Annotated in this window: 49 protein-coding genes and 1 riboswitch (1 of these 50 running past the window's edge); of the genes, 32 read left to right on the plus strand and 17 right to left on the minus strand. The window is 75.3% G+C overall.

Annotation, left to right across the window (positions count from 1 at the left end; all coding sequences use genetic code 11):
- The first annotated feature begins 115 nt into the window (after nt 1-115).
- On the plus strand, nt 116-493 hold the full coding sequence (locus ABT093_RS11655; protein WP_350562985.1) for a hypothetical protein: 378 nt from the start codon (nt 116-118) through the stop codon (nt 491-493).
- A 355-nt stretch (nt 494-848) separates the two neighbouring features.
- Here ABT093_RS11655 and ABT093_RS11660 read toward each other — a convergent pair whose 3' ends face one another.
- Complete coding sequence (locus ABT093_RS11660; RefSeq protein ID WP_350562987.1) at nt 849-1,751, minus strand: Imm49 family immunity protein; 903 nt, start codon at nt 1,749-1,751, stop codon at nt 849-851.
- 371 nt (nt 1,752-2,122) lie between these two features.
- Between ABT093_RS11660 and ABT093_RS11665 the strand changes: the two genes are divergently transcribed.
- The gene (locus tag ABT093_RS11665) at nt 2,123-2,548 is read left to right on the plus strand and encodes a VOC family protein (protein ID WP_350562989.1); all 426 of its coding nucleotides are present in this window, start codon (nt 2,123-2,125) and stop codon (nt 2,546-2,548) included.
- 44 nt (nt 2,549-2,592) lie between these two features.
- On the plus strand, nt 2,593-3,351 hold the full coding sequence (locus ABT093_RS11670) for a class I SAM-dependent methyltransferase (protein WP_350562991.1): 759 nt from the start codon (nt 2,593-2,595) through the stop codon (nt 3,349-3,351).
- A gap of 21 nt (nt 3,352-3,372) precedes the next feature.
- On the opposite strand, the gene ABT093_RS11675 is transcribed toward ABT093_RS11670, so the two are convergent.
- The gene (locus ABT093_RS11675) at nt 3,373-4,974 is read right to left on the minus strand and encodes an ABC-F family ATP-binding cassette domain-containing protein (RefSeq protein WP_350562993.1); all 1,602 of its coding nucleotides are present in this window, start codon (nt 4,972-4,974) and stop codon (nt 3,373-3,375) included.
- 500 nt (nt 4,975-5,474) lie between these two features.
- On the opposite strand from ABT093_RS11675, the gene ABT093_RS11680 reads away from it, so the two are divergent.
- Together ABT093_RS11680 and ABT093_RS11685 are read left to right on the plus strand one after the other, a co-directional pair.
- A complete protein-coding gene (locus tag ABT093_RS11680; protein WP_350562995.1) occupies nt 5,475-6,425 on the plus strand; it encodes an ATP-grasp domain-containing protein in 951 nt (316 codons plus the stop codon).
- A gap of 134 nt (nt 6,426-6,559) precedes the next feature.
- A riboswitch (M-box (ykoK) riboswitch) is annotated at nt 6,560-6,742 on the plus strand.
- A gap of 362 nt (nt 6,743-7,104) precedes the next feature.
- Nucleotides 7,105-8,274 carry a magnesium and cobalt transport protein CorA gene (locus ABT093_RS11685; protein WP_350562997.1) on the plus strand — a complete coding sequence of 390 codons (1,170 nt, stop codon included), beginning with the start codon at nt 7,105-7,107 and terminating at the stop codon, nt 8,272-8,274.
- Here ABT093_RS11685 and ABT093_RS11690 read toward each other — a convergent pair.
- Together ABT093_RS11690 and ABT093_RS11695 are read right to left on the minus strand one after the other, a co-directional pair.
- Entirely contained in the window at nt 8,241-9,626 is a 1,386-nt protein-coding gene (locus tag ABT093_RS11690; protein ID WP_350562999.1) for an MFS transporter, read from the minus strand. The genes ABT093_RS11685 and ABT093_RS11690 overlap by 34 nt on opposite strands.
- Nucleotides 9,623-10,216: a winged helix-turn-helix domain-containing protein gene (locus tag ABT093_RS11695; RefSeq protein WP_350563001.1), complete on the minus strand. Its 594-nt coding sequence runs from the start codon at nt 10,214-10,216 to the stop codon at nt 9,623-9,625. Before ABT093_RS11695 ends, ABT093_RS11690 begins: the two co-directional genes overlap by 4 nt.
- A gap of 334 nt (nt 10,217-10,550) precedes the next feature.
- On the opposite strand from ABT093_RS11695, the gene ABT093_RS11700 reads away from it, so the two are divergent.
- From ABT093_RS11700 to ABT093_RS11710, 3 genes are all read left to right on the plus strand, one after another.
- Entirely contained in the window at nt 10,551-11,540 is a 990-nt protein-coding gene (locus ABT093_RS11700; RefSeq protein ID WP_350563003.1) for a helix-turn-helix transcriptional regulator, read from the plus strand.
- Nucleotides 11,541-11,654: 114 nt separating this feature from the next.
- The gene (gene lepB, locus ABT093_RS11705; protein WP_350563005.1) at nt 11,655-12,740 is read left to right on the plus strand and encodes a signal peptidase I; all 1,086 of its coding nucleotides are present in this window, start codon (nt 11,655-11,657) and stop codon (nt 12,738-12,740) included.
- 132 nt (nt 12,741-12,872) lie between these two features.
- A complete protein-coding gene (locus ABT093_RS11710) occupies nt 12,873-14,066 on the plus strand; it encodes a trans-sulfuration enzyme family protein (protein WP_350563007.1) in 1,194 nt (397 codons plus the stop codon).
- A 26-nt stretch (nt 14,067-14,092) separates the two neighbouring features.
- Here ABT093_RS11710 and ABT093_RS11715 read toward each other — a convergent pair whose 3' ends face one another.
- Nucleotides 14,093-15,868, minus strand: coding sequence for a SpoIIE family protein phosphatase (locus ABT093_RS11715; RefSeq protein ID WP_350563009.1), 1,776 nt, complete (start codon nt 15,866-15,868; stop codon nt 14,093-14,095).
- 272 nt (nt 15,869-16,140) lie between these two features.
- Between ABT093_RS11715 and ABT093_RS11720 the strand changes: the two genes are divergently transcribed.
- A complete protein-coding gene (locus ABT093_RS11720; protein ID WP_350563011.1) occupies nt 16,141-17,352 on the plus strand; it encodes a C40 family peptidase in 1,212 nt (403 codons plus the stop codon).
- Nucleotides 17,353-17,425: 73 nt separating this feature from the next.
- Here ABT093_RS11720 and helR read toward each other — a convergent pair whose 3' ends face one another.
- Nucleotides 17,426-19,624, minus strand: a complete 2,199-nt coding sequence (gene helR / locus ABT093_RS11725) for an RNA polymerase recycling motor ATPase HelR (protein ID WP_350563014.1) — start codon at nt 19,622-19,624, stop codon at nt 17,426-17,428.
- A 363-nt stretch (nt 19,625-19,987) separates the two neighbouring features.
- Here helR and ABT093_RS11730 point away from each other — a divergent pair, with 363 nt between their 5' ends.
- Nucleotides 19,988-21,205: an ROK family transcriptional regulator gene (locus ABT093_RS11730; RefSeq protein WP_350563016.1), complete on the plus strand. Its 1,218-nt coding sequence runs from the start codon at nt 19,988-19,990 to the stop codon at nt 21,203-21,205.
- 14 nt (nt 21,206-21,219) lie between these two features.
- On the opposite strand, the gene ABT093_RS11735 is transcribed toward ABT093_RS11730, so the two are convergent.
- On the minus strand, nt 21,220-21,906 hold the full coding sequence (locus ABT093_RS11735) for a helix-turn-helix domain-containing protein (RefSeq protein ID WP_350563018.1): 687 nt from the start codon (nt 21,904-21,906) through the stop codon (nt 21,220-21,222).
- Nucleotides 21,907-21,983: 77 nt separating this feature from the next.
- Here ABT093_RS11735 and ABT093_RS11740 point away from each other — a divergent pair, with 77 nt between their 5' ends.
- Nucleotides 21,984-22,787, plus strand: a complete 804-nt coding sequence (locus ABT093_RS11740; RefSeq protein WP_350563020.1) for an NAD(P)H-binding protein — start codon at nt 21,984-21,986, stop codon at nt 22,785-22,787.
- Here ABT093_RS11740 and ABT093_RS11745 read toward each other — a convergent pair.
- Nucleotides 22,693-23,508, minus strand: coding sequence for a hypothetical protein (locus ABT093_RS11745; protein ID WP_350563022.1), 816 nt, complete (start codon nt 23,506-23,508; stop codon nt 22,693-22,695). The two genes, ABT093_RS11740 and ABT093_RS11745, sit on opposite strands and share 95 nt — an antisense overlap.
- Nucleotides 23,509-23,587: 79 nt before the next feature.
- On the opposite strand from ABT093_RS11745, the gene ABT093_RS11750 reads away from it, so the two are divergent.
- Nucleotides 23,588-24,046: a nitroreductase family deazaflavin-dependent oxidoreductase gene (locus ABT093_RS11750; protein WP_350563024.1), complete on the plus strand. Its 459-nt coding sequence runs from the start codon at nt 23,588-23,590 to the stop codon at nt 24,044-24,046.
- A gap of 51 nt (nt 24,047-24,097) precedes the next feature.
- On the opposite strand, the gene ABT093_RS11755 is transcribed toward ABT093_RS11750, so the two are convergent.
- Together ABT093_RS11755 and ABT093_RS11760 are read right to left on the minus strand one after the other, a co-directional pair.
- Complete coding sequence (locus ABT093_RS11755) at nt 24,098-24,316, minus strand: DUF397 domain-containing protein (protein ID WP_350563026.1); 219 nt, start codon at nt 24,314-24,316, stop codon at nt 24,098-24,100.
- Nucleotides 24,313-25,158, minus strand: coding sequence for a DUF5753 domain-containing protein (locus ABT093_RS11760; RefSeq protein WP_350563028.1), 846 nt, complete (start codon nt 25,156-25,158; stop codon nt 24,313-24,315). Before ABT093_RS11760 ends, ABT093_RS11755 begins: the two co-directional genes overlap by 4 nt.
- A 304-nt stretch (nt 25,159-25,462) precedes the next feature.
- On the opposite strand from ABT093_RS11760, the gene ABT093_RS11765 reads away from it, so the two are divergent.
- Together ABT093_RS11765 and ABT093_RS11770 are read left to right on the plus strand one after the other, a co-directional pair.
- Nucleotides 25,463-25,897, plus strand: a complete 435-nt coding sequence (locus tag ABT093_RS11765; protein ID WP_350563030.1) for an ATP-binding protein — start codon at nt 25,463-25,465, stop codon at nt 25,895-25,897.
- Complete coding sequence (locus ABT093_RS11770; protein ID WP_350563032.1) at nt 25,894-26,046, plus strand: hypothetical protein; 153 nt, start codon at nt 25,894-25,896, stop codon at nt 26,044-26,046. The genes ABT093_RS11765 and ABT093_RS11770 overlap by 4 nt, the downstream gene beginning before the upstream one ends.
- A gap of 234 nt (nt 26,047-26,280) precedes the next feature.
- On the opposite strand, the gene ABT093_RS11775 is transcribed toward ABT093_RS11770, so the two are convergent.
- The gene (locus ABT093_RS11775; RefSeq protein ID WP_350563034.1) at nt 26,281-27,009 is read right to left on the minus strand and encodes an NAD(P)-dependent oxidoreductase; all 729 of its coding nucleotides are present in this window, start codon (nt 27,007-27,009) and stop codon (nt 26,281-26,283) included.
- Between the two features lie 94 nt (nt 27,010-27,103).
- On the opposite strand from ABT093_RS11775, the gene ABT093_RS11780 reads away from it, so the two are divergent.
- From ABT093_RS11780 to ABT093_RS11790, 3 genes are all read left to right on the plus strand, one after another.
- The gene (locus tag ABT093_RS11780) at nt 27,104-27,787 is read left to right on the plus strand and encodes a TetR/AcrR family transcriptional regulator (protein ID WP_350563036.1); all 684 of its coding nucleotides are present in this window, start codon (nt 27,104-27,106) and stop codon (nt 27,785-27,787) included.
- Between the two features lie 161 nt (nt 27,788-27,948).
- Complete coding sequence (locus ABT093_RS11785; RefSeq protein ID WP_350563038.1) at nt 27,949-29,010, plus strand: right-handed parallel beta-helix repeat-containing protein; 1,062 nt, start codon at nt 27,949-27,951, stop codon at nt 29,008-29,010.
- Between the two features lie 167 nt (nt 29,011-29,177).
- Entirely contained in the window at nt 29,178-29,771 is a 594-nt protein-coding gene (locus ABT093_RS11790; RefSeq protein ID WP_350563040.1) for a hypothetical protein, read from the plus strand.
- Nucleotides 29,772-29,810: 39 nt separating this feature from the next.
- Here the strand turns inward: ABT093_RS11790 and ABT093_RS11795 are convergent, their stop codons facing one another.
- Nucleotides 29,811-30,476, minus strand: a complete 666-nt coding sequence (locus ABT093_RS11795) for a transcriptional regulator (protein WP_350563042.1) — start codon at nt 30,474-30,476, stop codon at nt 29,811-29,813.
- Between the two features lie 55 nt (nt 30,477-30,531).
- Nucleotides 30,532-30,696, minus strand: a complete 165-nt coding sequence (locus tag ABT093_RS11800; RefSeq protein ID WP_350563044.1) for a hypothetical protein — start codon at nt 30,694-30,696, stop codon at nt 30,532-30,534.
- 226 nt (nt 30,697-30,922) lie between these two features.
- On the opposite strand from ABT093_RS11800, the gene ABT093_RS11805 reads away from it, so the two are divergent.
- The gene (locus ABT093_RS11805) at nt 30,923-31,660 is read left to right on the plus strand and encodes a class I SAM-dependent methyltransferase (RefSeq protein WP_350563047.1); all 738 of its coding nucleotides are present in this window, start codon (nt 30,923-30,925) and stop codon (nt 31,658-31,660) included.
- A 302-nt stretch (nt 31,661-31,962) separates the two neighbouring features.
- On the opposite strand, the gene ABT093_RS11810 is transcribed toward ABT093_RS11805, so the two are convergent.
- Both ABT093_RS11810 and ABT093_RS11815 read right to left on the minus strand, forming a co-directional pair.
- Nucleotides 31,963-32,628, minus strand: coding sequence for a response regulator (locus ABT093_RS11810; protein ID WP_350563049.1), 666 nt, complete (start codon nt 32,626-32,628; stop codon nt 31,963-31,965).
- Nucleotides 32,625-33,863, minus strand: coding sequence for a sensor histidine kinase (locus ABT093_RS11815; protein WP_350563051.1), 1,239 nt, complete (start codon nt 33,861-33,863; stop codon nt 32,625-32,627). The genes ABT093_RS11810 and ABT093_RS11815 overlap by 4 nt, the downstream gene beginning before the upstream one ends.
- A 135-nt stretch (nt 33,864-33,998) precedes the next feature.
- Here ABT093_RS11815 and ABT093_RS11820 point away from each other — a divergent pair, with 135 nt between their 5' ends.
- The 3 genes from ABT093_RS11820 to ABT093_RS11830 all read left to right on the plus strand — a co-directional run bounded on the left by ABT093_RS11820 (nt 33,999) and on the right by ABT093_RS11830 (nt 37,714).
- Nucleotides 33,999-34,928: an ABC transporter ATP-binding protein gene (locus ABT093_RS11820; RefSeq protein ID WP_350563053.1), complete on the plus strand. Its 930-nt coding sequence runs from the start codon at nt 33,999-34,001 to the stop codon at nt 34,926-34,928.
- Nucleotides 34,925-35,809 (plus strand): ABC transporter permease, encoded by an 885-nt coding sequence (locus ABT093_RS11825; protein WP_350563055.1) that lies wholly within the window; start codon nt 34,925-34,927, stop codon nt 35,807-35,809. The genes ABT093_RS11820 and ABT093_RS11825 overlap by 4 nt, the downstream gene beginning before the upstream one ends.
- 249 nt (nt 35,810-36,058) lie before the next feature.
- Nucleotides 36,059-37,714, plus strand: coding sequence for an MFS transporter (locus tag ABT093_RS11830; protein WP_350563057.1), 1,656 nt, complete (start codon nt 36,059-36,061; stop codon nt 37,712-37,714).
- A 58-nt stretch (nt 37,715-37,772) separates the two neighbouring features.
- Here ABT093_RS11830 and ABT093_RS11835 read toward each other — a convergent pair whose 3' ends face one another.
- On the minus strand, nt 37,773-38,792 hold the full coding sequence (locus ABT093_RS11835) for a tellurite resistance/C4-dicarboxylate transporter family protein (RefSeq protein WP_350563059.1): 1,020 nt from the start codon (nt 38,790-38,792) through the stop codon (nt 37,773-37,775).
- Between the two features lie 123 nt (nt 38,793-38,915).
- Here ABT093_RS11835 and ABT093_RS11840 point away from each other — a divergent pair, with 123 nt between their 5' ends.
- The 6 genes from ABT093_RS11840 (at nt 38,916) to ABT093_RS11865 (ending at nt 46,987) form a co-directional block, all read left to right on the plus strand.
- Nucleotides 38,916-42,647 carry a nitrate reductase subunit alpha gene (locus ABT093_RS11840; protein ID WP_350563061.1) on the plus strand — a complete coding sequence of 1,244 codons (3,732 nt, stop codon included), beginning with the start codon at nt 38,916-38,918 and terminating at the stop codon, nt 42,645-42,647.
- The gene (narH, locus tag ABT093_RS11845; protein WP_350563063.1) at nt 42,647-44,278 is read left to right on the plus strand and encodes a nitrate reductase subunit beta; all 1,632 of its coding nucleotides are present in this window, start codon (nt 42,647-42,649) and stop codon (nt 44,276-44,278) included. Before ABT093_RS11840 ends, narH begins: the two co-directional genes overlap by 1 nt.
- On the plus strand, nt 44,275-44,886 hold the full coding sequence (gene narJ / locus ABT093_RS11850; RefSeq protein WP_350563065.1) for a nitrate reductase molybdenum cofactor assembly chaperone: 612 nt from the start codon (nt 44,275-44,277) through the stop codon (nt 44,884-44,886). The genes narH and narJ overlap by 4 nt, the downstream gene beginning before the upstream one ends.
- Before the next feature lie 14 nt (nt 44,887-44,900).
- The gene (gene narI, locus ABT093_RS11855) at nt 44,901-45,626 is read left to right on the plus strand and encodes a respiratory nitrate reductase subunit gamma (protein ID WP_350563067.1); all 726 of its coding nucleotides are present in this window, start codon (nt 44,901-44,903) and stop codon (nt 45,624-45,626) included.
- 70 nt (nt 45,627-45,696) lie between these two features.
- A complete protein-coding gene (locus ABT093_RS11860; RefSeq protein WP_350563069.1) occupies nt 45,697-45,840 on the plus strand; it encodes a hypothetical protein in 144 nt (47 codons plus the stop codon).
- A 166-nt stretch (nt 45,841-46,006) separates the two neighbouring features.
- Nucleotides 46,007-46,987, plus strand: coding sequence for a helix-turn-helix transcriptional regulator (locus ABT093_RS11865; RefSeq protein WP_350563071.1), 981 nt, complete (start codon nt 46,007-46,009; stop codon nt 46,985-46,987).
- An 18-nt stretch (nt 46,988-47,005) separates the two neighbouring features.
- On the opposite strand, the gene ABT093_RS11870 is transcribed toward ABT093_RS11865, so the two are convergent.
- A complete protein-coding gene (locus ABT093_RS11870; RefSeq protein ID WP_350563073.1) occupies nt 47,006-47,977 on the minus strand; it encodes an alpha/beta hydrolase in 972 nt (323 codons plus the stop codon).
- A 248-nt stretch (nt 47,978-48,225) separates the two neighbouring features.
- Here ABT093_RS11870 and ABT093_RS11875 point away from each other — a divergent pair, with 248 nt between their 5' ends.
- The 5 genes from ABT093_RS11875 to ABT093_RS11895 form a co-directional block, all read left to right on the plus strand.
- Nucleotides 48,226-49,608 (plus strand): PucR family transcriptional regulator, encoded by a 1,383-nt coding sequence (locus ABT093_RS11875; protein WP_350563075.1) that lies wholly within the window; start codon nt 48,226-48,228, stop codon nt 49,606-49,608.
- A 115-nt stretch (nt 49,609-49,723) separates the two neighbouring features.
- Nucleotides 49,724-50,893 (plus strand): AAA family ATPase, encoded by a 1,170-nt coding sequence (locus ABT093_RS11880; RefSeq protein ID WP_350563077.1) that lies wholly within the window; start codon nt 49,724-49,726, stop codon nt 50,891-50,893.
- Nucleotides 50,890-51,321 carry a bpX5 domain-containing protein gene (locus ABT093_RS11885; protein WP_350563079.1) on the plus strand — a complete coding sequence of 144 codons (432 nt, stop codon included), beginning with the start codon at nt 50,890-50,892 and terminating at the stop codon, nt 51,319-51,321. The genes ABT093_RS11880 and ABT093_RS11885 overlap by 4 nt, the downstream gene beginning before the upstream one ends.
- Complete coding sequence (locus ABT093_RS11890; protein WP_350563081.1) at nt 51,318-53,060, plus strand: hypothetical protein; 1,743 nt, start codon at nt 51,318-51,320, stop codon at nt 53,058-53,060. The genes ABT093_RS11885 and ABT093_RS11890 overlap by 4 nt, the downstream gene beginning before the upstream one ends.
- A protein-coding gene (locus ABT093_RS11895) for a bpX6 domain-containing protein (RefSeq protein WP_350563083.1) crosses the window boundary here: on the plus strand, nt 53,057-55,838 show its 5' portion. It continues 125 nt past the right edge of the window; only the first 2,782 of its 2,907 coding nucleotides appear in the window; it begins with the start codon at nt 53,057-53,059; its stop codon lies beyond the right edge, outside the window. The genes ABT093_RS11890 and ABT093_RS11895 overlap by 4 nt, the downstream gene beginning before the upstream one ends.

Genomic DNA, 55,838 nt, shown 5'->3' on the forward strand with positions numbered 1-55,838 from the left:
AACCGGATGTGCGGAAGCGCGTCCTGCCGGACCCGTGACCGCGCCCCGGCCGCTCCCGCCGACCGCGGCGCGAAAGACGTGGACCGTCCGGCCGAGGGCGTGGTCCACTGCGCGCATGAGCTTGGTGGTAGACGTGTTCACCGTTGACGAGAACGGTGGGTCCCGCTTCCTCGACGTTCCCGAAGGGTCGTCTGATCTTGCCGGCTTCGAGAGCTGGCGCACCACGGTCTGGGGATCGGAGGCCGTCCGCTCGCTCGGCGCACGCTTCTTCCCCCGGTTGGCTGGAGGCGGGCTCCGCGTTCTGCCGGACGACGTTCCGGAGTTCATCGAGGAAGTCCTCCTGCTCCTGAACAACATCGAGTCCATTGCCGCTCACAGGGACTCACCCAAGCCCGTCGCCCAGCGCGCCGGCGAGATCGCCGATCGGCTGGACAACGTCCTCGACGCCGCCCGCCGGGCGTTGCGGATCCGCGGCGGAGTCCAGATCTGGTAGCCGACGCGCACGGATTCTGCGGCGCAGCCGAACGCCTACCGTGACCGACCACTCCGGCAGGCGGTCCGGAAGGCCGCCCGCCGAGCACTCGACGCGATTCGCGGCCGGGAGCACGGCCACCCGGCGGGCAGAAGCGGACCTGGCCGGCGAGGCCTTCGCCCGGGTGCGCGCCGCCGGCGGCACCCGGTGACCGACCGTGCGTGGCCTCGCCGGAGCAGGACGTCGGACGGGCCGACTTCCTGCTCCGCGCACCGTCCGAGCGCCTGACTCCCTGGCCAGGGCGCACTCACCGTTCACCGCGACCCGTATCCCACCGCCCCCGCGGGCTGCCGTGTCGTGGCTCCTACGGGCCTGATCACCGGGGGAGAGGCCGGCCGGATCCTTCGGGACCGGTGACCAGGCTGTGAGGCAGGTAGTCGCTCTCCACACCCGGCGTCCAGGACTGGGCCCGGTAGGCGAGCGCGGCCAGGGCGAGCGGCAGGAGTGCCAGGAGAGTGCTCGTTCGGGACCCGGGGCCGGGCGTCGCGCTGTGCTGGAGCAGGAGTGCGGCGAGTCGGGAGTCGAAGGCTTCGCGGTCGCCCGCGACCGTGGCACGCAGGGCTTGGAGAGCGACGGTATGGGGGTGGCCGGGCAGGCGGTCGCCGCCCGTGGCCCGTCGGGTCCGGATGCGGGTGAGCGCGGCATCGAGGGCGGCGAGCTGCTCCTGGACGCTCGGCGGGTGGCTCGCGGTGCGGTCGTCGACGATGTAGCCGCTCGCCTGGCTCAGCAGACCCCGGGCGAGTTCGGCCGAGGGGTCGCCGGCCGCGTCGTCGCCGACAGTGCGGGTGAAGTCGAAGGACTCGCCGAACTCGTCCACCTGCCCTGCGAGGATGACGAGGCAGAACGCCTCGGTCCAGGCCGCCGGGTCGACCGGAGAGGCGGTCTCGTTCTCGTCGAGCTCGTGGATGGTCCCGAAGTTGACGTAGTCGATGCCGACGGAGAACCGCTCGTACCCCGCGTATGCCGCGCACTTCACCGCTCCGCCGGCGGCCAGGGCGGCGTTTCGCAGGATCGTCCGCGCTTCCGGGGTGTCGAGAGCCGGTGTCCCGGCCGACAGCGCGCCCAGGTAGTCGAGGAACACCTCGGCGGTCTCCCGCCACTCGCGGCTGCCCGCGGCGTGCGTCCGCATGATCCGGATCTGTGTGGACAGCCTGTCCTCGAACTCCGCACGTACTGCCGAGACCACCGACACCGGCAGCTGATGACGCTCGATCCGCACTGCTCCACTCCTTGCCCGCCGACGCAGCCACCACCCTAGGCGTTGAGTCCGACACCGCCTGCGGCGAACGCCTCGTCACCTGGACCGGGCCGGATCCGCGCCTTCGGGCCGGCCGCCGGGTAGGGGGCCCATCGGTGACCGACGACAACGCGGCGTAGGGGTACCTCCCGGCCGAAGGCTGGGGCCGCGCGTGCCCTGGCGCCGCGCGCCCAGCGGGAATTGCCAGACACGCCTCAGCCCTTGACTCGCGCAGCAGAAAGGCCCGGCCGCCACCGGGCCTCGGTCCGGCGGCGACGAGGGGATCGTGTGCCTGCCGCGGCGGGAGGACGGCGGCCGGCCCGGGTGTCGGTGGGGTGGTCTACGGTCGCGGCATGAATGACGAACACGACGCTGCGACAGGGCTGTTCACGGCGGTGGGCCGCACGGTGGTGCTGGTCGAGGACGCCGAGGCGGCGCTCGCCTTCTACCGGGACGGTCTCGGCTTCACCGTGCTCTTCGACGGGGACCTCGGCGGCTACCGGCTGCTGCACGTCGGTCCGGCGGGTGGTCCGGCGGGCGGGGCGGGGACGGGGCTGTGGCTGATGCCGGCCGAGTCCGCGCAGGCGCGGGCGGCGGTGGGGCGTCAGACGGGCGGCATGCCGCTGCTGGTGCTCCACACGGACGACCTCGACCGGGTGGCGGCCCGGCTGGCGCGGCTCGGGGTGGCCACCCGGCCCGGTGTGCCGGACGGCGGGCCGGGCCGCTCGCTGCACTTCCGCGACCTCTACGGCAACGAGCTGATCGCCGCGCAGCTGTAGAACCGGCTGGCCGCCACGGAGGCGGCCGGGGCAGGATGGGCGGCATGGAGCGCACGTTCGAGGAGCTGGTGGACGAGGCGGCCGAGGCCCCGGTGGACGGCTGGGGCTTCTCCTGGCTGGACGGCCGGGCCACCGAGGAGCGCCCGTCCTGGGGCTACCAGCGGCTGCTGGGGGAGCGGCTGGCGCACGCCTCGGCGGCGCTGGACGTGCAGACCGGCGGCGGGGAGGTGCTCGCCGGCGTGGCGGACCGCTTCCCCCGGACGATGGCCGCCACCGAGTCGTGGCCGCCGAACGCGGCCAGGGCGGCCGCCCTGCTCCACCCGCTCGGCGCGGTCGTGGTGGCGGGGCCGGACACGCCCCCGCTGCCCTTCGCCGACGACGCCTTCGACCTGGTGACCAGCCGTCACCCGGTGAGCGTCTGGTGGCCGGAGATCGCCCGCGTGCTGCGCCCGGGCGGCAGTTACCTGGCCCAGCACATCGGTCCGGCCTCGGTGTTCGAGCTGGTCGAGTTCTTCCTGGGGCCGCAGCCGCGGGCACGCCGGGCCCGGCGGCCGGAGGACGACGCGGACGCCGCCCGGGCCGCCGGGCTGGAGGTGCTCGACCTGCGCTCCGAGCGGCTGCGGGTCGAGTTCCGGGACATCGGCGCGGTGGTCTGGTTCCTGCGCAAGGTGATCTGGATGGTCCCGGGCTTCACCGTCGAGGCCCACGGGGAGCGGCTGCGCGAGCTGGACGCCCTGATCCGGGCGGAGGGGCCGTTCGTCGCCCGCTCCGCCCGGTTCCTCATCGAGGCCCGCAAGCCCTGACGCCGCCCCGGGGCGGGGACGTCAGCCCGCGGCGACCAGGTCGAGGTAGTCCTCGCTCCACAGGTCCTCGTCCCCGCCGGGCAGCAGCAGGACCCGGTCCGGCCGCAGCGCCTCCACCGCCCCGGGGTCGTGGGTGACCAGCACGATCGCTCCCGGGTAGCCGCCCACCGCCGCCAGCACCTCGGCCCGCGAGGCCGGGTCGAGGTTGTTGGTGGGCTCGTCGAGCAGCAGCACATTGGCGCCCGAGTGGACCAGCCCGGCCAGCGCGAGCCTGGTCTTCTCGCCGCCGGACAGCACCCCGGCCGGCTTGTCGGCGTCGTCGCCCCGGAACAGGAACGCGCCGAGCACGTGCCGCAGGTCGCCGTCGGTGAGCCCCGGCGCGGCCGAGGCGAGGTTCTCCCGGACGCTGCGCTCCGGGTCGAGGGTGTCGTGCTCCTGGGCGAAGTAGCCGAGCCGCAGCCCGGGCCCGGGCACGACCCGCCCGCCGTCCGGGGCCTCGCGGCCGGCCAGCAGGCGCAGCAGGGTCGTCTTGCCCGCCCCGTTGGGGCCGAGCACGACGAGCCGGCTGCCGCGGTCGACGGCGAGGTCGAGCCCGTCGAGCACGGCGCGCCCGCCGTACGCCTTGGTGAGGCCGACCGCGCCGAGCGGCATCCGGCCGCAGGGGGCCGGTTCGGGCAGCCGGATCCGGGCGGTGCGCTCGGCCCGGCGGACGGGTTCGAGCGCGGAGAGCATCCGGTCGGCCCGGCGGGCCATCGAGCGGGCGGTCACGGCGGTCGCGACGTTGGCCCGCATCCGGTCGGCCCGGGCGTGCAGGGCGGCGGCCTTGCGCTCGGCGTTGGCCCGCTCGCGGGCGCGCCGGCGCTCGTCGGCCGCGCGCTGCGCCAGGTACTCGGCCCAGCCGGTGTTGTGGACGTCGACGGTGGCGCGCTGCGGGTCGAGGTGGAACACCCGGTTGACGGTGTCGGCGAGCAGCGGCACGTCGTGGCTGATCAGCACCAGGCCGCCCGGGTGGCCGGCCAGGTAGCCGCGCAGCCACGCGACGGCGTCCGCGTCGAGGTGGTTGGTGGGCTCGTCGAGCAGCAGGGTGCCGTGGTCGGCGAAGAGGATCCGGGCCAGCTCGACCCGGCGGCGCTGGCCGCCGGAGAGCGCGCCGAGCGGGCTGTCCAGCACCCCGTCGGGCAGGCCGAGGCCGGCCGCGACCCGGGCGGCCTCGGCCTCCGCGGGGTAGCCGCCGCGGGACTGGAACTCGGCCTCGGCCCGGCCGTAGGCGGCCATCGCGCGGCGCTGCGCGCGTTCGTCGGCGGCGGTGGCCATGGCGCTCTCGGCGGCGCGCAGCTCCCGGACGGCGGTGTCCAGGCCGCGCGCGGACAGGATCCGCGCGGTGACGGTCACGGCGGGGTCGGCGGCACGGGAGTCCTGCGCCAGGTAGCCGACCGGGCCGGTCCGGGTGACGGTACCGGCGGCGGGGCGCAGCCGGCCGGCGAGCGTGGCGAGCAGGGTGGTCTTGCCGGCACCGTTGCGGCCGACCAGGCCGATGCGGTCGCCGGGGGTGATGTGGAGGGTGAGGTCGGACAGCAGCAGGCGGGCGGCGACGCGCACGTCGACACCACGGGTGGTGATCAAGGGGATGACGCTCCGTAACAGCGAACGGACACACGGGTGGCGTGGAGGTGGGTCCGTCAGCTAGGAGATGCGGGGCGTCGACATGGCGCCGAGGGTAGCCCGCGGTGCCCGGTGGGCGCATCCGGTTTTTGCGGCGCGGCCGTGGGCGGTGCGGCAGGCCCGCCCGAGGAGGCCGGCGGGGCCGGTCGTCGTACCAGGCCGGCCGCCGGAGGCGGTGATCGGGTCACCCACCGCTGTGGCACGTGGCGGTGGCGTTCGGGGTCAGGTCGATGGGGACGGCGAGGACGTCGGCCGCGGCCGCAACGGCGGCCGCGAGGCCGGTTCGGATACGCGTGTCTCTCCCGGGGTGGTGACGGAACGTCGTCCTTCGAGCACACCTCCCGGGGGCGGCCGGAGGTAATGCCGTCCACTCGATCGGGGTGGTGGCCCGTGCCCCGTCCGGAGCCTCGAATTCCCGGAAGCCCTTGCGTGGGCATGTCCGCGACATGTTCGATGGCTCCATGGGGCGCAGCGAGCTCGTTCTGATGACCGATCACAGCTCGACCGAAGGCAGCCGGGAGGCACTCGCCACCGCCGTGCGCCGGCTCACCGGGCGGGCGCCGGTGCTGCTCGACGCGCGGCACTTCATGAGCGGCGGACCGCACGGGCCGGCGGGCGGCGGCCGGCTGCGCGGCACCGGCGACGGCCTCGCCCTGGAGGTCCCCGCCGAAGGCCTCGCGCCGACCGCCCGGGCGGTGATCCTCTACGAGATACCGCCGCACCGGCGCACGGAACTCGCCGACCTCCAGCGGGCCCTGCGCGAGCACGGCGTCCGCTCGCTGGGCACCGCCCACGACGGCTGGCGCACGGCCAGCGACAAGCGGCTCGCCGTCGAGCGCTTCGCCCGCGCGGGCGTCCGCCAGATGCCCACCGTCACGCTCTCCCGGCCCACCGCCGCCGAGGCCGTCGCGGTGTTCGAGCGGCTCGGCGGCGACGTCTGGGCCCGCCCGGCCGTCGGCATGAGCGGGCAGGACGTGTTCCACGTCACCACCCGTGCCCAGCTCGCCGAGGCGGCCGAGTGCTACGCGCGGGCCGGCACCGACTGGCTGCTCGCCCAGGACGCCCGCAACTTCACCGCGGACGGCCGTCGCCACCAGTACCGGGTGACCGTGCTCGGCGGGCGGCCGCTGCGGGCCGTCGAACACGTGCAGGACGACCCGGACGAGCCCTGCAACCTCGCCCGGGGCGCCGTCTCCACCCCGCTCCCGCTGGAGGAGCTGCCCGCCGGCCTGGCGGAGCTCGCGGTGGCCGCCACCGGGGCGGTCGGGCTGCCGTTCGCCGCCGTCGACCTCGCGGCGCAGAGCGGCGGCGTGGTCTTCGAGGTCAACGTCCACCCGGCGTTCGGCTCGCCCGGCGCGCTGGAGGCGGTCGCCGTGCCGTACGTGGCGGCCCACCTCGCGCCGTCCGGCTGACCGGCCGCCCGCGCGCCGACACGTGACGAAGCGTCAGGCGGGGGAGCGCCGGGCCGCTCCCCCCGATGGCGGTTCGTGGCCCTCCCCCCGGTCGAAGAAACCCTCCGGCGGGTACTAGACTCGTGGAGGTTGTGAAGGCACCTCGTTCGGTGAGGCGTCGCCACGGACACAGGCCACTGACCCCACGACGTCGAGAGACGCCCAGGGTCAGGACAGGTCTCCCCGGCCTAAGGGGTGACCCCAAGTGGCTGCGGCCCGGAAATACCGGGGCGCTACGCCGTGGCGTGCCAAAGCTCTGACGAGATCAGGGGTGCCCACCCGCCGTCGTGGCGCCCGCGTGTGCCCGCCCGGCGGTGTGGAGCCTCCTGGTGGCCCGGAAACGGCGACCCGCACGGGCGTCCCGACGGCGAGGAGGTGAGAGCAGTGGAGTGCAGTAGTAGTCCGGGTCGAAGTAGGACCCGGGCCAGGACGTCCCCCACCCTTCCCGGCACCCGGCGCCCCTCCTCCCGTACGGCTCCCGACCCCCGCCGCCGCACCGCCCGCCGCTGACCCCGGCGCGGACGCGCGCGGCCCGGTCGCCGTGCGCGGTGGAGGACGGCCGGGCGCCTCCCGCCCGCCCCGCACCCCGCGAGCCACGCTCCCGGGTGCGGCGGCCCCCGAACCGCGGAGGTACCCCGCCATGTCCGACTGGCGTGTGCGCGCCGTGCGCGCGAGCAAGCTCCCCTTCACCCGTCCCGTCTCCCCGGCCGACGACGCGGCCGCCCAGCCCGCCCCCGAGCACTCGATGGACCCGCGCCCGGACCAGCCGGTCGAGCAGGTGAGCCTGGAGCGCTCCGTCGTCGACGCGGCCGTCTACCGCGACGGACACCGCGTGCAGTCGGCCGCCAACCTGGCCGACGTCTACCGCGAGCTGCCGGGCAAGCCCGGCACCATGGCCTGGATCGGGCTCTACCGCCCCGCCGAGTCTCAGCTGCTGGAGGCCGCCGAGCGGTTCAACCTGCACGAACTGGCCATCGAGGACGCCATCGTCGCCCACCAGCGCCCCAAGCTGGAGCGCTACGGCGACACCCTGTTCGTCGTGCTGCGCGCCGCCCGCTACCTGGACGACGTGGAGGAGGTCGACTTCGGCGAGATCCACCTCTTCGTCGGCCCCGACTTCGTCCTCACCGTCCGCCACTCCCAGGCCCCCGACCTCTCCGCCGTCCGCCGCCGCCTGGAGGCCGACCCGGAACTGCTCGCCCTCGGCCCCGAGGCCGTGCTCTACGCGGTGCTCGACGCGGTCGTCGACGGCTACGCCCCGGTCATCGCCGGCCTCCAGCACGACATCGACGAGATCGAGACCGAGGTCTTCGGCGGCGACCCGCAGGTGTCCCGGCGCATCTACGAACTCTCCCGGGAGGTCATCGAGTTGCAGCGCGCCACCCGGCCGCTGCTGGAGATCATGCGCAGCCTGGAGGCCGGCTTCGGCAAGTACGGCACCGACGAGGAGCTCCAGCGCTACCTGCGCGACGTCGCCGACCACGCCACCTACGCCGCCGAGCGGGTCGACGGCTTCCGCCAGATGCTGCAGAACATCCTCACCGTCAACGCCACCCTCGTCTCGCAGCGCCAGAACGAGGAGATGAAGCAGCTCGCCGAGGCCGGCCACGCCCAGAACGACGAGATCAAGAAGATCTCCTCCTGGGCCGCCATCCTCTTCGCGCCGACCCTGATCGGCACCGTCTACGGCATGAACTTCGACACGATGCCGGAACTGCACTGGGCCTTCGGCTACCCCTTCGCGATCGCCCTGATGGCCCTGGTCTGCACCAGCCTCTACCTGATCTTCAAGCGCCGCGACTGGCTGTAGGGGTGAGTGGTCCGCGCGGGAGGCGGCCGGGGCGAGATGCCGTTGCCCGGCCGTCCCGCCGAGTGGCGGCCGGTCCAGAGGAGGGCCGCCGCGGCGAGGGCGGTGGCGGCGAGGAGCCAGCGGGGCGGGCCGGGCGGGAGGAGGGCGAGGGCCAGGCCGGACAGGGCGCCGCACAGCTGCAGGGCGAGCGACTGGACGGAGAGCGCCGTGGCCCGGGTTTCGGTGGGGACGCGCTGGTGGAGCTGGGCTTTCTGGTTCGGGCCGGCGGTGCCTAGGCCGAGGTAGCTGAGGCCGTAGCCGAAGGCGGCCGCGGCGGCCGCGGCCGGACCGGCGGTGCGGGCGGTGACGGCGAGCAGCAGGACGCCGGCGGTGCAGGCGGCCAGGCCGAGCAGCACGGCCCGGCTGCCGTCGGAGCGTCCGGCCGCACCGGGCGCGAGCCGGGCTCCGAGGGCCGCGCAGAGGAAGCCCGCGCAGCTCAGCAGGCCGACCACGCCCGCGCCGGATTCGGCCGCGCCGGTCAGTTCGGCGGCCCGGCCGGGGGTGAGCAGTTCGACGGCGCCCAGGCCGACGCCGGTCGCGGCGGCGGTCAGCAGCACCCGGCGGACCACCGCGTCGCGCCGCCCCAGGCGCAGCCCGGTCAGCACGGTGGCGGGCACGCTGCGGAACACCGTGCGCAGGGCGGCGGGCGGGCGTTCCGGTTCGGCCAGTGCCGCCCAGACCTGGACCACGTAGGCGAGTTCGACGGCGGCGGCGATCAGCGGCGGTACCGAGAGCGGCAGGACGGTGGCGCCGCCCAGGGAGCCCATGGAGCCCATGGAGTTCAAGGCGTCCAGGGCGTCCTGGACGTCCAGGACGGACAGCAGCCACGGCAGCGCCCCGCCGAGCAGGGTGCCGGCCGCGAGGGCGAGCGAGCCGGTGGCGCTGCCGCGGGCCAGGCCGGGCCGCAGGTCGGCCTCCGGCCCGGCCTGGGCGCGAACCGTGTCGACGTACCAGGCCTCGGCCGGTCCGCTGGCCAGGGCCCGACCGGCGCCCATCAGCGCCATCCCGAGCAGCAGCACCCCGTACGCCTCGCCGAGCGCGAGCAGGGTGAAGGCCACGAGGTCGAGCACTCCGGCGGCGGCCAGCACCGGCCGGCGCCCGATGACGTCCGAGAGCCCGCCGGTCGGCAGCTCCAGGGCGGCGGTGGTGAGCGAGTGCACGGCGAACAGGCCCGCCACGGCGCCGAGTCCGAGCCCGCGCGCGGTGAACAGCAGTACCAGTGGAGCGGTCGCCAGACCGATCGGCAACCAGAACAGCAGGGTGACCGTCAGGTACCTGCGGCGGGCGGCGGCCTCGTGGGACGGCGTGCTCACGCGGCACCACCGGCGGCGAGCGGGATCGCGGCGGTGACCAGGACCACCTGTTCGGTGCGGTCGGCGTCCCGGTCCCGCTCGGCCAGTTCGAGGGCCCGCCGGTGGACGAGTGCGCGCAGTTCGGCCAGCGATTCCGGGGTGAGGTGCAGGATCAGGTCGTCGATGCCGGCGGCGGCCGACCAGGTCCCGTCCAGCCGGCCCGTGGCGACGTCCTCCTCGTGCCGGGCGAGCGAGCGGGCGAGGTGGTCGATCTGGTGCCGTCGGGAGAACTCGACGAAGGCCCGGCCCTCCGGGGTGGCGTGCACCGCGCGGGCGTCCCAGGAGGTGATCAGGTGCACCGCGCGCCAGCGGCGTTCGCGTGCGTCGCGGTGTTCCGCCTCCTCGACGAAGGCGTACCTGGCGAGCACGCGCAGGTGGTAGCTGGTGGAACCGGAGGACTCGCCCGTCCGCGCGGCGAGTTCGCTCGCGGTGGCCGGGCCGTCCTGGCGGAGCAGCCCGAGCAGGCGGATCCGCAGTGGGTGGGTGAGGGCCTTGAAAGCGGCGGTGTCCTGCTCGGGGTCGAGGCTGCGCCGCTGTCCGTCGTCCAGCATGCGAGGAGGGTAGCGGTTCCCGGGCGCTCTGCAAAAGAAGTTCTGCAAAGTGGGCCGTTCCTCGGCCGCTCCCAACCCGGTTGCGGTGTCGTCGACTTGGGTGCGGGCCGGGAGCCGGTGCGCGAGGCCGGTGTCATCGGCCGTGGGGGCGCTCCCGTGGTCGCGCGGACCCTCGTGAGGAGGAGGGCGGATCCGCCTGTCGGCGCATGGGCCGGTGGTCGGTGTGCGTGCTAGCTTCCGGGCCATGGGATCACGTGGGGCACGTGGGGTGGCGGCGCAACAGGCGATCGAGGGGCTCCGGGAGCTCGCCGGAGCGGGGTTGACGGTCGATGAGGTGTTCCGCAGAGCCGATGAACTGCTGCGGCCGGCACTGGAGTACGACGCGGTCTGCTGGCACTCGGCGGACCCGGCGACCGGGCTGGTGACCTCGGTGCTCAGTGACGACCTCAGCCTCGCGGGGTTCGAGGACGCCGTACGCCTGGAGGTGTGGTCGGACGACGTGGCGACCTTCCCCGCGATCCGCCTCAGCGGCGTGCGCGCCGAGACGCTCAGCCGGGCCACCCGGGGGCGGCCGGCGGACAGCGCGCGGTTCCGTGAGCTGATCGGACCGGCCGGGTTCGGCGACGAACTGCGGGCGGTGTTCGACGCGCACGGCGGGATGTGGGGCTGCGCCGCGTTCATGCGGGCCGCCGACCGGGGGCCGTACCTGGCCCAGCAGCGGGACCTCGCGGACCTCGCAGCGCGCCATCTGGGCAACGCGCTGCGGGCCTGCCACCTGCCCCCGGCCCCCGGGGGCGACGGCTGGGACGGGGGCCCGGCCGTGGTGCTGCTCGGTCCGGCGAACCGGCCGCTCGCGCTCTCCGGTCCGGCGGAGGAACTGCTCGGGCGCCTGGCCGATCCGAGCCGGACCTCGCTCGGCGTGCCGACGGCGTTCGCGGTGGCCGCCGAACAGGCCCGCCGGGCGGCGCGCGGCGTGGCCGTGCCGCAGTCCAAGATCCGGGTGCAGGACGGCGACGGCCGCTGGTACGTGCTGCACGGCTCGGCCCTGAAGGGCGGCAGCGAGGGGGAGGTGACGGTGGTGGCGTCCCCGGCCACGCCCGCGGACGCGATGCCGCTCTACCTCTCCGCGTACGGGCTGACGGCGCGTGAGCAGGAGGTGGCGCTGCTGCTGGTGCGCGGGTGCGACACCCGGGACGTGTCGCGGCTGCTGGCGATGAGGCCCTACACCGTGCAGGACCACCTGAAGTCGGTGTTCGCCAAGGCGGGGGTGGCCAGCCGCCGCGAGCTGGTCGCGCGGATCATGCTGACCGGCGGCACGGCGTAGGCCGCGCGGGGTTACGGGTGTACGTTCTGACGGGTCGGCGGGAACCACCGTTCGTTAGCTGACAACGGGGGGTCCCGCGGCGGGGCCCGCCGGGCCGTCCGGAGGGGGCCAGGGATGAGCATCGAGGAGACCGCGGGTTCGACGGGCAGCGGCGAGGCCGGCGCGGGCACCGGCCCGGCGGACGGTCCGGGAGCGCCGGGCGCCGCGGCGGGCGGTGCGGTCGGCGGTGCGACGGGCGGTGCGACGGGCCCGGTCGGTCTCGCGGCGCCCGGCGCGCCCGGGCCTGGCGGTGAGGCCACCGCCGCCACCGCCACCGCCGCGGACGGCGCCGGCGACCGGGCCAAGGCCAAGGCCGACGCCGATGCCGAGGCGGGCGGCGGGAGCGGGAAGGCGGCGAAGAAGAAGCGGCCGCTCTGGCAGGAACTGCCGATCCTCGTCGGCATCGCCCTGCTGCTCTCGCTGGGCATCAAGACCTTCTTCGTCCAGGCGTTCTCCATCCCCTCCGGTTCGATGCAGCACACGCTGGAGAAGAACGACCGCGTCCTGGTCGACAAGTTCACCCCGTGGTTCGGCGCGGAGCCGGAGCGCGGCGAGGTGGTGGTCTTCAAGGACCCGGGCGGCTGGCTGGACACGCTGCCGCGGGAGAAGGGCAACGCCGTCGTCGAGGGCATCCGCTCGGTGCTCAGCACCGTGGGCCTGCTGCCGTCCGACGACGAGAAGGACCTGATCAAGCGGGTGATCGCGGTCGGCGGCGACACGGTCGAGTGCCGGCAGGGCAGCCCGGTCAAGGTCAACGGGGTGGCGCTGGACGAGCCGTACCTGTTCCCGGGCTCGACGCCGTGCGACGACGCGCCGGTGGGCGAGGTGAAGGTGCCCGAGGAGCACCTGTGGGTGATGGGCGACCACCGCAACGACTCGCGCGACTCGCGCTTCCACGTCAACGAGCCGGGCGGCGGGTTCGTCCCGGTGAAGAACGTGGTCGGCCGGGCGTTCGTGATCGCGTGGCCGCTGTCGCGCTGGGACACCCTGCCGGTGCCGGACACCTTCGGGCAGCAGGGCCTGGCGTCGGGCGGCGGCCTCCCGGGCGGGGAGCGGCCGGCCGCGCCGCCGGCGCCGGAGGCCGCCGCGGTGGCCGCGGCCGTGCCGTTCGCGCTCTGGCAGCGGCGCCGGGCGAGGCGGTCCGGCGACGGCCTCCGCTGACGGTCGCCACCGCCGACGGCCACGGAGGGTGGCCATCCGGCGGCCACCGCCCCCGGCCGGTGCGGTCGTTCGGGGCCACCTGAGCGCGATTGGCCCTGTTCCGGCTCCGCCGACCGGGCCACCATGGGCGGCATGAGCGACCACCACCGCGGGCTGCGCCCCGAGAGCCGGATCGTCCACCCTCCCATCGAGGAGGTGACCGGAAGCCGCCCGCTGGGCGTGCCGCTGCACCAGGGCCACGTCTTCGCCTTTCCCGACAGCGACGCGCTCGCGGAGGCCTTCGGCGGCCCCGACGGGGCGTTCCACTACAGCCGGTTCGGCAATCCGACGGTCCGCTCGCTGGAGCGCGCGGTGGCCGACCTGGAGGGCGGCAGCGGGGCCCTGGCCGCCTCCTCCGGCATGGGCGCGATCACCACCGTGCTGCACGCGCTGCTCCGCTCCGGCGACCACGTGATCGCCCAGCAGAGCCTGTACGGCGGCACGTTCGCCACCCTCGCCGACCTCGCGGCACGCTGGGGCGTCGAGGTCACCCAGGTGCGTGGGGACGACCCCGGGGAGGTGCGCGCCGCCCTGCGGCCGACCACCCGCCTGCTGTACCTGGAGACCGTCTCCAACCCCGTCGCGCGCGTCACCGACCTGCCGGCGCTGATCGGCGCGGCCCGCGCGGCCGGTGTGCTGAGCGTGGTGGACAACACCTTCGCCACGCCGCTGCTCTGCCGCCCGATCGAGCACGGCGCCGACCTCGTGATCCACTCGGCCACCAAGTACCTCGGCGGCCACTCCGACGTCCTGGCCGGGCTCGCGGTCTTCGCCGACGAGCGGCTGCACCACCGCGTCTGGGAGCACGCCGTGGAGCACGGTGCGGCGCTCGACCCGTTCGCCGCCTGGCTGACCCTGCGCGGGATGCAGACCCTGGGCCTGCGGATGCGCCGGCACTGCGAGGCCGCCCTCGACCTGGCCGGCCGGCTCGCCGCCCACCCGGCGGTGGCCGCCGTGCACCACCCGGGCCTGCCCGGCCACCCCGACCACGAGCGGGTCCTCCGGCTGCTGCCGGACGGCCAGGGCGGGACGTTCGCCTTCGACCTGGCCGGCGGGCGGGAGGCCGCCCGCGCCTTCGTGGGCGCGGTCCGCCTGGCCTCGCTCGCCCCCTCGCTGGGCGGCGTGCACACCCTGGTGCTGCACCCGGCCAGCACCACCCACCGTCAGCTGTCCGACGCGGAGCTGACCGCCGCCGGCATCGGCCCGGCCACCGTCCGGATCGCCGTCGGCATCGAGCACCCCGAGGACCTCTGGGCCGACCTGGAGCAGGCCCTGACCGGATTCTGATCCCCCGCCGCCGCGGCGGCGGCGCTCTACGAGCGCGGCCGGGGCCGGGCGGCGAGGACGGCGATGTCGTCCTCCGCCGGGCCGTCGGTGGCCGGGCCGACGCCGCGCAGCGCGGCGTCGAGCAGGTCGTCCAGCGGGCCGGTGGCGGGCAGGTGCAGGGCGGCGAGGCGGGCCAGCGAGGCGTCGATGTCCTCGCCCCGCCGCTCCACCAGGCCGTCCGTGTAGAGCAGCAGGGTCTCGTCCGGCAGCAGGTCGCGGCCGGCCTGTTCGTAGCCGCCGAGACCGGTGCCGAGCGGCGGTCCGGTCGGGATCCGCAGCAGTTCGGTGGGCCGGCCGGGCGCGATCAGGGCCGGCGGGAGGTGGCCCGCGCTGGAGAACGTCCACCGGCCCCGGCCCGGGTCGGCGAGGGCGAGCAGGCAGGTGGCCGGGCGGGCGGACTCGTCGGCGGCGATGACGGCGTCCAGCTGGCGCAGGATCCGGTGCGGCGGCAGGTCCGTGCCGGCGATGTCGCGCAGGGCGGCGCGGTAGTGGCTCATGTCGACGGCCGCCGCGACGCCGTGGCCCATCACGTCGCCCATGACCAGCAGCGTCCGTCCGAAGGACAGCCGGACGCTCTCGTACCAGTCGCCGCCGACCACCGAGCTGCTGCCGGACGGCAGGTAACGGGACGCGAGTTCGAGGTTCTGGTGCGGGTGGCCCGGCTCGCTGAGCAGGGCGCGCTGGAGGTCGAGTGCGATGCCCTGCGAGCGGGTGTAGCGGCGCGCGTTGTCGATGCCGGTGGCGGCCCGCGCGGCGAGGTCGCCGACCAGCACCGCGTCGTCTGGTCCGAAGGCGGGGGAGGCCGCGGTGCGGGCCAGCGTCAGCAGTCCGACCGTTCGGCCGCGCGCGGTCAGCGGCACCACCAGCAGCGAGGTCACCCCGGCGGCCCGGTACGCGGCCGCGCAGGCGGCGTCGGGCGCGGCCTCGGCCAGCTCCTCGGCGCTGCGCGGGGCGAGCAGCACGGCGACGCCGGACGCCAGCGCGCGGGTCGCGACCGAGCCCTCGTGGTGGCGCACCGACTCGCCGGGGCGGGGCAGCGGCTCCACGGCGGGGCGCAGCGCGTCCGCGCAGCCGAGCGCGGCCCGGTGGAAGCGCCGGTCCGGGGTGAGGCCGTTGCGGGCGTCGGCGTCCGGCGGCAGCACGTCGACGGTGGCCAGCTCGGCCAGCCGGGGCACGGCGAACGAGGCCAGTTCGGCGCAGGTGGTGTCGACGTCGAGCGTGGTGCCGATCCGCTCGGCGGCGTCCTCCAGGAGGGCGAGGCGGGTGCGGGCCCGGGCGAGTTCGCGGCGCAGCTCCTGGACGGGGTCGGGGTCGTCCAGCACCACCACGACCACGCCGGTGATCCGGCCGGCGGCGGTCAGCGGCCGGTAGCGCACCCGCAGGCCCGGGGGCACGGGCGCGCCGGGGCCGTCCGGGCCGCCCGTGGCGTGCTCGCGGTCCCGGCCGTCGGCCAGGACGCGGCGCAGCGTCCCGAGGGCGCCCGCGAAGGCCGTCGCCTCCGCCGGACGGCCGAGCAGGTCGGCCCGGCGCAGGCCGGTGACGGTGGTGAACGCCGCGTTCAGGTGGAGCCAGCGCAGCTCGGCGTCGAGCAGCCCCACGGCGGTGGGCAGGGCGGCGAGCAGCTCACCCGGCAGGTCCGGATGGTCGCTGTCCGTAGTCGCGACGGTGCTCCCGGCGAGTGCCGCGGCTGCCTCCGCGAGCGCTTTTTCGTCCGCGCCCGCCGGGGTGCCGCCCTTTCCTCCTCTGCCGTACCGGAACCGCATGGGTCCATGATCACGCCCCGGAGCGCGGCTCGCCCACGGAGTGGGCGGTGCTTGACCATGTGGTGGGATTCCGATAGTGCGACCGTACGCCCGGCGCTCAGGTCCGGAGGGCCGCTTGAGCTCGGCCATGGCGGGCCGGGTCGCCCGAGCCGGCCGGGCTGTCCGCGCCGGGCGGACGCGGACGGCCCGTGGGGGAGGTGTGAAGCGAGTGTCGTCATGTTCACCTAATGATCATTGACGCACCGTCGGCGCCGCTGAAACGATTCGGGACCATGACTACGCGCGTAAACCCTCTCTCCCGTCGGCTGATCGCCCCGTTACGGTGGGCGGCCCTGCTGTCGCTGCTGGTGTCGGTCGGGGTGTTCTTCGCCGGCGCCGGCGCCGCCCAGGCGGCGCCCGCCTGCGGCGTGCTCTCCACCGGCGCGGCGTCGCAGGCGAACGACGCCGTCCGCTCCGCCTGCGGCCTGATCGGCACCCCGTACTCATGGGGCGGCGGCCACGGCTCGAAGCCCGGCGCCACGTACGGCCTCTGCGACCCCGCCAACGGTGCGCCCAACGACTGCAACGTCCGTGGTCTGGACTGCTCCGGCATGGTCCGCTACGCCTACTACCTCGCGGTCGGCGAGGACGTCATCAACGGCACCACCCGCACCCAGTGGTCGACCTCCAGAGCCGTCGCCCGCTACTACGAGGCGGACGGAACCGCGCCGCTGCTCCCCGGTGACCTGGTGTACTTCGGCAACACCGCCTCCACCATCCACCACGTCGCGATGTACCTCGGACAGGGCTGGATCGTCGAGGCCCCGTACTCCGGCGGCTACGTCCGGGTGGCGGCGCTCTCCTCGCACGACGACTACTACGGCGCCATCCGGCTCTACGGGTCCGGCGGCTCCACCACGCCTCCGGCGGGCGGCGGCACGTACTGGGTGGACACCTTCGCCAACGCTCCGGTGTACGGCTCGCCGACCTCGACCAGCAGCACGGGGACGCTGTACCAGGGCACCAACTACGTGTACTGCAAGGCCTGGGGCCGCGAGGTGTCCAGTGGCGGCGGCTACAACCACTGGTGGCTGAAGACCGACCCGGACGTGGGCTCCAGTGGTCAGTGGGTGTCGGCGTTCTACCTGTCGCGGTGGGGCAACGACACGGCCAAGGACAACAACGGCACGACCATCCCCGACTGCGCGGGCGGCGGCAGCGCTCCCTCGGCCGGCAAGTACTGGGTGGACACGCTCTCCAACGCCTCCGTCTTCGGCTCGCCGACCTCGACCAGCAGCACGGGGACGCTGTACCAGGGCACCAACTACGTGTACTGCAAGGCCTGGGGCCGCGAGGTGTCCAGTGGCGGCGGCTACAACCACTGGTGGCTGAAGACCGACCCGGACGAGGGTCCCCGTGGTCAGTGGGTGTCGGCGTTCCACCTCTCGCGGTGGGGCAACGACACGGCCAAGGACAACAACGGCACGACCATCCCCGACTGCTAGGACGACTGCCAGGACCTGATCCGGCGTGCCGGTCGCGGCCCCTTCCGTCGAGGGCCGCGACCGGCACGGCCGGTCATGCCCGGCCGGGGCCGGTGAGGACGACGAGCTGCCGGGTCGCCCGGGTCATCGCGACGTAGCGGTCGACCGCGCCCGCGACGCCCTCGCCGAAGGACGCCGGGTCGACGAGCACGACCAGGTCGAACTCCAGCCCCTTCGCCAGCTCCGGCGTGAGCGAGCGGATCCGGGACGTCTCGCGGAACTCCGCGCGGCACGTCGCCCGGAACGCCTCCCCGAACGCCGCGTCGCCGATCACGCACGCCGTGCCCTCGGCGTGCTCCGCCAGCCAGCCGCCGAGCACGCCGTCCAGCTCCGCGACGCTCCCGTGGACCACCGGCACCCCGCTGCGGCGCACCGAGACCGGCACGTTGGCGTCCGGCAGGGCGGCCCGGACGACCGGCTCGGCCTCCGCCATGACCTCCTCCGGCGTGCGGTAGTTGACGCTCAGCGAGGCGACCTCGACGCGGTCCAGGCCGATCCGCGCGAGGCGCTCCGGCCAGGACTCGGAGAAGCCGTCCCGCGCCTGGGCGCGGTCGCCGACGATGGTGAAGCTGCGCGACGGGCAGCGCTGCAGCAGCATCTGCCACTCGGCGTCGGTCAGTTCCTGGGCCTCGTCCACCACGATGTGGGCGAACGGGCCGGCCAGCCGGTCCGGGTCGGCGGCGGGCAGCGCGCTCCCGTCGACCAGGGTGTCCCGAAGGTCCCGGCCGCGCAGCATGGCCACCGCCCCCTCGCCGTCGTCGTCGGCCGCCAGGATGTCCGTGATGACCTCGGCCATCCGGTCCCGCTCGGCGGCGAGCGCGGCCTCCTGGCGGCGCCGGCGCCGGGCCGCCTCCGGGTCGCCGAGCCGCTGCCGCGCCGCGTCCAGGACCGGCAGGTCGGAGACCGTCCAGGCCTGCGCCTCGGCGCGCTGCAGCCGGCGCACCTGTTCGGGGGCGAGCCACGGGGCGCACAGCCGCAGGTAGGCGGGCACCGTCCAGAGGTCGCCGACCACGTCGGCCGCCTCCAGCAGCGGCCAGGCGCGGTGCAGGGCGGCGACCAGTTCCTCGTCCCGCCGCAGCGAGCGCAGGAACGTCTCCACCGGGATCTCCTCGCCGCCGTCCAGCTTGGCCAGCAGGATCTCGGCCAGCTCCGCCCAGATCTGCTCGCGCGCCTCGTTGTGCGGGGTGCCGGGATCGGGCGCCCCGAAGGCGTCGGCCCAGTCGTCGGCGCTCAGCCAGAGGTCCTCCCAGTCGGTGGAGACGGCCATCCCCTCGGTGGGCGGCTCCTCGTAGATCCGCACCGCCTTCTCCACCGCCCGCACCATGTCCGCCGAGGACTTCAGCCGCGCCACCTCCGGGTCGCGCTCGACCGCCGCGCCCGCGCCCTCGGCGACGAGGTCCCGCAGGGTGCAGGTCCGCACGCCCTCCTCGCCCAGGCTGGGCAGCACGTCGCAGACGTAGTCCAGGTAGGGCTGGTGCGGGCCGACGAACAGCAGGCCGCCGCGGCGGTGGCCGAGCCGCGGGTCCGAGTAGAGCAGGTAGGCCGCGCGGTGCAGGGCGACCACCGTCTTGCCGGTGCCGGGACCGCCGTCGACGACCAGCGCGCCGCGCGAGCCGGCCCGCACGACGGCGTCCTGGTCCGACTGGATGGTGGCCAGCACGTCCCGCATCCGCGCCGAACGGCTGCCGCCCAGGGTGGCGATGAACGCCGACTGGTCGTCCAGGGCGGCATGCCCCTCCAGCCCCTCGGCGGCGAACACCTCGTCCCAGTAGTCGGTGATCCGCCCGTCCGTCCAGCGGTAGCGGCGCCGGCTGGCCAGGCCCGCCGGATCGGCGTGGGTGGCGCCGAAGAACGGTGCGGCGGCGGGGGAGCGCCAGTCCAGCAGCAGCCGGCGGCCCTCGCTGTCGGTGAGGCCGAGGCGGCCGACGTACACCGGCTCACCGCCGTCCGCCGGGACGATCCGGCCCAGGCAGAGGTCCAGGCCGAAGCGGCGCAGCGCGCGCAGCCGGCCGGTGAGGCGGTGCACCTCCACGTCCCGGTCCATCGCGGCCCGGCCGGCGCCGCCGGGTGCCCGCCGGGCGGCGTCGAGCTGGTCGGAGACCTCGGCGATCGCCTGCTCCAGGCTCGCCGCGACGGCCGCGAAGTGCCGCTCGTCCCGGGAGACCAGGGCCGGGTCGGCCTTGGCACGGAGGCGGTCGGGGAGGGCGAACGCGCTGGTGGCGAGGGAGGTCATGGCGGCGGCTCCGGTCCGGGATTCCGACAGAAGGGAAGGCACTACGTCAAACTCCCCGAGGGGCTGGTTTCGGTTCAGGTCGACGATTGTGCGCCAGGACCGGGGCCTTGCGGCAAGACCCCCCGTGCGCTATAAGTTGAGAGTGGCAAGAGGAGCGTGACGTTCCACCGCTTCCGCCGCCCCGCTCCCTCCCCTCTCTCCTCCGCTCACCCGGCTCACGTCCGCGCGCGCGGAAACCCGCCGGTGAGCGGCGTGACGACCGGTCATACTGGCTGGTGCCCAGGCCCGGGCGCCGACGCCGCGCGCTCCGGACCCGCGCCGATGGACCGCGCGACCGCGCAACGCCCGAGACCGGAGGACCTGATGAGCCGCGACCTGCCGACCACCGTTCCGCCGGTCCCCGTGCCGGCGCAGCCGTGGAACCGGCAGCGGTTGCGCAGCAACAACGAATGGCTGCTGCTCGAACGGCTGCGCCTCGGCGGCCCGTCCTCACGCGCCCAGCTCGCCCGCGACACCGGCCTGTCCAAGCCCACCGTCTCCGCCGCCCTGGCCTCCCTCGAACACGCCGGGCTGGCCCGCGAGGCCGGGCGGTTCATCCCCGAGCGCGGGCGCACCGCCGTCCTGTACGAGCCCGACCCGTGCGCCGGGCACGTCCTCGGAGTCGACATCGGCCGGGCCCGGCTGCGGGTGGCCGTCGCCGACCTCGCCGGGGACATCGTGGCCCGCCGGGACGTCCCCAACGAGGGGCGGACGGCGAACGCGGTGGCCGACGCGGTGGTGGCGGCGGCCCGCGAGGCCACCACCGAGGCCGGCCTGGCGCCGGTGGACATCGTGCACGCGGTGATCGGCACGCCCGGCGTCTGGGACGAGCAGCGGCGCGGCGTGCGGTACGCCACCAGCCTGCCGGGCTGGGGCAGGCCGGGGCTGTTCGACCGGATAGCGGACGGGCTGTCGACCACCATCACCGTCGGCAACGACGCCAACCTCGCCGCGCTCGGCGAGTACACGCTCGGCGAGGGCCGGGGGAGCGGCAGCCGGATGTTCGCCTACGTGCTCGTCGGCACCGGCCTCGGCGTCGGCGTCGTCAAGGACGGCGAGCCGCTGATCGGGGCGCACGGCGCGCTGGGCGAGGTGGGCCTGGTCCCGCTCCCGCCGTGCGCCGACGGGACACCGGGCGGCACCGTCGAACAGGCCGCGGCGGCCGACGCCGTCGTCCGCACGGCCCTGGACCTCGGCATGACCGGCCCGCTGACGGCCAAGGAGGTCTTCGACGCGGCGCGCTCCGGCGACCCGCTGGCCGCCACCGCGGTGAGCCGCGCGGCCGACCAGCTCGCCTACGCGGTGGCCGTGCTGTCGGCGGTGCTCGACCCGGACCTGATCGTCCTCGGCGGCGGCATCGGCGCCAGCGCCGACCTGCTGCTCGAACCCCTCGGACAGGCCCTGAACCACCTCAGCCCGATGCGGCCCACCCTGGCCCCGAGCCGCCTCGGCGACGAGGCCGTCCTGCTGGGCGCCGTCGCCACCGCCCTCGACCGCGCGCGCCCCGAGGTCTTCGAACGCCGCTCGGCCCTGGTGGACTGAGAGGTGGCGCAGGATCAGGCGGTGCACGAAGTCGCGGCGGGGCGCCGGCCGGCGGTGAACGCGGCCGGCGGAACGCCCATGAGGCGGCGGAACTCGGCCGTCATGTGGGACTGGTCGTAGTAGCCGGCCGTCGCGGCGATGTCCGCCCATGGGCCCGCACCGGCCGCGAGTACGGTGCGGACGCGGTCGATGCGGGCGAAGTGCTTGGGGGACAGGCCGGTGGCGTCGGTGAACAGGGCGTGCAGGCGGCGCTCACTGATGTGCAGCCGGGCCGCGGTCGCGGTGACGGTGCTGCCGGCCAGGAGACGCGCTGCCTCGTCGAGCCGCTCCGACGGCTCCGGGCGGTCGGCCAGTGCCTCTGCGAGAGCGGTGACCGGATCGGCGGCGAGCTGGTCGACGTCCAGGCCCGGTAGTTCACGCAGTGGCAGGGCGCCGTCGGCGAGACCCTTCAGCGAACGGCCGAGCAGGGCTTGGGCCCGGCCCGGCCGCATACGGACCCGCACGCACGAGCGGCCGGGCGCGGCGAGGTGATAGGCGGCCCGGGTGCGGGGGCCCATGACGATCAGTTCGCGCTCGTCCGCGCGCACGATCAGTGTGGTGGCGTGGTCGGGCGCGTCGACCGCCGCCGACCCGGCCGCCGTGGCGACATCGATCCCGGCCACCCACCGCAGAAGGGCGGGCGGCACGACGAGAGAACTCACGCGGCCCACGATAGTGGGCCCGCGACAGTGCCGAAACTTCCTATCACGGGCCGGGGGAGCGCTGTCATCGTCGGGACATGATCCTTGTAACCGGTGCCACCGGCACCATCGGAAGTCACGTCGTCCGCCTGCTCACCGAGCGGGGCCTGCCGTTCCGGGCGATGTCCCGCCGCGAGCGGCCCGGCGGGGTGCGGGCCGACTTCGGCGACCCGGCGTCGCTGGCGCGCGCGGTGGCCGACGTCGACACCGTCTTCCTCGTCACCGTGCCCCCCGTACCGACCGCGGACCACGACCTCGCCCTGGTCACGGCCGCGCGGGCGGCAGGCGTCCGTAAGATCGTCAAGCTGTCCGCCATCGGCAGCGGCGAGCGGTTCGACGGGGCGACCGTCGGCGCCTGGCACCTCGCCGCGGAGGAAGCGATCGAGGCCGGCGGGCTCGCGTGGACGATGCTTCGCCCGCCGAGCTTCGCCTCGAACCTCTTGTGGCACCGGGCCCTGATCCAGGCGGGAGAACCGATCCCGAACCTGGTCGGCGACTCCCGGCAGGCCGTCGTCGACCCGAGGGACGTCGCCGAGGTCGCCGTCGCCGCCATGACCGGCGATGCGCACGACGGGCAGCGGTACGACCTGACCGGGCCGGAGCTGCTGACGTTCGCGGACCAGGCGGCGATCCTGGAGGGCGTGCTGGAACGGCCGGTCAGGATCGCCGACGCGCCTGCGCTCGACGGGCTGCCGGCCGGGATGGTCACCGGTATCGGCTGGGCACGAGCCGGCGGTGCGGCCTACGTCACCGATCACGTGCCGCGGGTGCTCGGCCGGCCGGCGGGCACGTTCGAGCAGTGGGCACGCGACCACCGGGAGGCGTTCGCGGCAGTGCCGTAGCCCCCTGCTCCGCCGCCCAGGTCCGCAGCCGGGCCGTGGCCTCGTCCCGCGAGAGCGGGCCGCCTTCGAGGTGCAGGTCCTGCAGGTGGCGGGTGGCGGCACCGATCAGTGGGCCTGGGGGCAGGCCGAGCAGGTCCATGATCGCCTTGCCGTCCAGCGGCACCGGAACGTCCGGGAGCCTCCTGCGCTTCTCGGCCTCCGCGGCGGCCCGCGCCGCTCTCGCGTGCTCCTCGTGCCACTCGTCGTAGCTCGCCGCCCACCGAGCGGCCAGGCCGGCCGACCGCCAGCCGTCCATGTCCTGTTCCCGGCCGAGCCCCACCTCCAGGAACAGGTCACGGTGGCTCGCGTCCTCGGCGCTGGTCGGAACGACGCCGAGCAGGGCGAGCGCGGCATTGACCGGCCAGTCCTCCCGTGGACCGGTGAAGTCCCGGGTGTGGGCCGGGCCCCAGACCTTCGCGCCGGCCCGCCACACGGCAGCGGTCTGGTGCCCGCCCCCTCCGTGGAAGTCCGCCTCCACGTGGGCGATCGGCCCGCCCCGGGCCCAGTGGCCCAGGGTCTGTTCGAAGGCCGCCGGACCGGTCAACTCCTCGACGAGCCGTCCGGTGACGGGCAGCAGTCCCATGCGCTGTCGGAGCGGGGCGACGGCCGCCTCCCGAATCCCGGCGGTCCGGCTCCTGAGCAGGTCGAACCGTCCTATGACGGCGTTGAGCTCGTACGGCATTCCCGCAGCGTAGCCGCGGGTGCGACATCGGCACCTCGCCGTCACACTGAGGTTGTCGGCGAGCAGTGGGGTGAACACGATGCCTCTTGAGGGCGAGTACGAACCGAGCGCCGTGCCGTGGGTGCGCGAACAGGTCGAGCTGTACGAGAGCTCGGGCGGCGCGCAGGGCAACACGCTCTGGGACACGGGCCTGCCGGTCGTCATCGTCACGATGCGCGGCGCGAAGAGCGGCAGGATCCGCAAGACCCCGCTGATGCGGGTGGAGCACGACGGGCGGTACGCGGCGGTGGCCTCGAACGGCGGCGTCCCGACCCACCCGGGCTGGTATCACAACCTCAGGGCGGACCCGCGGGTCGATCTCCAGGACGGCGCCGAACGCCGGGGCATGACGGCCCGCGAGGTCACGGGGGAGGAGAAGGCCCGGTGGTGGCAGCGCGCGGTCGCGGCGTATCCGCCGTACGCCGAGTACCAGGCGAAGACCGACCGCGTGATCCCGGTCCTCGTCCTCGAACCCGACCCCCCGGCCGCCCCGGCGTGACGGTGGCGAGTCCTGCGGCCCCGCACCGGCCCGGTGCGGGGCCGCAGGGTGTCAGCGGCGGGAGGAGAAGTCCCCGGCGCGCACCCCGGCCACGAAGGCGAGCCACGCATCCCCGGAGAAGGCGAGCGCTGGTCCGTCGGAATCCTTGCTGTCGCGGACCAGAACGGAACCGCTCAGCTGCCCGAACTCCACGCAGTTCTCGTTCGGGTTGCTCGCGCTTGCCTTCGTCCACGTGACCGGCAGGGCGGAAGCGATGGGGTAGTGGGTCACTTGAGCTGATCTCTCTTCTCTCGGATGACGTTGAGGGATTCGCCGAGGCTCAGGGCGGTCGCCATGATCTCGTCGAAAGCCGTTCGGTAGAGATCGACGTGACCGGGGCTCTCCACCCAGTTGCTGGCGAGCATGTCGCTGAGCAGGACGAGGTCCAGATCCCGCTGCCGGAATTCCAGGAGCGTGAACGGACCGCTCATGCCGGGGTGGGGAGGTGCGAACGCCGGCATGATCTGGATGCTGACATTGGGAAGGTCGCTCCACTGGATCAGCTTGTCGAGTTGGTCGGCCATGACACCGTCGGGGGCTCTCATCGTCAGGGCCGATTCGTGGATGACTGCCCATAGTTTGAGTGGCGATTCGGCCCGCGTCAGTACCGACTGGCGGTTGATCCGCACATCGACCCGGGCCTCGACACTGGGCGTGGTGAACACGCCGCTTGAGATGATGGCGTGCGCATACCGGCGCGTCTGCAGCAGGCCGGGGATGTAGGAGGACTCGTACGACTTGTTGCCGACTGCGGTCTCTTCGAGCCTGATCAGATCGTGGTAGAGCGAGTTGAGCTGGTCGAATCCGGCGGCCCAGCCCGGGCGGTGCTTGTCCCGGAGGATCTCGACGAGTACTTCCTTGAGCTCGGCCTCGCACTCGTAGAAGTCGAGGAGCTTCCTGACGACGTCGGGCTTCAGCTGGACCCTGGCGTTCTCGTACCTGCTCAGCTTCACCAGGTTGACGCCCTCGACCTGGGCCGCGACCTCCTCCGCCGAGAGGTTCCTCAGCTCGCGGAGCCTCCGCAGCTCTGCCGCGATGCGCCGGTATCGCACGGCCGGCACTGCAATTGCCATGTCTGTAGCCCCTCCTGAGCGGTGCGTAGACCAGTGTGCACGGTGGCGGCTGTGCTCCGCCACCGCCAACTCGACTCCAGGGGAGGCACCTTGCGCTAGAGGGTGAAAGTTTTCATATTTGTTCGACATGTCTTGCGTTGAAGCCTTCGCCTACTCCATGCTCATCGTGACGAGCTTATGACTCATCGTGATGATCCTGTCCCGCGTCTTGCTCTTGCTTACGCTTCACGGCTGACCGTCGAACGTCTTCACCCCTGCATCGGTCGCCGTGGCTGGAACCCCTGTGCGGAAGGCGGCTCCCCCCATGTCCGGATTTCCCCCATGTGCCCGAAGTGTCAGCTGTTGGCTGCCGCGCAGCAGGCGGTCGCCGGCGGAGGCGCGCCGATGTCTCGAACGGCTGCTCGGTGGCATCGCCGGTGGTGAACGCTTCATCGAGACCGGCCTGTTGCTCGTCAGCGAGCTGGTGACCAACGCGGTGGTGCACGGGTCCCCGCGCGACAACCGGGTGCTGCTGGAGCTGTTCGCCGACCCGGCCCGGCTGCGCATCGAGGTCCACGACGCGCGCGGCGACCGCGCGCCGCTCCTCCGGGACGTCGACCGGGACGACGAATCCGGGCGCGGCCTCGTCCTCGTCAAGTCGCTGGCCGAGAAGTGGGGTTGTTGCCCCCGAAGCGGCGTCGGGAAGATCGTCTGGTGCGAGATCGGTCCGGCCTCCGACTGCTCGGAGGGTGTGGCGTGAAGGACGACCAGCCGGTCACCGTCGAGATCACGGGCGGCATCGTGCCGCCGACGACGTACGTGCTGCTCCCGAAGGCGCTCACCGCGCTCTGGTCCGCCCTCCGGTTCCGGCCGATGAGCCGCAGTGGGAGTGGTTCGAGCGCTGTCTGACCGGTCCGTGCTCCGAGCGGCTCGCGCGCGAACACCTGGACGGCACCGGGCCCTTGTCGCTGCCGGCCATCCTTCCCGGTGCCGTGCACCACTTGCGCGTCCGGTGGACCGTCAGGGGGCGGACTCCGGGGATCGCCGGATGAAGACCCCGGTGCTCGGTCGGCGCTCCGCGAACAGGCCGGTGGGGGAGGCGTCGTGCAGCGGGTGGCGCAGGCCGCTCCGGCCGAGCGGCCGTCACGCGGGCGGCTTCCCGGGGTGTCCGATGCCGCCGGTGTGGGCGAGTGCGCTGGGGGTCAGGCGGCCGACGATCGCCGGGGCCTCCTGGACGAGGGCGTCCGTGGTCAGCGCTTCCACCATGAACAGCGCGAAGTCGATCCGGCGCGTCAGGTTGCTCGCCAGCACCGGGTCGCCCACGTGCCGGCTCCACACCGGCAGGCCTTGGCTCGCGCCCTCCTCCAGGTCGCTGCCGCGCACCACGGTCCACCGGGTGCCGCTGGCGAACACCCGCCGGCACGCCTCCACCTGGTCGTCGATCTCGACCGCGCGGACGAGCCTGCCCAGCACGGTGGCGATCCGCAGGCTCAGGCTGAACCGGCGCGAGTACCGGTCCCTGCCGTCGCGCGTGATGTGCCAGCCGCAGGAGAACACCAGACGCGCGCCCGGCCGGGCGTGGTCGAGGACCGCCTGCGCCGTGCCCGACGCGTACTGCCGCACGCCCCAGGGCACCAGCACCGTCAGCACCCCGTCGCACCCGGCGACCGCCCGGCGGATCACCTCCGGGTCGTTCGTCGCCCCGGGGACGACGGTGATCCGCCCCTCGAACGCGGCCAGCTTCGGCACGCTGCGCTCCCGGCAGACGCCGACCACCTCGTAGCCGCGTTCCAGCGCGTGGCCGACCATGTACTGCCCCAGCTTCCCCGAAGCCCCGATGATGCAGACCTTCTCCACGCGATCCCCGCCCATGGCGCAGCCCCCTCGCGGACCTGGCTACCTTATGTTGTAAGGCACGTTAGCCTTACCTTGTAAGGCAGTCAATGGACATGGAGGAGGGGCCGGGATGCCCGAGGGAGGCAAGGGCCGGCGCGGGACGCCGGACCGCGCGCCGCTGAGCCGTGAGCGCGTGATCCGGGCGGCGGTGGAGGTCGCCGACGAGAAGGGATCCGCCGCGCTCACCATGCGGGCCGTCGCCCAGCCGCTGGGAGTCCAGGCGATGTCGCTCTACCACCACGTGACAGGCCGCGAGGACATCCTCGACGGCATGGTGGACGCGGTGTTCGGCGAGATCGAACTCCCATCGCACGGCACCGACTGGAAGAGTGCCATGCGTCGGCGCGCTCTCTCCGCGCGCGCCGCCCTCCTGCGCCACCCGTGGGCGATCGGCCTCATGGACTCCCGCGCCCAGCCCGGCCCGGCGACCCTGCGCCACCACGACGCCGTCATCGGCGCCCTGCGCGCCGGGGGATTCTCCGTGCAGATGACCGCGCACGCGGTCTCACTGATCGACAGCTACCTGTACGGCTTCGTGCTCCAGGAGGTCGGCCTGCCCTTCAAGGACGGGGTGGAGTCGGCCGAGGTCGCGGGTGCCATCCTGCGCGGGACGCCCGCCGACACCTACCCCCATCTCGCCGAGCTGGCCACCGAACACGTCCTCAAACCCGGCTACGACTACGCCGACGAGTTCGCCTTCGGCCTCTCCCTCATCCTCGACGCCCTTCACCCGGACGGGACCGCGCACGCGTAGCCGGCCGGCGTCTCGTGTGCGGTGCCGACCGAGGCGGTCGGAGGTTTCGATCCGGCGGCGGGCGATGCGGGCGGCCTTCTGCTCAGGGTTGTCGCGGCGAACATGAAGGACGTCGGTGGAGGGAAGCACGTAAGGGACCGTCACCAGAACCCGGAGGCCCGATGCGCCCACGGTCCGCTCTCCTTGCCGCTGCCTCGGCGGCGCTGCTGCTCGGCTTCTCCGCCGCTCCCGCCTTCGCCGCGCCCGTCGTGCAGGTGGTGGACGTGGCCACCGCCGTGCAGTTGAGGGCCGCGCTGGCGGCGGCCGTGCCCGGGCAGACGATCCGGCTCGCGCCCGGGGAATACCACGGCTCCTTCGTCGCCCAGCGGGCCGGGACGGCGGCGCAGCCGGTCACGCTCACCGGGCCGGCCACGGCCGTCCTCGTCAACGACGGGCCGTCCGGCTCCGCGCCCTCCTGCCCCGCCCCGGCCTCCGGGTGGGATTCGGGTTACGGGCTCTGGCTCTACGGCGCGCCGTACTGGAACCTCACCGGGTTCACCGTGAAGGACTCCAAGAAGGGCGTGGTGCTGGACAGTTCGCCGCACGTGGTGATCGACGGCCTGTACGTGCACCATGTGGAGGACGAGGGCGTGCACTTCCGCCGCTCCTCCGCCGACGGGGTGCTGCGCAACTCGGTGGTGGAGTACACCGGCCGGGCCCAGCCGGGCTACGGCGAGGGGGTGTACCTCGGCTCGGCGAACTCCAACTGGGGCTGCCACGGCAACACCGGCGGCGCGGACCGTTCGGACCGGGTGCTGGTGGAGGGCAACCGGATCGGTCCGTACGTCACGGCCGAGGGGATCGACGTCAAGGAGGGCACCTCGGGCGGCACGATCCGGGGCAACACCTTCGACGGGCGCGGCATCAGCGGCGAGAACTCCGCCGACTCCTGGGTGGACGTCAAGGGCAGCGGCTACCTCATCGAGGACAACAGGGGTACCTTCGCCGCGCCCGGCACCTTCGCCAACGGCTACGAGACCCACAACCCGGCCACCGCACCCTCCTTCCCGAACGGCTGCGGGAACACCTGGCGCGGCAACACCTCGGACCTCGGCGGCGTCGGCGCCTACGCGATCAGGATCACCTCCGTGTCCGCCTGCGCCGGCCGGCCGAACGTGGTGTACGCCTCCAACACCGTGACCCGGGCGACCGCCGGCCTGACCAACATCCCCGTCACGCCGTGACGGTGGGCGTTCCCTTTCGGCGGAAAGTGATCGAAATCTTCCGGTGAACGACGCTCCGTGATTGCCAGATCTCGATCTGCTTACAAGTGTTTGAACTATGGACGGATCGTGTGACGGGCCTGGTTGAATCGCGAACCTCTTCCAAGCGGAACGGAGTGTTCACGTCCATGCCTTCACGGATGCGCGGCGGTCGTCGCGGCCTGGCCGCCGTCGCCGGACTCGTCTTCACCATCGGCCTCGCGCTGACCGGCTGCGACCCCACGACGGGTGACACCGCCACCGTCGCGGTCTCCTCGCCCGCCGTCACGGCCGAGGCCACCACCCCGGCCGCGCCCGCACCGGCGCCGCCGGCTCCGGTGGTCACCACGCCGCCGGCCGAGCCCGTCCAGACGCCGCCGCCCGCGCCCCCGGCGCCGGAGCCGACCGCCGCCGCGCCCGCGCCGACCGCCCCGGCGGCGGCCACGCCGAAGACGCAGCCCAGCAAGGCCGCCACCACGCCCAAGCCGCAGCCGACGCCGACCAAGGCCGAGCCGCAGCCCAAGGTGACCACCGCCCAGCCGCCGACCGACCCCGACCCGGCGCCCGCGGAGACCAAGCCCGCGGCGGCCACCGGCGACTGCGAGATCAAGTCGAACGCCGGCAACTGCTACAAGGCCGGCCAGTTCTGCCGCGACGCCGACCTCGGCAAGAGCACCCACGAGGCCGGCGGCCGGGTGATCACCTGCCGGATGGTCAGCGGCAAGCCGCACTGGCAGGCGTGAGCCAGGCCCGCGCCCCAAGCGGCCCGCGCCCCAAGTGACTCAGGGAAGTTCGGCGAGCGTGATCCAGAACAGCCGCTCGTACGCCTGGAGCAGCCGGCCGTACTCGCGGGCGGCGTCGAGGTCCGGACCGGCGGTCAGCCCCGCCGGTCCGAGGGCCTCGGCCGCCGCCCGCTCCAGCGCGGTCGCGGGCTGCGCGAAGAAGTCGAAGAAGGCGCACGCCTCCTCGCCGAACCCGTGGAACCGGCGCAGCGCCCCGGCCAGCGTCGCGCAATACCCGCCCCAGGCCGCGAAGTTGGCCACCAGCGCCGCCGCCACGGCGGCCGGCCGGCCGTTCAGTGCCAGCCAGGCCAGGTACGCCGGGTAGGCCTGGCAGCCGGGGAGGGGAGCCCCGTCGGGGACCGGTCCGCAGGCGGCCGCCAGGGCGGGCAGGGTGCGCAGCGCGGCGCTCTCGCCCTCGGCGAGGCCGGCGAACCACGCGCCCAGCGGGCCGTCGGCGCACCGGGTGGCGAGCAGCAGCAGACTGCGCCGGTCGGAGACGATGATCCGCTCCTGCTGCGCCGCCAGTTCGGCGAGCGCCGCGAGCCGCCCCCGTCCCGCCGCGAACTCGGTGACGACGACGGGGTCCGTCTCGCCCGCCAGGGTCAACTCGGCGCGCAGGTCGCGGAGCTGCTGCTCGGCAGCGAGCTCCGGCTGGTCGATCGGCATGGACGCCCTCCGTATCACTGGCCCGGTCCGCCCGGCTCCGGCTCCGCCCCGTAGGTCAGCCGCGGACGACGGCCCGGAGGCCGTGCTCGGCCACCGGCCGGGCCTGCGGGGCCCAGGCGTCGCCGTTCAGGGGCCGGCCGTGGCCGATCACGACCGGCCGACCGCTGCCCCGGTCCTCGGAGAAGACCGGGGTGCCGTCCTCGGTGGTCGTGAAGGACATGGGCGGAGGATCCTCTCGCTGCGCGGGTCCGCCCGCGGCGGACGCGGGAGTCCGACCGCAGGGGCGGCTGCCGTCCTCACGCTAACCGAGCGGGCTGAGGCGGGCACTTCGTGGCGTCCGCCGTCTGCCGTCTGCCGTCTGCCGTCCGCCGTCCGCCGCGCGGCGCCCCGGCGGCGACGCGGATAATCCGTGGTGGTCCGGACGGTGTTCCGTCTACGATCCGGTCATGTTCCACGCCGAGTTCCGTGATCCGCTGCTCGTGGCCGTGTACGACGCCGAGTTCCCGTGGTCGTACCGGGACGACTTCTTCCTCTCCGTCGTCGAGGAACCGGCGCAGCGGCTGCGCGTCCTCGACCTGGGCTGCGGCACGGGCCGGCTCGCCCTCGGCATCGCGGCCGCCGGGCACACGGTGACGGGAGTGGACCCCGCCACGGCATCGCTCGACGCGGCCCGCGCCAAACCCGGTGCCGAGAAGGTGACCTGGCTGGAGGGCACCTCGCGCGACCTTCCCGACGAGGCCTTCGACGTGGCCGTGATGAGCAGCCATGTCGCACAGTTCTTCGTGACGGACGAAGCGTGGGCCGAGGTGCTCGCCGATCTGCGGCGAAGCCTCGTCCCGGGCGGCCGGATCGTCTTCGACGCCCGCGATCCGCGGCCCCGGGAATGGGAGGAGTGGACCCCGGCCGGGTCGCTGCGCCAGGTCACCCTGCCGGACGGCCGCGAGGTCACGCTGTGGGACGACACGACCGAGGACCGGCCCGGCGTGGTGAGCTTCACCCAGCACTACCGCTTCCCGGACGGTGGGGAACTGCTGAGCACGGGCACGCTCGCCTTCCGGGGCGAGGACGACCTCCGCGCCTCGCTGCGGGACGCCGGCTTCACCGTCGAGCGGATCTACGGAGGATGGCACCGCGAACCCGTCGGCTCCGGCGACGGAGAGTTCCTGGTGGTCGCGCACACGTGAGCCGTCCGGTCCGGTCGCCCGTGGGGCCGTCGACAGGGCGGCCACGATGGTGCGACGTCGCACGGCCGGGGCCCTGCCCGTGACAGCCGGTCGCACCGGGTGATCGGTGCGCCATCACCGCAGCGCCGCAGAGCCGCAGAGTTCGCAGAACCGGCCGTCCGGAGGCCCCGTTCGGGTGACTCGGGCCGCGAGGAGCCGGCCCCTCGGCGATCCATGCCGTCGCCTCTACCGTCCTCCCGGGCGTCCCGGGCGGCTATCCCCGCCGCGTCCGTTTCCCCGCCGCGCCCGCCGGGCCGGGGAACTCACCGGGGGAGGGGGACCAGGCCGGACTCGTAGGCGAGGATCACCAGGTGGACGCGGTCGCGGGCGGCCAGCTTGGTGAGCAGGCGGGTCATGTAGGTCTTCACGGTGGCCGTGCTGAGGACGAGTTCGGCGGCGATCTCGGTGTTGGACAGGCCACGGCCGACGAGGGTGAGGATCTCGCGTTCGCGGTCGGTGATGCCGGTGAGGCGGTGGTCGGCCCGGGGCGCGGCGGCGGGGCGGGCGGCGAACTCGGCGATCAGGCGGCGGGTGACGCTCGGGGCGATGAGGGCGTCGCCGGCGGCCACCACGCGGATCGCGGCGAGGATGTCGTCCAGGGCCATGTCCTTGACGAGGAATCCGGAGGCCCCGGCGCGCAGGGCGGCGTGCACGTTCTCGTCCTCGTCGAAGGTGGTGAGCACGACGACCCGGGCCGTGCCCGGTGCGGCCGTCACCCGGCGGGTGGCCTCGATGCCGTCGAGGACGGGCATCCGCAGGTCCATCACCACCACGTCGGGCCGCAGTTCGCCGGCGAGCCGGACGGCCTCGGCGCCGGTGGCGGCCTCGCCGACCACCTCCAGGTCGGGTGCCTCGGTGATCACCATCTCCAGGGCGGCGCGGACGAGCGGCTGGTCGTCGGCGAGGAGGACGCGCACCGGGGGAGTCATCGGGCCTCCTCCGGGACCGGCAGCCGGGCGGCGACCCGGAAGCCGCCGCCCGGGCGCGGCGCGGCGTCGAACTCGCCGTGCAGCAGGGCGACCCGTTCGCGCAGGCCCGCCAGGCCGTACCCGGCGCCGGGTGCAGGGGCGGTGCCCCGGCCCCGGCCCCGGTCGGTGACCTCGATGGCGAGTTCGGCCGGCCGGTGGTCGACGGTGACCCGGCAGGACGGGGCGCCGGCGTGGCGGACCACGTTGGCGACCGACTCCTGGACGATCCGGAAGGCCGCCAGGTCGATCTCGGCGGGCAGCGGCCGCCGTTCGCCGCGCCGGCGGACGTCGACCCGGACGCCGGCGGCCGTGGTGGCGGCGGTCAGCCGGTCGAGGTCGGCCAGGCCGGGCGGATGGAGGGAGGCGGCCGCGGCGGTGCCGGGGTCGTCGGCCCGGCGCAGCGCGCCGAGCATCCGGCGCAGCCCGGCCAGCGTCTCCCGGCCGGCGGACTCGATCTCGGCGAGGGCCTCGCGCGCCCGGTCCGGCCGGGTGTCGATGACCCGGCGGGCCGCGCCCGCCTGGAGGGCGACGATGCCGATGCTGTGCGCCACGGTGTCGTGCATCTCGCGGGCGATCCGCAGCCGTTCGGCGGTGACCGCCTCCGTCGCCGCCCGGGCGCTCAACGCCTCGGCGTGCACCCGGGACTGGTGCACCGAACGGCCCACCAGCCAGGCGATCACGGCGATCAGCACGCCGGCGTCGTTGGTGCCGATCCGGGTGCCGGTGAGCAGCAGGCCGCCGCCGAGGGCGGGGGAGAGGATCAGATGGAGGATCAGCACGCCGAGCACCATGGTGAGCACGGCGCGCGAGGTCCGGCGCGGTTCGGCGGCCGTGACCAGGCACAGGGCGGCGGCGACCGCGAGCAGCGCGGTCGGCGGCAGTTCGAGCTCCCAGCGCCAGGCCTTGGTCTGCGCCACGGTGGCGGCGAGCAGGAGGGCGACGGCCGTGCGCGGCCGGCGGCGCAGCAGGGCGGCGGCGAGGAACGCGACGGGGGTGGTGAGGGCGGCGCTCGCCCAGTCCTGCCGGACGGCCGGCGCGGGGCCGCCGTCCGGGGCGGTCCCGCGGAGGGAGCCGGCGCCGGGGGCGAGCGACGGGTAGAGCAGCGAGACGCACCACGCGAGCGCCGTCCAGGCGCCGGGCGGCACCTGTCGTAGGCGGGGCGGGAGGATCGGCGGGGACGGGGGCGCTTCGGACATGCGGTGATCGTAACGAGGCGGCGTGCGGCGCGGCATCGGACCACGGGTGTACGACCACGGGTGACAGCGGGGCCCGTCACGGTGTCGGCCCTGGTCCGATGCGCCGCCCGGCCGTCCGGCGGCACCGTGGACGGCATGATCGAAGTGCACCGACTGACGAAGCGTTACGGCCGCACCACCGCCGTCGACGACCTCACCTTCACCGTCCACCCGGGCCAGGTCACCGGGTTCCTCGGCCCGAACGGCGCCGGGAAGAGCACCGCGCTGCGGCTGATCCTGGGCCTGATCGAGCCCACCGGCGGGACCGCGACCGTCGGCGGACGCCCGTTCCGCGAGCGGCCGCGCGGTCTGCGGCACGTCGGCGCGCTGCTGGACGCGGGCGACGTGCACGGCGGTCGCAGCGGACGCGCCCATCTGTGGGCACTCGCCCGGGGCAACGCCCTGCCGCGCGGCCGGGTGGACGCGGTGCTGGAGGAGGTCGGGCTCGCCGGGGCGGCCGGACGGCGCATCGCCGGGTACTCGCTCGGCATGAAGCAGCGGCTCGGCATCGCGGCGGCGCTGCTCGGCGATCCGCCGGTGCTGCTGTTCGACGAGCCGTTGAACGGGCTGGACCCGGAGGGTGTGCGCTGGGTGCGCGGCCTGTTCCGCCGACTGGCGGCGGAGGGGCGGACGGTGTTCGTCTCCAGCCACCTGATGAGCGAGATGGAGCACACGGCGGACCGCCTGGTGGTCATCGGGCGCGGCCGGCTGATCGCCGCCGAGACGGTGACCGAGTTCGCCGCCCGGGGCGCGGGGCCGGACGGCGCCCGGCCGGGGGCGAGCGTCCGGACGACCGAACCCGGGGCGCTGGCGGACGTCCTGACGGCGGCCGGGGCGGCGGTGGCACCGGGTGACGGCGAGGGCGCGCTCGTCGTCACGGGCCTGGACGCGGCCCGGATCGGCGCGCTCGCCCTCGACCACCGGATCCCGCTGTTCGAACTGACCGCCCGCACGGCCTCCCTGGAGGAGGCGTTCATGGCGCTGACCGCCGACCGCGTCGACCACCCCGCAGGAGGAGCACGATGACAACGAGCACGACGACCGGCAGTACCGCGACCGGCAGTACCGCGACCGGCAGCGCGGCGACCGGCGCCGCCACCGACCCCCGGCCGCGCTTCGGCGACCTCCTCGCCGCCGAGTGGATCAGGTTCCGGTCGCTGCGCCCGATGCCCTGGGTGCTCGGCGCAGGCGCGCTCGTCCTCGTCGCCGTCAACCTCAACGCCGCGCGCTACACCTACCAGCACACCGGGCCCGACGGCCCGCCGCCCGGGTCCGGGTACGTCGGCGTGGCGGTGAACGTCTCGTTCACCGGGATGTCCGCCAACCTCCTGATGCTCCTCGCGGGCGGCGTCGGCGCGGCGGTGATCGTCGGCGAGTACACGACCGGGATGATCCGCACCACCTTCGCCGCCGTCCCGGACCGCCGGGCGGTGCTGCTGGCCAAGGCGGGCGTGCTGGCGGTGGTCATGCTCGGCTTCGGCGTGCTCGTCTCGGGGGTCTCCTTCGGCCTCGCCCAGGCGCTGCTGGGCCGGCGGCACGCCGGGGTGTCGCTCGCCGATCCCGGCGTGCTGCACGCCGTCGCCGGGGCCGCCGCCCTCGCCCCGGTCTGCGCACTGATCGGGTTCGGGCTGGGGACGCTGGTCCGGCACGCCGCGGCGAGCGTGGTCACCACCGTGCTGGTGCTGTTCCTGCTGCCCGCCTCGTTCAACGAGGACCACCGCTGGTCGGCGGCGATCGCGCACGCCATGCCGTTCACCGCGTGGCGCCGGCTGGCCGAGGCCGACCCGACCCACGTCCTCCAGCCGCCGTACCCGGCGACGGTGACCGGATCCTGGCTCGCCTTCGCGGGCTGGGCGGTGGCCTCCGTCCTGGCCGCGGCGGCCGTCGCCCACCGCCGGGACGTCTGACCGCCCGCCGGCACGGACGGCCGGGAGAGGCGTGCCGCACCGCCGCGCGGCGCGGCCGGACGATGACCCCGGGGCGCCCGGGCCCGCGGTGCGGCCCCGTGCGCTCGCGGGGCACCGCCCGTGCGCTCAGGGGCATGCCGGGGTACCCGGCCCGTCCTAGCCTGCGGAGCACCGACGCAGGGCCGCCGCACCCCCCGGCCGCCGTACCGTCGGGCCCGCGCCCCCCCCCCCCACCCGCAACGGACCGGTATGAGCACAGAGACGACCACCCCCGCCCGACGCCCGGCGGACGACTCGGCGTGGGCCCCGCTCGCGTCCCGGGTCTTCCGCGCCCTGTGGATCGCCCAACTCGTCTCCAACGTCGGCAGCTGGATGCAGACCGTCGGCGCCCAGTGGCTGCTGGTCGGCCACGACGCGGCCCTGCTGGCCCTGGTGCAGACCGCCGCGAGCCTGCCGGTCGTCCTGCTGGCACTGCCCTCCGGCGTGCTCGCCGACCGCCACGACCGGCGCTCGGTGCTGGTCGCCGCGCAGCTCGCGATGCTCGCCGTCACCACCGCGCTCGCGGTGCTGGCCTTCGCGGACGCGCTGACCCCCGGCCCGCTGCTCGGCCTCACCTTCCTGCTCGGCTGCGGCACCGCCGTGATGGGCCCGGCCTGGCAGGCCGTCCAGCCGGAGCTGGTGGAGCGCCGGCAGCTGGGGCAGGCGGCCGCGCTCGGCGCCGTCAACATGAACCTGGCGCGGGCGGTCGGTCCGGCGGTCGGCGGCGCGGTGGTCGCGGCGGCCGGCGCGGGCTGGGTGTTCGCCTTCAACGCCGTCTCCTACCTCGGCGTCCTCACCGTGCTGCTGCGCTGGCACCGGAGCGCGCCGCAGGACGGGCCGGCCGGCGGGGACGAGGGACTGCTGGCCGCCGTCCAGGCCGGCCGCCGCTACATCCGGCACGCGCCGGGGGTACGGCGGGTGCTGCTGCGCACCGCGCTGTTCGTGCCCGGCGCGGGCGCGCTCTGGGCGCTGCTGCCACTGGTCGCGAGCCGCTCGCTCGGCCTCGGCTCGGGCGGCTACGGGCTGCTGCTCGCGGCGGTCGGCGTCGGCGCGGTGGGCGGGGCGTTCGCGCTGCCGCTGCTGCGGCGCCGGCTCGGGGCCAACGGCACCCTGGCGGCGGGCACGGTCGTGCTCGCCGGGGTGCTGGCCGTCCTGGCGACCGTCCGGCTGCCCTGGCTCGTCGGCCTCGCCCTGCTGCCGGCCGGCGTGGCCTGGATCGGTGTGCTGTCCACCCTCAACGCGGCGGTCCAGACCCGGCTGCCCGGCTGGGTGCGGGCCCGCGGCCTGGCCGTCCAGCTGCTGGTGTTCCAGGGCGGCCAGGCGCTGGCGGCCCCGCTCTGGGGCGTGCTGGCCGACCGTCACGGGCCGGGCACCGCGCTGCTCGCGGCCGGCGCGGTGCTGCTGGCGGGGGCGCTGGGCGCGCGGCGGCTGCCGCTGTACGACGGCGACGGGGTGGACCCGACGCCCTCCGACCACTGGCCGAGCCCCCCGCTGGTGGTCGAACCGGACCGCGCCGACGGACCCGTGCTGGTCACCGTCGAGTACCGGGTGGAGCCGGAGCAGCGGGCCGCCTTCACCGGGCGGATGCGCCGGGTCGCCGCCGCGCGCCGCCGCACCGGGGCGCTCAGCTGGGGCCTGTTCCAGGACGGCGGCGAACCCGAGCGGTTCGTCGAGACCTATCTGGTCTCCTCCTGGGCGGAGCACCTGGCCCAGCACGGCGGCCGGCTCACCGCCGCCGACCGCCGGGACGAGGAGGCCGCCCGGGCCCTGCTACGCCCGGGGACCGCACCCGAGGTGACGCACGCCTTCGACGTCTCGGCGGGGCCACTGGCGCCGGCGGCCTCCGCCCCACCGGTCCCGCGGTGATCGTCGCCCGGCCGCTCTCCCCGCCTCCCCGGCCCTGACTGACGACCGTCGGGGGACGTCAGTCGTCCCGCACAGGGACGGCCCGGGCGGCTGCGCCGCCACCGGCCCGGGCATCCGCCGCGTCCGGCCCGCGCCGCAGCCGGCGCAGCGCGCCGACGGCGACCACCAGCCACACCGCCGCCGCCACCCACAGCAGCGCCCGGCCGAGCGGGTCCAGCCAGTCCACCCCGGCGGCCGCCGAGGCCGACAGCGAGGCGACCGCCGTCATGCCCAGCGGGAAGACCGTCGACCAGCGGCGCAGGTCGTAGCGGAGCCGGGGCCGCAGCACCTCGGCGACGGCCAGCACCGCGTACCAGGCCAGCGCGACGCCCAGCAGCACCAGCGTCACCACCCGCAGCGCGGTGTGCCCGCCGCCGTCCCACACCCCGGAGGCGAGCAGTTTGGAGGCGGCCAGCGCGGAGATCGCCATCGCTCCGCCGGCCACCCAGTGGTCGCCCGAACCCGCCGTCACCTGGCGCAGGTCGAAGCGGACGAGCGCGTCCCCGTACAGCACCAGGCCGAGGGCGAACACCGGCAGCGCCGCCCAGGCCAGCCAGTCGGCGGTGTGCGGGGCGAGGGTGGCGGCGAGCACGGCCAGGCCCTGGGTGGCGACGCAGATCAGGAACGCCGCGCCCGGCAGCCGCCGGCCGAGGTGGCGCAGCACGGAGGTCAGCAGCACCGGCCAGGAGGCGGCGGCGACGACGAGCAGCGCCGCGGCGGCGGCCGTCCAGCCCAGCTGGTCGAGGCGGACCCCGAGCACCGTGGTGGCGGCCACCGCGGTGAGCGCGGGCGGGGTCTGCGCCCGGGCCGTCCAGCCGCGCCGGTCGCCGAGCAGCAGGGCGGTGAAGGCGAGGGCCAGCAGCAGCCAGAGCAGCCCGGCGATCCAGAGGTCCGCGACCGACAGGGCGTCGAAGCCGGCGAGGTGGAAGCCGACCGAGACGATGCCGGTCGCCATCACGGCCGCGCCGGTCGCGGGCGGGACCGCGTCCCAGCGCAGGCCCCGCCGCCCCGCCGGGGCCGGGCCGGTGCGTTCGTCCATGGCTCCATGGCACCGCCCGGACCCGGGCCCGGCCACCGGGCGGCGCCGGACCGGGGCCCCGGCGGCGGCCGGGTCACCCGGTGGAACCCCTTCCGGGTGCGGCGGCGCACCGGCGCGGTTTCGATGGGCACACGGTCCGGCCCGGAAGCGGAGGGTGTCAACGTGCGCGAGCCGACGAGCGAGCCCGGTGCCGCGTTCCTGAAGGCGGGCCGCTTCTTCCGCCCCGGGACGCCCGCGCCCGACCTGCACAGCGTCCGGCTCACCGGCGGGCGGGCGGCCGACGCCTTCTACCGGGACCGCTGGAGCCACGACAAGGTCGTGTACTCCACCCACGGCGTCAACTGCACCGGCTCCTGCCGCTGGAAGGTCTTCGTCAAGGACGGCGTCATCACCTGGGAGACCCAGGCCACCGACTACCCCTCCGTCGGCCCCGACCGCCCCGAGTACGAGCCGCGCGGCTGCCCGCGCGGCGCCGCCTTCTCCTGGTACACCTACTCGCCGACCCGGGTGCGCTACCCGTACGTGCGCGGCGTGCTGCTGGAGCTGTACCGGGAGGCGCGGGCGCGGCTGGGGGACCCGGTGGCGGCCTGGGCGGAGCTCACCGGCGACCCGCGGCGCCGCCGCGCCTACCAGCAGGCCCGCGGCAAGGGCGGCCTGGTGCGCACCGGTTGGGACGAGGCGGTGGAGATCGTCGCCGCCGCGCAGGTGCACACCGTGAAGGCCTACGGCCCGGACCGGATCGCCGGGTTCTCGCCGATCCCGGCGATGTCGATGGTCTCGCACGCGGCCGGCGCCCGCTTCCACTCGCTCATCGGCGCCACCATGCTCTCCTTCTACGACTGGTACGCGGACCTGCCGGTGGCCTCCCCGCAGGTGTTCGGCGACCAGACCGACGTGCCCGAGTCGGGCGACTGGTGGGACGCCGCGTACCTGATGATGTGGGGCTCCAACGTGCCCGTCACCCGCACCCCCGACGCGCACTGGATGGCCGAGGCCCGCTACCGGGGCCAGAAGGTGGTGGCGGTCTCCCCGGACTACGCGGACAGCACCAAGTTCGCCGACGAGTGGCTGCACCCCCACCCGGGCACCGACGGCGCGCTCGCCCTCGCCATGGGCCATGTGATCCTGCGGGAGTTCTTCGTCGAGCGCACCACCCCGTTCTTCGACGACTACGTCCGCCGCTTCACCGACCTGCCCTTCCTGGTCACCCTGACCGAACGGGACGGCGCGTACACCCCCGCCAAGTTCCTGCGCGCGAGCGACCTCGGCGACACCGGCGAGGGCGCCGACTGGAAGCTCGCCGTCCTGGACGGGGCGACCGGCCGCCCGGCCGTGCCCAACGGCTCGCTCGGCTTCCGCTGGACCGCCTCCGGCGAGGGCCGCTGGAACCTCGACCTGGAGGAGCTGCGCCCGCGGCTGACCCTGCACGGGGAGGCGGGCACCACCCCCGTCGAGGTGCTGCTGCCGCGCTTCGACACCGACGGCGGCGCGCACGGCCAGGGCCGCGGCGACACCGTCCGCCGGGGGGTGCCCGCGCTGCGCCTGGAGGGCGGCGCGCTGGTCACCACCGTCTACGACCTGCTGCTCGCCCAGTACGGCGTCGGCCGTGAGGGGCTGCCCGGCCGCTGGCCCGCCTCCTACGACGACCCGGACACCCCCGGCACCCCCGCCTGGCAGGAGCGCCACACCTCGGTGCCCGCCGCCCAGGCCGCCCGGGTGGCACGGGAGTTCGCCCGCACCGCCGAGGAGTCCCGGGGCCGCTGCATGATCCTCATGGGCGCCGGCACCAACCACTGGTTCCACTCCGAGACCATCTACCGCACCTTCCTCGCCCTGCTCGCCCTGACCGGCTGCCAGGGCCGCAACGGTGGCGGCTGGGCGCACTACGTCGGCCAGGAGAAGTGCCGGCCGATCACCGGCTGGGCGACCCTCGCCGGGGCCTCGGACTGGTCCCGCCCGCCCCGGCAGGCGATCGGCACCGGCTGGTTCTTCCTGCACACCGACCAGTGGCGCTACGACACCTACCCCGCCGACGTGCTGGCCTCCCCGCTCGGCACCGGCCGCTTCCGCGGCCTGGCCACCGTCGACCTGCTGGCCCGCTCCGCCCGCCTCGGCTGGATGCCCTCCTACCCGACCTTCGACCGCAATCCGCTCGACCTCGCCGACGAGGCCCGCGCCCTCGGCCGCGACCCCAAGGACCACGTCGTCGCCGAACTGCGCGCCGGGCGCGTGAAGTTCGCCTGCGAGGACCCGGACGCCCCGGCCAACTGGCCCCGGGTGCTGACGCTGTGGCGGGCCAACCTGCTCGGCTCCTCCGCCAAGGGCGCCGAGTACTTCACCCGGCACCTGCTGGGCACCCACTCCTCGCTGCGCGCCGAGGAGGCCGGCGAGGACGTGCGCCCGCGCGACGTCCGCTGGCACGCCGAGGCCCCCGAGGGCAAGCTCGACCTGCTGCTCTCGCTGGACTTCCGGATGACCTCCTCCACCCTGCTGTCCGACGTCGTGCTGCCCGCCGCCACCTGGTACGAGAAACACGACCTCTCCTCCACCGACATGCACCCTTACGTGCACTCCTTCGCCCCCGCCGTCGACCCGCCGTGGCAGGCCCGCACCGACTTCGACGCCTTCCACGCGATCGCCGCCCGCTTCGGCGAACTCGCCCAGGGCCACCTGGGCACCCGGCACGACCTGGTCGCCACCGCCCTGCAGCACGACACCCCCGGCGAGACCGCCCAGCCCGGCGGCACCGACCTGGACTGGCGGGACGGCGCCTGCGAGCCCGTCCCCGGTGTCACCATGCCGAACCTCGCCGTCGTGGAACGCGACTACACCGCGGTGGCGGCCAAGATGGCCTCCCTCGGCCCGCTCGTCGAGCGACTCGGCCTGCCCGCCAAGGGCGTGGTGCTGCACCCGGGGGAGGAGGTCGAGCAGCTGAAGGCCCGCAACGGCGTGGTGCGCGGCGGCCCCGCCGACGGCCGACCGGCCCTGGACACCGCCGTCAAGGCCGCCGACACCGTGCTCGCCCTCTCCGGCACCACCAACGGCCGGCTCGCCACCCAGGGCTTCCGCACCCTGGAACGGCGCACCGGACGGGAGCTGGCGCACCTGGCCGCCGAGCACGAGGGCCGCCGGATCTCCTACGCCGACACCCAGGCCGCCCCCGCCCCGGTCATCACCTCGCCCGAGTGGTCCGGCAGCGAGTCCGGCGGGCGCCGCTACAGCCCGTTCACCCTCAACACCGAGCACCTCAAGCCCTGGCACACCCTCAGCGGACGCCAGCACTTCTTCGTCGACCACGACTGGATGCACGAACTCGGCGAGGCCCTGCCGGTCTACCGGCCGCCGCTCGACATCCGCCGCCTGTTCGGAGAACCGGCCCTCGGGCCCGACGGACAACGCGAGGTGACGGTCCGCTACCTCACCCCGCACAACAAGTGGTCCATCCACTCCGAGTACCAGGACAACCTGTTCATGCTCGCGCTCTCCCGGGGCGGGCAGGTGATCTGGATGTCGGTCGAGGACGCCGCCGCGATCGGCGTCGCCGACAACGACTGGATCGAGGCGGTCAACCGCAACGGCGTCGTCGTCGCCCGCGCCGTCGTCTCGCACCGCATGCCGCCCGGCACCGTCTACATGCACCACGCGCAGGAGCGCACCGTGAACGTGCCCCGCGCCGAGACCGGCGGGCGGCGCGGCGGCATCCACAACTCGCTGACCAGGGTGCTGCTCAAACCCACCCACCTGATCGGCGGCTACGCCCAGCTGTCCTGGGCGTTCAACTACCTCGGACCGACCGGCAACCAGCGCGACGAGGTGACGGTGATCCGCCGACGCGGCCAGGAGGTGCGGTACTGATGCGCGTGATGGCCCAGCTCGCCATGGTGATGAACCTCGACAAGTGCATCGGCTGCCACACCTGTTCGGTCACCTGCAAGCAGACCTGGACCAACCGCCGGGGCACCGAGTACGTCTGGTTCAACAACGTCGAGACCCGCCCCGGCCTCGGCTACCCGCGCCGCTACGAGGACCAGGAGAAGTGGCGCGGCGGCTGGCGGCTCGACCGGCGCGGCCGGCTCAAACTGCGCCAGGGCGGGCGGCTCCACAAGCTCGCCTCGATCTTCGCCAACCCCGTGATGCCCACCCTCCAGGACTACTACGAGCCCTGGACGTACGACTACCGCGCCCTCACCGACGCCCCGCTCGGCGAGGACTACCCCGTCGCCCGGCCGCACTCGCTGATCACCGGCCGGCCGATGGCCGTCGAGTGGTCGCCCAACTGGGACGACGACCTCGGCGGCGCCCCCGAGCACGCGGCCGCCGACCCCAACGTCGAGCGGATGCGCCGGGAGGTCGGCGAGCGGATCCGCTTCCAGTACGAGCAGAGCTTCATGTTCTACCTGCCCCGGATCTGCGAGCACTGCCTCAACCCGGCCTGCGCCGCCGCCTGCCCCTCCGGCGCGATCTACAAGCGGGCCGAGGACGGCATCGTCCTCGTCGACCAGGACGGCTGCCGGGGCTGGCGCCAGTGCGTCACCGGCTGCCCGTACAAGAAGATCTACTTCAACCACCGCACCGGCAAGGCCGAGAAGTGCACCTTCTGCTACCCGCGCACCGAGGTCGGCCTGCCCACCGTCTGCTCCGAGACCTGCGTCGGGCGGCTGCGCTACCTCGGCGTGCTGCTCTACGACGCCGACCGGGTCACCGCCGCCGCCTCCGTCGAGGACGAACACGACCTCTACGAGGCGCAGCTGGGCGTCTTCCTGGACCCCGGGGACCCGGAGGTGCGGCGCGCCGCCGAGCGCGACGGCGTCGCACACGACTGGATCGAGGCCGCCCGCCGCTCGCCCGTGCACGCGCTCGTCAGCACCTACCGCGTCGCGCTGCCGCTCCACCCCGAGTACCGCACCCTGCCGATGGTCTGGTACATCCCGCCGCTCTCCCCGGTGGTCGAGGAGGTCGCGGCGGCCGGGCACGACGGCGAGGACGCCGGGAACCTCTTCGGCGCGATCGACGCCCTGCGCATCCCCGTCGAGTACCTCGCCGGACTCTTCACCGCCGGCGACCCCGGCCCGGTGCGCGCCGCCCTCGACCGGCTCGCCGCGATGCGCGCCCACCAGCGCGCCGTCAACCTCGGCCAGGAGCCCGACCACGCCGCCGCCGAGGCCGTCGGACTCGACGCCACCTCGATCGAGGGCCTCTTCCGGCTGCTCGCGATCGCCAAGTACGAGGACCGCTACGTCATCCCGACCGCCGCCCGCGCCGACGCCGAACGGCTGGAGGAGTCCGCGCTGCCCGCCGGCTGCGGCCTCGACCACGCCGACGGGGAACCCGGCGGCGCCGACGGCCCGTTCGGCGCCGGATCGGGACGGCGCTCGCTGCCGCTGGTCACCGTCGAGACCTTCCACGGGCTGCGCCGGCGCCAGAACGCCGACCGCCCGGCGCCGCCCGGGGACGCCGCCGACTCGCGCGAGGAGCCCTCGCTGTGAGCGCCGACCCGCGGGCGCTGGTGCGCCGGGCCGCCGCCGACTGCCTCTGCTACCCGGACGCCCCGCCGCACCCGCTCGCCGAACTGCTCCGGCCGGTCCGCCACACCGCCGCCGCGCCGCTGCGGGCCTTCCTCGGCTGGGCCGGCGGCCGCCCGCTCGGCGAACGCGCCCGCCACTACGTCGAGGTCTTCGACTTCACCCAGCGGCACAGCCTGCACCTCAGCTGGTGGACCGACGGCGACACCCGGCGGCGCGGCGAGGCCCTGCTGCGCTTCAAGGCCGCCTACCGGGCGCACGGCCTGGAGTTCACCGGCGAGGACCTGCCCGACTTCCTGCCCGCCGTCCTGGAGTTCACCGCCGCCACCGGCGACGAGACGCTGCTGCGCGGGCACCGGCCCGCCCTGGAACTCCTGCGGCTCGCCCTCACCGAGCACGGGACGCCGTACGCGGACGTGCTCACCGCCGTCTGCGCCACGCTGCCCGGGGCCTCGCCCAGGGACCGCGCCGCCGCGCTGGCGCTGGCCCGCGGCGGGCCGCCGCGCGAGGAGGTCGGCCTGGACGTCCCGCCCTACGGGCACCTCGGCCTGCTGCCCGTCCTGCCCACCTGACCGGAGAACCACCGATGGACACCTTCCTCTGGGGCGCGCTGCCGTACATCGCGGCCGCCCTGCTGGTCTCCGGACTCGTCTGGCGCTACCGCTACGACAAGTTCGGCTGGACCACCCGCTCCTCCGAGCTCTACGAGTCCCGGCTGCTGAACATCGCCTCCCCGGTGTTCCACTACGGCATCCTGTTCGTGCTGGCCGGCCACCTCATGGGCCTGTTCGTGCCGGCCTCCTGGACCGACGCCGTCGGCCTCGACGAGCACGCCTACCACCTGCTCTCGCTCTTCGCCGGCTGCGCGGCGGGCTTCCTGGCGGTCGCCGGCATCCTCGTGCTGCTCTACCGCCGGCGCCGCAACCCCGCCGTGCTGCGCGCCACCACCCGCAACGACAAGCTGATGTACGTGGTGCTGCTGGCGGCGATCGTGCTCGGCCTGGTCGCCAAGCTGATGCACTCCTCGCTCGACTCCGGCTACGACTACCGCTCCACCATCGCCCCGTGGGCCCGCAGCCTGTTCACCCTGAGCCCCGACGTGGACCGGATGGCGGACGTGCCGGTCGCGTTCCAGGTGCACGCGGTGGTCGGCCTGCTGCTGTTCGCGCTGCTGCCCTTCACCCGCCTGGTGCACATGTTCAGCGCCCCCGTGCAGTACCTGTTCCGCCCGTACATCGTCTACCGCGGCCGCGATCCGCGGCAGCCCGCCGGCAGCCCGGTGCGGCGCGGCTGGGAGCAGATCGACGACTGACCGCCGCCCGTTGTCGGTGGCGTGTGCCACGATCCGTTCCGAACACACCGCGCACGGAACGGAAGCGACCATGAGCACCACCATCGACCGGGCAGGGGTGGCCGAGCTGCCCTGGGCGCGGTTCTGGCAGCTGATCGGCCTGATCGGCGTGGGACCACGACACCGCTACGACTACGAGTCCTGCTCCAACCGGGAGGGATGGCCGAACCTCTGAAGCGCACGGGAGCGCGCCCGGGACAGCTCCACCGTCCTCCGGTACCACCTGTGAGTGCACGACTTCTTGCCCGGGAGTGCCCCCCTCCGCCCTGGAAGTCCGCCGCGGCCGAAGGCGCCGGCCGGTGCGGCAGACTGGCTGGAAACGATCTTCCAGGGGAGACTGTGTGCTGCTGCTCGACCTCGACACCGTGCCGCCGCGTGAACGGGTGGAGGCGTTCCATCACGCGCTGACGGACTCGCTGGTGCCCAACGACGTCGCCCACGAGGAGCCGGAGCGCGGCATCCACGCGCGCATGGAGCTCTGGCGGGTCGGCGGGCTGGACCTCTTCGCCACCCGGAACTCGGGCTTCGAGGTGCGGCGGACGGCCCAGCACGTACGCCACCACCGGAGCAGCCCGGTGGTCTCGGTCTCGCTCCAGCCCCTGGGTGTGCACCGGGCCCAGATCGCGGGCCGCCGGGAGATCCTGGGCTCCGACGACATCTGCGTCTTCCACGAGCTGTCGCCCCGGGTGTACGGCTGGTCCGGCGACGGGGCGTCCCAGTCCGTCATGTTCGACATGCACCGCCTCGGCGTGCCGGTGGACACGGTGGTGAGGGCGTCCCTGCAGCTGCGCGCGAGTCCGATGTACGGCCTGGTGCTGCAGCACCTGCGGGGTGTGTGGCGCGATCCCGGCCGGCTGGAGGCCGATCCCGGCGCGCAGGCGCTGGCGTCCGCGACGACGGAACTCGTCCGCGCCCTGCTCCTGTCGGCCGCGCACGCCGAGGAGAGCGCCGAGGTGAGGTCGACGATGGACGACACCCTGCTCACCCGGATCATGGCTTTCGCGCGCTCCCACCTCGCGGACCGCGACCTGACGCCGGAGCGGATCGCGGCCGAGCACGCCGTCTCGGTCCGCCGGCTCTACGCGCTGCTCAGCGGGGCGGGGATCAGCCTGGAGCAGTGGCTCATCGCGGAGCGGCTCGGGAAGGCGCGGCGCATGCTGGCCTCCGCGCGGTACGACCGGCTGACCATCGCCGCGGTCTCCGCCCGGTGCGGGTTCGGCAGCCCGAGCCACTTCAGCCGCCGCTTCCAGGCGGCCTACGGGGTGTCCCCGAGCGAGTGGCGGCGGCTCGGCGGCACCCTCCCCGTCGACGGGCCGGCGTGACCTGACGGGAGGGCGCCGTCAGGTGTGCAGGGCGGTGTGCAGGGTGTCCGTGATCTGAATGCGGGCCGCCCCGGACGCCTCCGTGCCCCGGAGCAGGTCGAACAGGACGAATCCGTGGATCGTGCCGTGATAGCGGACCGACACGACCGGCACGTCCGCCTGCCGCAGCCGCGCCGCGTACGCCTCGCCCTCGTCGCGCAGGACGTCGGCCTCGGCGGTGATGACCAGCGCGGGCGGCAGGCCGGCGAGGCACCGCAGGGGCGCGCGCAGCGGTGAGACGGCGCCCTGCGCGCGGTCCCGCGGGTCCGGGGCGTACCGCTGCCAGTAGTCGCGCATGACGGCGCGGCTCAGGAAGTACCCCTCCGCGAACCGGTGGTAGGAGGGCGTGTCCATCGCCGCGTCGGTCACCGGGCAGACCAGCACCTGGTGACGAAAGCCCGGCCCGCGGCGCTCCCGCGCCACGAGGGCGAGCGCGGCCGCGTGCTGGGCGCCCGCGCTGACGCCGACGACCGCGAGCCTGCTGCCGTCCAGTCCGCACCCCGCGCCGTCGCGCGCCAGCCACCCGGCCACGGCGTAGGCCCGCTCGACGGCGGCCGGGTGGCGGGCCTGCTCCGGTGCGTCGTACTCGGGCACCACCACGGCCGCGTCCGCTCCGAGGGCCAGATCCGTCACCAGCTGCCGGTGCGCGTGGGCGTCGGTGAGCATCCAGCCGAGCCCGTGCAGGTAGAGCACCACCGGCAGCGGCCCGGGAGCACCCGCGGGACGCAGGATCCTCACCCGGATGCGGCTCCCCTCCTCTCCCGGCAGCGCCAGCCACTCCTCCTCGACCTCGGGCTCCTCCGGGCCGCCGTTCCAGAGGGCCGCCATGCGGGCCCTGGACGCGGCGCCGTCGGCGCCCGGGGGAGCGGGCCAGCGACAGGACTCCAGGAAGGCACGGGTCTGCCACCCGAGGACGGGCGGCACCCAGGGAACCTGAACGTCTTCTTGCACGAGCACTCCTCGACAGGGGGCGGTTCACGCTCCGGTCCACGCCTCCCCCGGGAGACCGGGGCGGTGCCGGCGACACGACCGGGCGACACCGCGGCCATCAGCCTGAGGCAGGTCCGCGCCGGATGCACCCCGGCCCGGCATCCCCCGCAGAGACGGACAAGAACCGTGCACCGTGGGGCATCGCGCCAGTGCCACCGTGTCCCCAGGAGACGCGGAACCGGAGGGACGACGACGACATGAGGACTGCCATGACCGACCAGCGGTGGCGAGCCCCCGTCCGCAGTGCCGCGCTGCAGGAACTGGTCGAGGAGCTCGCGGAGTCGCTCCACCGCTCCGTGACGCTGACCGACCCGTGGTGCCGGCGCATCTGCTCCAGCCGGCACTTCGGCGACGCGGACCCGGCGCGCCTGCACAGCCTTCTGCAGGGACGGGCGAGCAGCGAGGTCGCCCGCCACGTCCTCGACCAGGGCGTCGCGCGGTGGGCCGGGCCGGGCTTCCTCGAAGGCCGGGACGATCTCGGGCTGCTTCCCCGCTACTGCGTGCCGCTGCGCGAGCGCGGCCACTTCCTCGGCCTGCTGACGGTCATCGCACCGGAATCGGCACTGGCTCCGGAGGAGACCGAGGCCATCGCCCGGGCGACGCCCGCCGTGATCGGCCAGCTGTACGCCGACCATGTCTCGGCCGACGCCGGCACGGCCAGGGAGCAGGAACTCGTCCTGGCGCTGCTGGACGCGAGCCCCGCCGCCCGCGCCGAAGCCCGGAAGCGGCTCGTGGGCGACGCGCTGCTCCCGGACGCCCCCCACGCGGTGGTCAGCGTCGTGCAGGTGACGGGCTCCCGGGTGCCTCCCGGGCAGGTGGCCACCGCACTGCGCGGGGCACTGGAGGGATTGCGCCGGACCCGGTCGGCGGACGGCGCCATCGCGGTCGCCGCGGACCGGGCCGTCCTGCTCCAGCTCGCCGACCGGCCGTTGCACGAGGACGTGCTCCGGGAGCAGTCCGCGCACATCCTGCGGGCCCTCGCTCCCCGGCTGGACGCCTCGGCCGCCCCCGTCATCGGCATCGGCGCCCGGCAGCCGGGCCTCGCCGACGCCCGGACCTCCTACGAGCAGGCCCTCGTCGCGGCGCGCGCGGCGCAGCGGATGCCCGGACTGCGGGGCGTCGGCTCCTGGGAGGAGCTCGGGGAGTTCGCCGTGCTGCTGCAACTGCCCGACCGCGCGCTGAACGGGTCGCTCGTCCCCAAACCGCTGAGCGCCCTGCTGGACTGCGCCAACGGACCCCGCCTGGAGGCGACCCTGCGGTGCTTCCTGGACCATGCCGGATCGATCCCCAGGACCGCCGAAGCACTGGAGATCCACCGCACCTCGCTGTACTACCGGCTGCGGCAGATCCAGGAGATCACCGGGCTCGACCTGGACAACGGCGCGGACCGCATCACCCTGCACCTGGGCCTGCGGGTGCGGGAACTCCTCGCGTCCCTGGACGTGTTCGGCGAGGACGGCGGGCTCCAGGGACCGGCCACCGCGCCGGGCGAGGACCGCGTCCCGCTCCAGGCGCGGCGAACTCCTGCCGGGAGCGGCCCGGCCGGACGGTCCGTCACGGCCGGTCACCACCGCCAGGTCGAGGCCGCGTAGTCCCACACGGGTGCGCCGGGCGCGCAGCCCCGCGCGGGTGCGCCGGGGCAGCGGCCGGCGGCCGGCGGAAACCCGCTGGTGACGGCTGGTCCGGCCACCGTAGACTCCGGTGCTCGTGACCACCGACACCAGCACCCCGCCCGACGTCCGCCGCGCCGCGCTCCGCACGGACGCCGAACAGGTCGGCGCCGCCGTCGCCGCGGCCGGGCACGGCATGGTCGACCGCGAGACGGTCGCCGAAGTGGTCGCGCTCTGCGCCGTCGCCGGGGAGCACCTGCTCGTCGTCGGCCCGCCCGGCACCGCCAAGTCGCAGGCCGTGCGCCGGGTGGCCGGGCAGCTCGGCGGCCGGTACTTCGAGTACCTGCTCGGCCGCTTCACCGAACCCAACGAGCTGTTCGGCCCCGTCGACCTGCGCGGCCTGCGCGAGGGCCGGGTCGAGTTCGAGACGGCGGGCATGCTGCCCGAGGCCGAGATCGCCTTCCTCGACGAGGTCTTCCTCGGCTCCACCGCCGTCCTCAACACCCTGCTCGGCCTGCTCAACGAGCGGGTCTTCCGGCGCGGCGGCACCGTCCTCGCCAGCCCGCTGCGGGTCTGCGTCGGCGCGGCCAACCACCTGCCCGAGGACCCGGCACTGGACGCCTTCGCCGACCGCTTCCTCGCCCGGGTCTTCGTCGAACCGGTCGCCGACGCCCGGCTGGAGGAACTGCTGGAGGCCGGCCGGCGCCCGGCCGCTCCCGCTCCCGTCGCCGCCGGCGACGTGCTCGGCGCGCTCGACCGCCTCACCGCCGCCGCCGGCGCCTGCGACCTCGACGGCGTCACCCCGCTGCTCGCCACCGCGCTGCGCCGGCTGCGCGCCGCCGGCGTCCCCGTCGGCGACCGGCGGGCCGTGCGCTCGCAGCGGCTGGTCGCGGCCGCCGCCGTACTGGACGGCCGGGACACGGCCACCGCCCGCGACCTGTGGGTCCTGCCGCTGATCGCCCCCACCGCCGACACCCAGGCGCTGGCCCGCGACACCCTCGGCGACCTCATCGAGAAGGCCGCCAACGACTCCCTCGCGCACGCCGCCGAGGAGCTGTCCCGCAGCACGGCCGCCCGCGCCGAACGGCTCGCCCGCACCGGCGCCGCCCTGCTCGCCGAACACCGCGACCTGCCCGAGGGCCGCGACTCCCGGCTGCGGCTGGAGGCCGCGCTGCGCGAGATCGACGCCGGATTCGCCCCCGCCGACCTGCCCGCCGCGCTCGCCGGCATACGCGCCGAACTGGTCGCGGCGGTCGCGCCCCGATGACCGCCGACTGCGTTCCGCCCGCGCCGCCGCCGGTGGCCCTGCGCTGGGAGCGCCGCGAGCCGCCGCTGGCCGCCGCCGCGGTGCTCGCCGTCGGCGCCGCCGTCCCCGCGCTGGCCGCCGCCACCCGCGAGCGGCTCACCGACGGCGCCCGGCTCGGCGTCCTCGCCGACGACACCACGCTGCTCGTCCTCGGGGCGGAGCGCGACCTCCCGTGGTCGGACGGCGCCCGCTACCTCGGCCACGACGGCGAGCTGCTCGTCCCGACCACCGCCCGCCCCTGGCCCGCGCCCGCCCTGTGGCGCACCGCCCTGGGCGCCGAGCCCGGCGAGCTCTGCGTGCTCGTCCCCGGCCACGCCCTCGTCGCCGCCCCGCCCGCCCCGGCCGCCGACCCGGAGGCGCTCACGCCCTACACCCGGCGGGCCGGGTGAACGCCGCCGGCCGGCTGCCGGCCCCACTCGCCTCCTGGGCCGGGTCGCTCTCCGCGCTCAGCCCCGAACTGGCCGCCGCCCTCGGGCCGTTGCTGCGCCGGCTCGACACGCTGGTCGGCGCGCGCGAACCCGTGGCCGACGGACCGGGGGAGCCGGACGGCGTCGGCGGGATCGGCCGGGCCGGGCGGCCCGACCACCTGCTGCCCGCCGAGTGGCTGCTCGCCGAGGAACACCCCGAGGAGTTCCTGCGGCGCTACGTCGACCGCGAACTTCTCTACCTGGAGCCGGAGTTCACCACTCCCGCCGTCCGGGGCCGGACGGTCGCGATGGTGGACGCCGGGCCCTCGCAGGCCGGGGCCGGCCGGCTGGTCCAGCTGGCCGCCCTGCTGGTGCTGCACCGCCGGGCCGCCGCCCGTGGCGGTGAACTGCTGGTGGGCGTCCTCGGCGACGAGCCCGTGCACTGGTTCGGCGGCGAGCCCGCCGAACTGCTGCCCGCCTGGCTCGCGGCCCGCCGCACCGCCGAACCGACCCCCGAGGACGTGGAGTTCGCCGCCGCCACGCTGGAGGCGGCCGACCGGGCCTGGCTGCTCACCTCGCCCCGGCTCGCGGACCGGCTCGCCGAGCGGAGAGCCGAGCGGCTCGCCGACCGCCTCCCGGGGGACGGCTTCGGCCGTCCGAGCGTGCTGGTGAGCGAGCCGACCCGCTGGGGCCCGGCGGGCGCCGGCCACGTCACCGTCCGCCTCGACGGCACGGAGTTCGAACTGCCGCTGCCCGCCGCCGACATCGCCGTCCGGGCGCTGCGCGGCGCGGAGTTCCGGCGCGGCGGCCCGACGGCCGTCACCCCACCGCCCCGGGAGACCGGCGCGCTCGGGCGCGGCCTGCCCGCGTTCACCACCGAGGCGCCGTTCCTGCTCACCCGGGGCCGGGACGCGCGGACGCTCGTCGCCGTGGACGTGCGCGACGTCGAGCAGCGGCACCGCACCGCCGTACAGTCCAAGGCGCACCGCCCGGGCGGCCAGGTGATCGCCGCCGGACGGTTCGGGCGCCGGCTGATCGCCCTGCACCTCGTCCGCGGCCGGGTGCACCGGTACGTCAGCGGCCGTCCGCTCGCCGGCCCCGAGGACCTCATCGTCGACCCGGCCGAACTCGGCCTCGACGAGGGCCTGGTGGAGCGGCTGGCGGCACGCCCGGTGCTGCCGCTGCTGCGCGCCGGGGGCGACCTGCTCGTCCCGGCCGCCGGACGCTGGCGGCGGATCGCCCCCGACGGCACCGTCACCGATGACGGGCCGGTGGGGCGCGGCACCGAACGCGAGCGCGGTTTCGACCGGTTCCGCGAGCCGCGCCTGTTCGAGCGCACCCCGCAGCCGGACGCCGTGCGGGCCCGGCACCTGCTGCACGCGGGCGGCACGGCCGCCTGGTCGGAGGACGGCAAGCGGTGGACGGTGTGGAGCAGGCTCGGTGACGAACGGCGGCTGACGTTCCGGGAGCAGGCCGAGGTGATCGGCCTGGTCCACGCGGGCCGCGAGCCGATGCTGATCACCTGGTCGCCCGGCGGCCGCATGGTCCGGGCGATCCGCGCCGACGGCGTGCGCACCCTGAGCCGGTTCTCCGGCGGTACCACCGCGCCCGCCGTGCACCCCACCCTGCCGCTGATCGCGGCCGAGACCCACTTCGGGCGGATCGTGGTCGGCGACGCCACCACCGGCCGGGTCCACCACCTGTTCGGGAGAGACGAGTGAACGCCGCAGGCTTCGTCCTCGACGTGCCGCTGATCGGTGCGGCGGAGGCCGCGGACCGCGTCCTCGCGCTGTGGCGCGACGGTGCCCGGCTGCGTGAACTGCCCGACGGCTGCTGGCTGTTGACGCTGCCTGAGCCGGTCCCCACCCGGGCCGGCCGGGCCCCCGGCCTGCCGCTGGAGCGCACCGGGCACGGCGCCCTGACCGCGCCGGGGGTGCCGGCCGGCGCCGCCGGTCCGGGCCGGGCCGTCCTGGGCCGCGCCACGCATGTGCTGGACGAACTGCCCGAGGTGGACCCGTCCGGCTGGCTGCTGCTGACCGGCGTCACCCCGCACCGGCCGCGCCCGCTCGGCGTCGCCCCGGTGCCCGAGGCGGCGCCCGTCGAGGAGTCGCTGCCCGCGGTTCCCCGGCCGGACCTGAGGGCGGCGGCCGGCATCCGGCCGACCTCCGAGCGCGCCCGGCGGCTGACCGCCGAGGAGCCGCCCGCCGAGGCGCCGACCGCCACCGGCGCGCGGTCCCGGCGGCGGGGCGGTCCGCAGATCGCCATGGACCCGCGCAGCGCGACCGTCGTCGTCGTCCTGATGGTGGTGCTGCCGTTGCTGCTCGTGGTGCTCTACGGCCTCGGACTGATCGCGGACCGGGGCTTCGACCCGACCGGCGTGGTGGTCGCGTGCGCCGTCGCGGCCCTCGCCCACCGCGTGGTCTTCGGCAGGGCTGCGGCCGACGACGGGAGCGCCGGGAGCAGCGGTGCGGCCGGTGGCGCGGCCGGTGGCACCGAGGGCGCCGCCGCCGGTGGCACGGCCGCCCCGCGCCGCCGCCGCGGCGTCCGCGTCCCCTGGCTGGGCGACCTGCTGGCCCGCCTCGCCCTGCGCACCCCCGCCGCCCACCTGCTCCACGAACGGCACGCCCGCTACCTGCGCGAACTCACCCGCGCGTTCGAGCAGCACCGCTGGGAGGACGCCCTGCGCGACGCCCTCCCGCTGGCCTCCGCGCGGCGGAGCGGCGCGGCCACCCGCACCTGGCTCTCCCTCGCCCTGCCCAAGCGCTTCGCCGGCCCGCTCCGCGCCACCCCGGCCACCGGCCGCCCGGCCGCCCAGGCCGCGTTCCACGGCCGCACCGCCCATCAGCACCTCACCGCGCTCTACCGGGGCGCCGCCGAACGGCTGGAACAGCAGGGGCGGATCGACGAGGCCGCCTTCGTCCTCGCCGACCTGCTCGACGCGCCCGCCGAGGCCGTCGCCCTGCTCGACCGGCACGACCGCCGCGCCCAGGCCGCCGAACTCGCCGAGGGCCGCGACCTGGCCGCCGACCTGGTGGTCCGCCTCTGGTGGCGGGCCGGCGAGCACGAGCGCGCCGTCCGCATCGCCCACCGCCGCGGCGCGTTCGCCACCGCCGTCGACCGCCTGGCCGCCACCGACCCGCAGGCCGCCCGCGCCCTGCGCGCGGCCTGGGCCGAGCACTGCCGCGCGGCCGGCGACCGGCTCGGCGCCGTCGAGGCGGCCTGGCCGGACGCGGGGCTGCGTCCCACGATCGTCGCCGACCTGCGCGACGCCGTCGCCCTCGGCGGTCCCACCCGCGGCCGGGCCCTGCCGTACCTGCTGGCGCTGGACGCCGGCGACGCCACCCGCGCCCTGGCCCGCGCCGTCCTCGACGGCGACGGCGACCCGCACACCACCGGCCGCTCCGCCCTGACGGCCGCGCTCGCCGACCTGCCGGCCGCCGACGAGGCCACCGACCGCGAACTCGCCACCGCCGCCGCCCGGGCCGCCGTCCGCGACGGCGGCTTCGGCGGCGCCCACGGCGGGCGCGGGGAGGCGGTCGAGAAGACGCTGTTCGACCGGCTGCTGCGCCGCGCCGACCCCCTGGTGGCCGCCGACCTGGCCCGCCCCCGTCCGCTGCCCCGCCTGAGCACGGCCGCCCCCGCGTACACCGCGGCCGACCGGCCGGGCACGCTTCCGGTCCTGGACGCGGCCCTGCTGGCCTCCGGCTCCCTGCTGGTCGCCTGCGGCCAGGCGGGCGTGCGGCTGCTCGCCCCCGACGGCCGCACCCGCGCCCACTGGGACGCCCCCGCCGACCGGCTCGTCCTCGCCGACCACGGCGGCAGCGCGCTGCTGGTCGCCGACCACGGCCCGGAACTGCGCGGGTTCGCCCGCCTCGACCTCGTGACCCGCACCGTCCGGCCGTGGACCACCCTGCGGGCCCGGCAGCTCGCGCCGTCCTTCGACGGCCGGCACCTGGTCGCCTCGGACGAGGACGGGATCGTCGTCCTCGACACCCTGACCCCGCGCCCGACCGTGGTGTGGCGCGAACTCGGCCGCGACCAGCGGCTGGTGTTCGGCATCGCCCGCACGCCGGACAGCTGCGCGGCCGTCGTGTACTCGGGACTGGTCGGCGGTATGCCGTTCACCGAGGTGTGGCGCTGGGACCTGCCGGGCTGGGAGCTGCGCGGGCGCCGACGGGTGGACGACGTGCTCACCGACCTGATGTCCCGTTCGCTCCTGGAGGACCTCTTCGACCTCGCCGCCCTCGCCGACGGCAGCCTGCTCAGCACCGAGCCGGAGACCAGCCCCGGTCACGGCGGGCCGGAGCACACGGTCCTGCGCTGGTCCTCCGATCTCCCGCCCGCCGAACTGCGCGTCGACGGCTTCGCCCGCTCCGCGCCCGCCACCGACGGCGACCACTGGGCGCTCACCGTCCCCGAGGGCGCGGACCTGCGCGTCCACGCCGGCACGGGCCCGTCCGCCGACCCCGCGCTCTCCCTGCTCTTCCCGGAGGCCTCGG

The organism is Kitasatospora sp. NPDC002551 (assembly GCF_040296005.1).
In the GTDB taxonomy this organism is placed as follows: domain Bacteria; phylum Actinomycetota; class Actinomycetes; order Streptomycetales; family Streptomycetaceae; genus Kitasatospora.

What these genes read in the sequence shown, in the direction of transcription:
- ABT093_RS11710 (WP_350563007.1), top strand. Translation starts at nt 12,873, where the DNA reads ATGAGCGACCACCACCGCGGGCTGCGCCCCGAGAGCCGGATCGTCCAC.
- ABT093_RS11860 (WP_350563069.1), top strand. Translation starts at nt 45,697, where the DNA reads ATGAGCACCACCATCGACCGGGCAGGGGTGGCCGAGCTGCCCTGGGCG.
- ABT093_RS11785 (WP_350563038.1), top strand. Translation starts at nt 27,949, where the DNA reads ATGCGCCCACGGTCCGCTCTCCTTGCCGCTGCCTCGGCGGCGCTGCTG.
- ABT093_RS11655 (WP_350562985.1), top strand. Translation starts at nt 116, where the DNA reads ATGAGCTTGGTGGTAGACGTGTTCACCGTTGACGAGAACGGTGGGTCC.
- ABT093_RS11760 (WP_350563028.1), bottom strand. Translation starts at nt 25,158, where the DNA reads ATGGCAATTGCAGTGCCGGCCGTGCGATACCGGCGCATCGCGGCAGAG.
- ABT093_RS11875 (WP_350563075.1), top strand. Translation starts at nt 48,226, where the DNA reads ATGACCGACCAGCGGTGGCGAGCCCCCGTCCGCAGTGCCGCGCTGCAG.
- ABT093_RS11730 (WP_350563016.1), top strand. Translation starts at nt 19,988, where the DNA reads ATGAGCCGCGACCTGCCGACCACCGTTCCGCCGGTCCCCGTGCCGGCG.
- ABT093_RS11820 (WP_350563053.1), top strand. Translation starts at nt 33,999, where the DNA reads ATGATCGAAGTGCACCGACTGACGAAGCGTTACGGCCGCACCACCGCC.
- ABT093_RS11810 (WP_350563049.1), bottom strand. Translation starts at nt 32,628, where the DNA reads ATGACTCCCCCGGTGCGCGTCCTCCTCGCCGACGACCAGCCGCTCGTC.
- ABT093_RS11825 (WP_350563055.1), top strand. Translation starts at nt 34,925, where the DNA reads ATGACAACGAGCACGACGACCGGCAGTACCGCGACCGGCAGTACCGCG.
- ABT093_RS11775 (WP_350563034.1), bottom strand. Translation starts at nt 27,009, where the DNA reads ATGGGCGGGGATCGCGTGGAGAAGGTCTGCATCATCGGGGCTTCGGGG.
- ABT093_RS11840 (WP_350563061.1), top strand. Translation starts at nt 38,916, where the DNA reads ATGGGCACACGGTCCGGCCCGGAAGCGGAGGGTGTCAACGTGCGCGAG.
- ABT093_RS11885 (WP_350563079.1), top strand. Translation starts at nt 50,890, where the DNA reads ATGACCGCCGACTGCGTTCCGCCCGCGCCGCCGCCGGTGGCCCTGCGC.
- helR (WP_350563014.1), bottom strand. Translation starts at nt 19,624, where the DNA reads ATGACCTCCCTCGCCACCAGCGCGTTCGCCCTCCCCGACCGCCTCCGT.
- ABT093_RS11665 (WP_350562989.1), top strand. Translation starts at nt 2,123, where the DNA reads ATGAATGACGAACACGACGCTGCGACAGGGCTGTTCACGGCGGTGGGC.
- ABT093_RS11740 (WP_350563020.1), top strand. Translation starts at nt 21,984, where the DNA reads ATGATCCTTGTAACCGGTGCCACCGGCACCATCGGAAGTCACGTCGTC.
- ABT093_RS11790 (WP_350563040.1), top strand. Translation starts at nt 29,178, where the DNA reads ATGCCTTCACGGATGCGCGGCGGTCGTCGCGGCCTGGCCGCCGTCGCC.
- ABT093_RS11795 (WP_350563042.1), bottom strand. Translation starts at nt 30,476, where the DNA reads ATGCCGATCGACCAGCCGGAGCTCGCTGCCGAGCAGCAGCTCCGCGAC.
- ABT093_RS11745 (WP_350563022.1), bottom strand. Translation starts at nt 23,508, where the DNA reads ATGCCGTACGAGCTCAACGCCGTCATAGGACGGTTCGACCTGCTCAGG.
- ABT093_RS11835 (WP_350563059.1), bottom strand. Translation starts at nt 38,792, where the DNA reads ATGGACGAACGCACCGGCCCGGCCCCGGCGGGGCGGCGGGGCCTGCGC.
- ABT093_RS11750 (WP_350563024.1), top strand. Translation starts at nt 23,588, where the DNA reads ATGCCTCTTGAGGGCGAGTACGAACCGAGCGCCGTGCCGTGGGTGCGC.
- ABT093_RS11780 (WP_350563036.1), top strand. Translation starts at nt 27,104, where the DNA reads ATGCCCGAGGGAGGCAAGGGCCGGCGCGGGACGCCGGACCGCGCGCCG.
- ABT093_RS11695 (WP_350563001.1), bottom strand. Translation starts at nt 10,216, where the DNA reads ATGCTGGACGACGGACAGCGGCGCAGCCTCGACCCCGAGCAGGACACC.
- ABT093_RS11805 (WP_350563047.1), top strand. Translation starts at nt 30,923, where the DNA reads ATGTTCCACGCCGAGTTCCGTGATCCGCTGCTCGTGGCCGTGTACGAC.
- ABT093_RS11800 (WP_350563044.1), bottom strand. Translation starts at nt 30,696, where the DNA reads ATGTCCTTCACGACCACCGAGGACGGCACCCCGGTCTTCTCCGAGGAC.
- narH (WP_350563063.1), top strand. Translation starts at nt 42,647, where the DNA reads ATGCGCGTGATGGCCCAGCTCGCCATGGTGATGAACCTCGACAAGTGC.
- narI (WP_350563067.1), top strand. Translation starts at nt 44,901, where the DNA reads ATGGACACCTTCCTCTGGGGCGCGCTGCCGTACATCGCGGCCGCCCTG.
- ABT093_RS11815 (WP_350563051.1), bottom strand. Translation starts at nt 33,863, where the DNA reads ATGTCCGAAGCGCCCCCGTCCCCGCCGATCCTCCCGCCCCGCCTACGA.
- ABT093_RS11830 (WP_350563057.1), top strand. Translation starts at nt 36,059, where the DNA reads ATGAGCACAGAGACGACCACCCCCGCCCGACGCCCGGCGGACGACTCG.
- ABT093_RS11715 (WP_350563009.1), bottom strand. Translation starts at nt 15,868, where the DNA reads ATGCGGTTCCGGTACGGCAGAGGAGGAAAGGGCGGCACCCCGGCGGGC.
- ABT093_RS11670 (WP_350562991.1), top strand. Translation starts at nt 2,593, where the DNA reads ATGGAGCGCACGTTCGAGGAGCTGGTGGACGAGGCGGCCGAGGCCCCG.
- lepB (WP_350563005.1), top strand. Translation starts at nt 11,655, where the DNA reads ATGAGCATCGAGGAGACCGCGGGTTCGACGGGCAGCGGCGAGGCCGGC.
- ABT093_RS11685 (WP_350562997.1), top strand. Translation starts at nt 7,105, where the DNA reads ATGTCCGACTGGCGTGTGCGCGCCGTGCGCGCGAGCAAGCTCCCCTTC.
- ABT093_RS11680 (WP_350562995.1), top strand. Translation starts at nt 5,475, where the DNA reads ATGGGGCGCAGCGAGCTCGTTCTGATGACCGATCACAGCTCGACCGAA.
- ABT093_RS11720 (WP_350563011.1), top strand. Translation starts at nt 16,141, where the DNA reads ATGACTACGCGCGTAAACCCTCTCTCCCGTCGGCTGATCGCCCCGTTA.
- ABT093_RS11765 (WP_350563030.1), top strand. Translation starts at nt 25,463, where the DNA reads ATGTCCGGATTTCCCCCATGTGCCCGAAGTGTCAGCTGTTGGCTGCCG.